Origin of the sequence: Parapedobacter koreensis (genome assembly GCF_900109365.1) — a bacterium.
Classification (GTDB): Bacteria; Bacteroidota; Bacteroidia; order Sphingobacteriales; family Sphingobacteriaceae; genus Parapedobacter; species Parapedobacter koreensis.
Genome location: NZ_FNZR01000007.1, coordinates 230,687 through 288,357, shown reverse-complemented (window position 1 = coordinate 288,357; position 57,671 = coordinate 230,687). Strand labels below are relative to the sequence as shown.

The 57,671-nt window shown below is 48.3% G+C and carries 46 protein-coding genes and 1 tRNA gene (2 of these 47 running past the window's edge); 31 read left to right on the top strand and 16 right to left on the bottom strand.

All coding sequences use genetic code 11. The features are described 5' to 3' along the window. The 4 genes from BMW65_RS17355 to BMW65_RS17335 all read left to right on the top strand — a co-directional run. Positions 1-72, top strand: the 3' end of a protein-coding gene (locus tag BMW65_RS17355) for an amidohydrolase family protein (protein WP_218145446.1). Its footprint begins 1,545 nt before the window's first position; only the last 72 of its 1,617 coding nucleotides appear in the window; its start codon lies beyond the left edge, outside the window; the stop codon is at positions 70-72. Between the two features lie 810 nt (positions 73-882). After that, positions 883-4,188, top strand: coding sequence for a SusC/RagA family TonB-linked outer membrane protein (locus tag BMW65_RS17345; protein WP_090607266.1), 3,306 nt, complete (start codon positions 883-885; stop codon positions 4,186-4,188). 35 nt (positions 4,189-4,223) lie between these two features. Beyond that, entirely contained in the window at positions 4,224-5,690 is a 1,467-nt protein-coding gene (locus tag BMW65_RS17340) for a RagB/SusD family nutrient uptake outer membrane protein (protein WP_090607264.1), read from the top strand. A 46-nt stretch (positions 5,691-5,736) separates the two neighbouring features. Continuing rightward, complete coding sequence (locus tag BMW65_RS17335; protein ID WP_090607263.1) at positions 5,737-8,247, top strand: zinc-dependent metalloprotease; 2,511 nt, start codon at positions 5,737-5,739, stop codon at positions 8,245-8,247. Positions 8,248-8,339: 92 nt separating this feature from the next. On the opposite strand, the gene acs is transcribed toward BMW65_RS17335, so the two are convergent. Beyond that, the gene (gene acs, locus BMW65_RS17330; protein WP_090607261.1) at positions 8,340-10,259 is read right to left on the bottom strand and encodes an acetate--CoA ligase; all 1,920 of its coding nucleotides are present in this window, start codon (positions 10,257-10,259) and stop codon (positions 8,340-8,342) included. A 113-nt stretch (positions 10,260-10,372) separates the two neighbouring features. Here acs and BMW65_RS17325 point away from each other — a divergent pair, with 113 nt between their 5' ends. Beyond that, the gene (locus tag BMW65_RS17325) at positions 10,373-11,242 is read left to right on the top strand and encodes a UbiA family prenyltransferase (RefSeq protein WP_090607259.1); all 870 of its coding nucleotides are present in this window, start codon (positions 10,373-10,375) and stop codon (positions 11,240-11,242) included. A gap of 12 nt (positions 11,243-11,254) precedes the next feature. Here the strand turns inward: BMW65_RS17325 and BMW65_RS17320 are convergent, their stop codons facing one another. Then, positions 11,255-12,196, bottom strand: coding sequence for an NAD(P)-dependent oxidoreductase (locus tag BMW65_RS17320; RefSeq protein ID WP_090607258.1), 942 nt, complete (start codon positions 12,194-12,196; stop codon positions 11,255-11,257). Continuing rightward, complete coding sequence (gene rsmA, locus BMW65_RS17315; protein ID WP_090607257.1) at positions 12,193-12,972, bottom strand: 16S rRNA (adenine(1518)-N(6)/adenine(1519)-N(6))-dimethyltransferase RsmA; 780 nt, start codon at positions 12,970-12,972, stop codon at positions 12,193-12,195. The genes BMW65_RS17320 and rsmA overlap by 4 nt, the downstream gene beginning before the upstream one ends. A 93-nt stretch (positions 12,973-13,065) precedes the next feature. On the opposite strand from rsmA, the gene BMW65_RS17310 reads away from it, so the two are divergent. The 5 genes from BMW65_RS17310 to miaA all read left to right on the top strand — a co-directional run bounded on the left by BMW65_RS17310 (position 13,066) and on the right by miaA (position 17,493). Further along, complete coding sequence (locus BMW65_RS17310; protein ID WP_090607255.1) at positions 13,066-13,287, top strand: DUF2905 domain-containing protein; 222 nt, start codon at positions 13,066-13,068, stop codon at positions 13,285-13,287. Between the two features lie 53 nt (positions 13,288-13,340). After that, complete coding sequence (gene pdxA / locus BMW65_RS17305) at positions 13,341-14,396, top strand: 4-hydroxythreonine-4-phosphate dehydrogenase PdxA (RefSeq protein ID WP_090607355.1); 1,056 nt, start codon at positions 13,341-13,343, stop codon at positions 14,394-14,396. An 81-nt stretch (positions 14,397-14,477) separates the two neighbouring features. Then, the gene (locus tag BMW65_RS17300) at positions 14,478-15,875 is read left to right on the top strand and encodes a CCA tRNA nucleotidyltransferase (protein ID WP_090607253.1); all 1,398 of its coding nucleotides are present in this window, start codon (positions 14,478-14,480) and stop codon (positions 15,873-15,875) included. Between the two features lie 104 nt (positions 15,876-15,979). Then, positions 15,980-16,573, top strand: a complete 594-nt coding sequence (locus BMW65_RS17295; RefSeq protein ID WP_090607252.1) for an IS1096 element passenger TnpR family protein — start codon at positions 15,980-15,982, stop codon at positions 16,571-16,573. Between the two features lie 8 nt (positions 16,574-16,581). Next, complete coding sequence (miaA, locus tag BMW65_RS17290) at positions 16,582-17,493, top strand: tRNA (adenosine(37)-N6)-dimethylallyltransferase MiaA (RefSeq protein ID WP_245747674.1); 912 nt, start codon at positions 16,582-16,584, stop codon at positions 17,491-17,493. 25 nt (positions 17,494-17,518) lie between these two features. Here miaA and BMW65_RS17285 read toward each other — a convergent pair whose 3' ends face one another. Further along, positions 17,519-18,589, bottom strand: coding sequence for a branched-chain amino acid aminotransferase (locus BMW65_RS17285; protein ID WP_090607250.1), 1,071 nt, complete (start codon positions 18,587-18,589; stop codon positions 17,519-17,521). A 73-nt stretch (positions 18,590-18,662) separates the two neighbouring features. Next, positions 18,663-21,797 carry a S41 family peptidase gene (locus tag BMW65_RS17280; protein ID WP_090607248.1) on the bottom strand — a complete coding sequence of 1,045 codons (3,135 nt, stop codon included), beginning with the start codon at positions 21,795-21,797 and terminating at the stop codon, positions 18,663-18,665. 428 nt (positions 21,798-22,225) lie between these two features. On the opposite strand from BMW65_RS17280, the gene BMW65_RS17275 reads away from it, so the two are divergent. The 8 genes from BMW65_RS17275 to BMW65_RS17240 all read left to right on the top strand — a co-directional run bounded on the left by BMW65_RS17275 (position 22,226) and on the right by BMW65_RS17240 (position 36,628). Continuing rightward, a complete protein-coding gene (locus BMW65_RS17275) occupies positions 22,226-22,864 on the top strand; it encodes an RNA polymerase sigma factor (protein WP_177181187.1) in 639 nt (212 codons plus the stop codon). Between the two features lie 59 nt (positions 22,865-22,923). After that, a complete protein-coding gene (locus tag BMW65_RS17270) occupies positions 22,924-23,892 on the top strand; it encodes a FecR family protein (RefSeq protein ID WP_090607244.1) in 969 nt (322 codons plus the stop codon). A gap of 31 nt (positions 23,893-23,923) precedes the next feature. Continuing rightward, the gene (locus BMW65_RS17265) at positions 23,924-27,298 is read left to right on the top strand and encodes a SusC/RagA family TonB-linked outer membrane protein (protein ID WP_090607243.1); all 3,375 of its coding nucleotides are present in this window, start codon (positions 23,924-23,926) and stop codon (positions 27,296-27,298) included. Between the two features lie 12 nt (positions 27,299-27,310). Further along, complete coding sequence (locus BMW65_RS17260; RefSeq protein ID WP_090607354.1) at positions 27,311-28,831, top strand: RagB/SusD family nutrient uptake outer membrane protein; 1,521 nt, start codon at positions 27,311-27,313, stop codon at positions 28,829-28,831. Positions 28,832-28,996: 165 nt separating this feature from the next. Then, positions 28,997-32,149: a SusC/RagA family TonB-linked outer membrane protein gene (locus BMW65_RS17255; RefSeq protein ID WP_090607241.1), complete on the top strand. Its 3,153-nt coding sequence runs from the start codon at positions 28,997-28,999 to the stop codon at positions 32,147-32,149. A gap of 84 nt (positions 32,150-32,233) precedes the next feature. After that, positions 32,234-34,138, top strand: a complete 1,905-nt coding sequence (locus BMW65_RS17250; RefSeq protein ID WP_177181186.1) for a RagB/SusD family nutrient uptake outer membrane protein — start codon at positions 32,234-32,236, stop codon at positions 34,136-34,138. A 37-nt stretch (positions 34,139-34,175) separates the two neighbouring features. Then, a complete protein-coding gene (locus BMW65_RS17245) occupies positions 34,176-34,916 on the top strand; it encodes a DUF3823 domain-containing protein (RefSeq protein ID WP_177181185.1) in 741 nt (246 codons plus the stop codon). Positions 34,917-35,014: 98 nt separating this feature from the next. Continuing rightward, complete coding sequence (locus tag BMW65_RS17240; RefSeq protein WP_218145444.1) at positions 35,015-36,628, top strand: calcineurin-like phosphoesterase C-terminal domain-containing protein; 1,614 nt, start codon at positions 35,015-35,017, stop codon at positions 36,626-36,628. 112 nt (positions 36,629-36,740) lie between these two features. On the opposite strand, the gene BMW65_RS17235 is transcribed toward BMW65_RS17240, so the two are convergent. Beyond that, positions 36,741-36,813 (bottom strand) — tRNA-Met (locus tag BMW65_RS17235). Positions 36,814-36,927: 114 nt separating this feature from the next. Between BMW65_RS17235 and era the strand changes: the two genes are divergently transcribed. From era to metF, 4 genes are all read left to right on the top strand, one after another. Continuing rightward, positions 36,928-37,806 (top strand): GTPase Era, encoded by an 879-nt coding sequence (gene era / locus BMW65_RS17230; protein ID WP_090607352.1) that lies wholly within the window; start codon positions 36,928-36,930, stop codon positions 37,804-37,806. Between the two features lie 117 nt (positions 37,807-37,923). Further along, the gene (locus BMW65_RS17225) at positions 37,924-38,445 is read left to right on the top strand and encodes a 30S ribosomal protein S16 (protein ID WP_090607235.1); all 522 of its coding nucleotides are present in this window, start codon (positions 37,924-37,926) and stop codon (positions 38,443-38,445) included. 103 nt (positions 38,446-38,548) lie between these two features. Beyond that, complete coding sequence (rimM, locus tag BMW65_RS17220; protein WP_090607234.1) at positions 38,549-39,070, top strand: ribosome maturation factor RimM; 522 nt, start codon at positions 38,549-38,551, stop codon at positions 39,068-39,070. 97 nt (positions 39,071-39,167) lie between these two features. After that, positions 39,168-40,124 (top strand): methylenetetrahydrofolate reductase [NAD(P)H], encoded by a 957-nt coding sequence (gene metF / locus BMW65_RS17215; RefSeq protein ID WP_090607232.1) that lies wholly within the window; start codon positions 39,168-39,170, stop codon positions 40,122-40,124. Between the two features lie 60 nt (positions 40,125-40,184). Here metF and BMW65_RS17210 read toward each other — a convergent pair whose 3' ends face one another. Then, entirely contained in the window at positions 40,185-41,855 is a 1,671-nt protein-coding gene (locus BMW65_RS17210; protein ID WP_090607231.1) for a glutamine--tRNA ligase/YqeY domain fusion protein, read from the bottom strand. A 169-nt stretch (positions 41,856-42,024) separates the two neighbouring features. Here BMW65_RS17210 and BMW65_RS17205 point away from each other — a divergent pair, with 169 nt between their 5' ends. Next, positions 42,025-43,323, top strand: coding sequence for an FAD-dependent oxidoreductase (locus BMW65_RS17205; RefSeq protein ID WP_090607229.1), 1,299 nt, complete (start codon positions 42,025-42,027; stop codon positions 43,321-43,323). 58 nt (positions 43,324-43,381) lie between these two features. Here BMW65_RS17205 and BMW65_RS17200 read toward each other — a convergent pair whose 3' ends face one another. Further along, a complete protein-coding gene (locus BMW65_RS17200; protein ID WP_090607227.1) occupies positions 43,382-43,855 on the bottom strand; it encodes an Lrp/AsnC ligand binding domain-containing protein in 474 nt (157 codons plus the stop codon). A 409-nt stretch (positions 43,856-44,264) separates the two neighbouring features. On the opposite strand from BMW65_RS17200, the gene BMW65_RS17195 reads away from it, so the two are divergent. After that, a complete protein-coding gene (locus tag BMW65_RS17195) occupies positions 44,265-45,308 on the top strand; it encodes a hypothetical protein (RefSeq protein ID WP_090607226.1) in 1,044 nt (347 codons plus the stop codon). 4 nt (positions 45,309-45,312) lie between these two features. Here BMW65_RS17195 and ruvC read toward each other — a convergent pair whose 3' ends face one another. Both ruvC and BMW65_RS17185 read right to left on the bottom strand, forming a co-directional pair. Next, a complete protein-coding gene (ruvC, locus tag BMW65_RS17190; protein WP_090607224.1) occupies positions 45,313-45,879 on the bottom strand; it encodes a crossover junction endodeoxyribonuclease RuvC in 567 nt (188 codons plus the stop codon). Positions 45,880-45,968: 89 nt separating this feature from the next. Then, a complete protein-coding gene (locus BMW65_RS17185; protein ID WP_090607223.1) occupies positions 45,969-46,805 on the bottom strand; it encodes an energy transducer TonB in 837 nt (278 codons plus the stop codon). A 174-nt stretch (positions 46,806-46,979) separates the two neighbouring features. Between BMW65_RS17185 and BMW65_RS17180 the strand changes: the two genes are divergently transcribed. Both BMW65_RS17180 and BMW65_RS17175 read left to right on the top strand, forming a co-directional pair. Further along, complete coding sequence (locus tag BMW65_RS17180; RefSeq protein ID WP_090607221.1) at positions 46,980-47,954, top strand: lysylphosphatidylglycerol synthase transmembrane domain-containing protein; 975 nt, start codon at positions 46,980-46,982, stop codon at positions 47,952-47,954. A 115-nt stretch (positions 47,955-48,069) separates the two neighbouring features. Beyond that, complete coding sequence (locus BMW65_RS17175; protein WP_394332224.1) at positions 48,070-49,068, top strand: glycosyltransferase family 2 protein; 999 nt, start codon at positions 48,070-48,072, stop codon at positions 49,066-49,068. On the opposite strand, the gene BMW65_RS17170 is transcribed toward BMW65_RS17175, so the two are convergent. From BMW65_RS17170 to BMW65_RS17150, 5 genes are all read right to left on the bottom strand, one after another. Then, the gene (locus BMW65_RS17170) at positions 49,061-49,798 is read right to left on the bottom strand and encodes a lysophospholipid acyltransferase family protein (RefSeq protein WP_090607220.1); all 738 of its coding nucleotides are present in this window, start codon (positions 49,796-49,798) and stop codon (positions 49,061-49,063) included. The two genes, BMW65_RS17175 and BMW65_RS17170, sit on opposite strands and share 8 nt — an antisense overlap. Positions 49,799-49,885: 87 nt before the next feature. After that, a complete protein-coding gene (locus tag BMW65_RS17165) occupies positions 49,886-50,410 on the bottom strand; it encodes a hypothetical protein (protein WP_143053913.1) in 525 nt (174 codons plus the stop codon). Positions 50,411-50,436: 26 nt separating this feature from the next. Next, complete coding sequence (locus BMW65_RS17160) at positions 50,437-51,138, bottom strand: SDR family NAD(P)-dependent oxidoreductase (protein WP_090607217.1); 702 nt, start codon at positions 51,136-51,138, stop codon at positions 50,437-50,439. Between the two features lie 11 nt (positions 51,139-51,149). Continuing rightward, a complete protein-coding gene (locus tag BMW65_RS17155; protein ID WP_090607349.1) occupies positions 51,150-52,067 on the bottom strand; it encodes a lysylphosphatidylglycerol synthase transmembrane domain-containing protein in 918 nt (305 codons plus the stop codon). 58 nt (positions 52,068-52,125) lie between these two features. Beyond that, entirely contained in the window at positions 52,126-52,458 is a 333-nt protein-coding gene (locus tag BMW65_RS17150) for a hypothetical protein (RefSeq protein ID WP_090607215.1), read from the bottom strand. Between the two features lie 121 nt (positions 52,459-52,579). Here BMW65_RS17150 and BMW65_RS17145 point away from each other — a divergent pair, with 121 nt between their 5' ends. The 5 genes from BMW65_RS17145 to BMW65_RS17125 all read left to right on the top strand — a co-directional run bounded on the left by BMW65_RS17145 (position 52,580) and on the right by BMW65_RS17125 (position 56,827). Then, the gene (locus BMW65_RS17145; protein WP_090607214.1) at positions 52,580-53,101 is read left to right on the top strand and encodes a hypothetical protein; all 522 of its coding nucleotides are present in this window, start codon (positions 52,580-52,582) and stop codon (positions 53,099-53,101) included. 67 nt (positions 53,102-53,168) lie between these two features. After that, positions 53,169-53,693, top strand: coding sequence for a DUF2911 domain-containing protein (locus tag BMW65_RS17140; protein ID WP_090607212.1), 525 nt, complete (start codon positions 53,169-53,171; stop codon positions 53,691-53,693). A 77-nt stretch (positions 53,694-53,770) separates the two neighbouring features. Then, the gene (gene rfbA / locus BMW65_RS17135) at positions 53,771-54,643 is read left to right on the top strand and encodes a glucose-1-phosphate thymidylyltransferase RfbA (protein WP_090607211.1); all 873 of its coding nucleotides are present in this window, start codon (positions 53,771-53,773) and stop codon (positions 54,641-54,643) included. A 5-nt stretch (positions 54,644-54,648) separates the two neighbouring features. Continuing rightward, complete coding sequence (gene gmd, locus BMW65_RS17130) at positions 54,649-55,788, top strand: GDP-mannose 4,6-dehydratase (protein WP_090607209.1); 1,140 nt, start codon at positions 54,649-54,651, stop codon at positions 55,786-55,788. Positions 55,789-55,888: 100 nt separating this feature from the next. Further along, positions 55,889-56,827, top strand: a complete 939-nt coding sequence (locus BMW65_RS17125) for a hypothetical protein (RefSeq protein WP_090607207.1) — start codon at positions 55,889-55,891, stop codon at positions 56,825-56,827. Positions 56,828-56,838: 11 nt separating this feature from the next. Here BMW65_RS17125 and BMW65_RS17120 read toward each other — a convergent pair whose 3' ends face one another. Beyond that, positions 56,839-57,671, bottom strand: the end of a protein-coding gene (locus tag BMW65_RS17120; protein WP_177181184.1) for a sensor histidine kinase. The gene runs 2,935 nt beyond the window's last position; the window shows 833 of its 3,768 coding nt (coding positions 2,936-3,768); its start codon lies off the right edge, out of view — the gene reads right to left on this strand; its stop codon occupies positions 56,839-56,841.

The window sequence follows — 57,671 nt, the reverse complement described above, 5'->3', positions numbered from 1 at the left end:
CAGGAAGAAAAGGCCAAGGAAAAGTACGAAATCCTGCAGCCCGGTATTTACCATCACTCCATGTTTAAATAGGCAGCTTTCGTAAGCTGTATTACGCCGATAAGATGGGTATGCTGTATTGAGGGGCAGCATACCCGCTTATGGGATGAAAAATAGTGTCCCTTTTCGAGATGAAGGCGGCCATTCTGGCTGATTAACCGTGTATAAGCCTAATAATTACCAATAAAATAGAATGATGTGCAGGTGTTTTGCTGCTTGTTGCGATGTGTTATTTGGTTTTTTGCTTTAAAATAACGGTTAATATTCAATTTACGTATAAAAATCTTTCTATTATTTGTGTTTTTTTCATTCATTAATGATGTTTTTGATTAAAAACAAAATATTATTATACTTTTTTTGTGAATTATATAAGATTTTAGTTATGTTTGTTTTTATAATTAAACAAACTAAATATTTTTTATTTTTCTCGTTTCCATATTGTGTTCTAAGTGATTTGATTTTTGATATTATCACTTACTGCCTTGAAAATAATTGGTTAGGTGATTCGTTGTTGATAAAAATTGGCTTTACCAGAGGTGGATTATTATAATTTGCCCTCTTCAACATAACAAAGATGACCGTAGTAGCTTGGCATAATGGCTACTAAACACATACGGTTTTTGTTTTCGCAGGATAAAGGTCTTTAAGCCGCATTATCGGCGTGTGCTAAAGTAGGTATTAACAAGCTTAACCCTTTTTTATGAAGCATTATTACCCTCCATAAACCATTGACGGAATACAAAAGAAAAGCAGGAGTGTTCGCAGCACTCCCGCTTGGATAAGGTATACTACTAAAAATTACGTCATTAATCATCTAATAGCTAACCTTAATTTGGTAAAAGTATGAAATACTTTTTATTTGGCAAAAATACGCCAAGTGGCGTGCGCAAGCATAGCCATTCAACGCCTAAAGCAACCTCCGTCTTCTACATTATGTGTGTAATTGTGCTGTCGAGCAACACGGATGTCCATGGTGTCGGCATTGCATATCATACGGCATCAACCTCGAATAAAAACATCACATTGCTGGCATTGAACGCGTCTTTTCAAGAACAGGTAACAATCACGGGGACAGTGCGTGATGAGAGCGGGGCTCCATTGCCTGAGGCAACTGTACAAGTGAAGGGCAACCCCGGTTTGGTCACCAAGACAAATGGCGATGGACAGTTTTCATTCCGCGTACCGGTGGGATCGACCATACAGGTCACATTTTTGGGCTACAGCACGGCGGAGATCGCCGTGCGGAATCAGGGGCCGTATACCATTAATTTGCAGCCGGATGCTTCTGAATTGGAGGAAGTGCTTGTCGTCGGATATAGCACACAGTCAAAAAAAGAATTCACGGGCGCTGCAAGTCGCATTGTGGCTGATCAGGTCAAGGAAATACCGGTGCAGAGTTTTGATCAGGCCCTTATCGGCAGGGCCTCGGGGGTCAAAATTAACTTGCCCAACGGGGTGTTGAATAATGCTCCGGTGATACGCATCAGAGGAACCAACTCCATATCGTTAAGCTCTTATCCATTGATTGTCATTGACGGTATCCCGGTCACAAGTGGCGATGTGTCTTCAAATACCACGGTGGCCAACAATCCGCTGGCCGACATTAATCCGTCTGATATTGAGTCAATTGATGTGTTGAAGGATGCCGCGTCAACGGCTATTTATGGATCTAGGGCGGCCAACGGCGTAGTGTTGGTGACCACCAAAAGGGGTAAGGAAGGAAGTGCTCGGGTAACGTATGACGGATGGGTGGGCTTTACTGATCCGGTGCGACTGCCGGAATTGCTGGAAGCTGAGGACTTCATGATGATTAAAAATGAGGCACAGCTAAACCGGAAGATACTGAGTGGACAGGCCGATAACGACGACGTGGCTTCAGCCCTATTTTTCCCAAGCTATAATGCGGATGGCTCTATGGTAAATACCAACTGGTATGACTATATGTTTCAAACAGGTGTTCAACACAGCCATGCCGTCTCGGTGAGCGGGGGCAGCCCGAAGACCCGATACTTTTTTTCGGCAAACCTCACCGAGCAGGATGGATTCCTGCAAACAAACGAATTTGACCGCACCGGCCTCCGTTTTAACTTAGATCATGACGCAAACTCCTGGCTCAAGCTGAGAGGCAGCATCAGCTATACCAAGTCTGAAAACCGGGCACCCAACTCGGGATCCATGGAAGGCAACGCGCAGTTGATTGTAGGTGCAGCGCGGATGGCTTATACGCTCAATCCCAATGTGCCTGCGTACAATCCGGACGGTACCCCACATCTTGCCGAGACGCCGGGAGGACCAATTGGCAATGGAGCCAATCAAATCGTGAGCGTCTATTACAATCCGGTAGCCCTATTTGAATTGGTGAAGAACAGCTCTACAAATGACCGTATATTAGCTAATGTGGGAGCAACAATAAACCTGCTGAAAGGCCTGAATTTCACAACCAGCTATTCCCTTGACCGGTTGACCACTCTCAACGTCGGGTCGACCAGCCCTGTGCATGGTTCGGGTTCTACGACTAATGGCAGTGTCACCAACGTTACGTCATTGTTCAACAACTGGAACTTTACCAATACGTTGAATTATGATGCCCGGTTTGCCGATCACCATATTTCGGTAGTGGGCGGTATGGATGTACAGGATTTCTCGAGAAATCGATGGGGTGTCAACGTACAACAGGCTTCCGATCCGTTTTTTACGGATATCCAGGGCAACTGGGGGCAGGTGTCGCAGTCAGGCAATCTATTAGTCAACTGGGCCTTCTTATCTTATTTTGCAAGCCTGAATTATGATTATAAGAGCCGTTATTTCATTAAATTCAATTTCAGAAGAGACGGCAACTCTGCGCTTGGCGCGTCTACTAAATGGGGTAACTTTGGTGGGGCCTCTGCCGGATGGACGCTGTCTGAGGAAGATTTTTATCAAGGCTCTGGCTTAAGTGCCGTAATGAGCAGTGTGAAACTGCGTGGGGGTTGGGGCAGGGTAGGCAACGGTGAGCTGAACTCCCGTTATGGTTCACTTGTCCTGTTTTCATCTTCATTATATGGCGGAGCTTCTACCTGGCAGCTCAACCAAGCGGGCAATCCGAACTTGGGCTGGGAAACCAGCGAACAAACCAATATCGGGGCAGATTTGGGTTTTTGGAACGATAGGATATTGGTGGATTTCAGTTGGTTCAATAATGATGTAAATGGGTTGATTTTAGACGTACCACAGTCCCCCTCAAAGGGCATTCCCGGGAATTCGATTCTAGGGAACGTCGGCTCGCTGTACAACCGAGGTATCGAACTGGGAATCAGCGGTGACGTGATCCGGAAAGGGAAATTTTCTTGGAATGCTTCGTTCAACTTCACGAGCATAAAGAACGAGGTTACCGCCCTTGAAGGCGAAAATTCCCGTATGGTAAGCAGTTCTTCGGGCAATCCATTCAACATGACAGAGGCTGGATATTCCGTAGGCACGTTGTATGGTGCCATCACGAATGGCATCAATCCGGAAACCGGGCAGCGTATCTACATCAACGCAGCTGGCGAACAGGTGCAGTACTCGGCCGCTTTTCCTTCCGGGGGCTCTGCATGGACGTACCTGGACGGTAGCCCGGCGCCGGCCATCACGGCCGCCGATTACCAACCGATGGGAAATGCCCTGCCCAAGTGGTACGGTGGATTTAATAACACGTTTAGGTATGGAAATTTCGATGCAGGGATTAACTTTTCCTTTTCTGGCGGCAATTATGTGTTCAACGGAAATACCGGCACCTGGTTGGACCAACGTTATTTCAATAACTCGGTCAAGGTATTGAACCGCTGGCAACAGCCCGGTGATGTAACGGACGTACCTCGCTTGGTATTCAATGATAATTTCGCAAGTGCCAATATCCCCAACATCTCCGATTATGTCGAAAAAGGCGATTTACTGCGCTTGCAAAACGTACTGATAGGCTACCGGCTGCCTAGTCAATTGTTGGCAAAAGTGGGAGTCAGTTCGCTTCGAATCTATGCACAGGCGACCAACGTGTACTTGTTTACGAATTATACAGGCGTTGAACCGGAGTCATCCATCAACGGAAATAACCCGCGGTCTCCCGGTATCGAGTACAATTCCCTGGGTAACGGCAGGACCTTTACATTTGGTGTGAACATCGGCATTTGAGAAACGAAGTAAGCATGATTAAAATTAGAACAGTTATGAATATCACATATAAATCGACAAGGAAGTTTGGAGCCGCACTTGGTGTTGCCTTCTTGGTAAGCATCTCTTCGTGCAGTGAGGAGGAATATTTGCAACAGGTGCCTCCTACTCAGCTTAGTGACTCCGATATTTTCAGCACCCCAGCACGTATTGAGGGTTTGGTAAATGGCATCTATTCGTCACTTAAAGGTGCTAATTTCTACGGCGGAAGGCTTTTGTTGTTTCTCGATGTACGGGGTGAAGATTTTATCAATACGACTGCAAATTCATTCACGGGATATGATGCTTGGGCACATTCGTATAACTCTGCTTCAGCCGACATCCTCAACGTGTGGTCCACGGGCTATACGACGATTAATCGGGCGAACGTACTCATTGAAGGGTTGACGGCAAATCCGGGTGTGGTGGATGAAACGACGGCAACAGGGTATATAGCGGAAGCCAAATTTCTGCGTGCGCTGTCATATTATACGCTGGTAACTATCTTTGCCCGCCCTTATACGGAAGACAACGGTGCCTCGCCTGGTCTGCCTTTGCGCTTGATAGCGGAACTTACGCCTGAAAACAACGGGTTGGCTCGTAGCACGGTAGCCCAGGTTTACACTCAGGTATTGCAGGATTTGGATGAGGCGGAGGCAGATCTTCCTGAGGCGTATTCAACAGCATTGTTGAATACAACGCGTGCTCACAGAAACACGGCCATTGCTTTGAAAACAAGGGTTTATCTCAATCAGGGCAACTGGAACGCAGTCATTGCGGAGGCTAGCAAGATTGTCCCGCAAACGTCAGCCCCGTTCTCGGCAACCGCTGGGGTAGAAAACACGCTTCACGGTGATATTGTCGAAGCACTGGCCAGTAATTTTACTACTGCCGAATCCATTTTTTCCATGCCGTTTACGAACTTGGACAATTTAGGTGGTCAGTCAGCTTTAGGTTATCTTTACAATGGCAACTCGGAGTATTTCATGAATCCGGCGGGCATATTAGGCAGCAGCCAGTGGGCAGAAGGCGATGCACGACGGGAATTGCTGCGTTTTAATGGAACCAATGGGCGTTATTACCTGGGTAAATATGGACAAGCAGCACCTTTCTTGCGATATATACCGGTGATTCGGTACGCAGAAGTATTATTGAATTATGCCGAAGCAGCGGCGGAGACAGGCAATCTCGCATTGGCCACGGAATTGCTGGAGGCTGTTCATCATCGGTCTGACCCAGACTACGTGTTTCCTGCATCGGCTACTGCTACTAGTGCGGCATTGATTACGAGTATAGAAACCGAGCGGAGAATCGAGTTATTGGGCGAGGGCTTTCGATCGAACGACCTGTTGCGCCGTTTATATACCATTCCGGAAAAGGTAGGTCCTGCCTTCTCGGCTTCGGCAGTGGCTCCATCGGCAGCTAATTACATTTGGCCCATGTCGAATGATGAAATTTTGACAAATAATTTAATTTTTGACTGATTTAGCATGTATATTCAAGCCGTTTTTAACCAAATACCATAATTGTATGAAACATGCTATTTATGTAGGCTTGTGGTTGTTCGTTTGTACTGGATCGGCTTTAGGACAAGGCCGACAGGAGGCGGGCAATGCCAAACCTGCGGCAAGCATCACAGCTGCCACGGCAAACCATCAAAAGTTTGAAGGCTTTTTCGATTTTTATTATGACAGCAGTGGTAAAATCTTGCTGGAAATCGACAAGTTTGATGAGGAGTTCCTGTATTTCAGTGCGATTGCCGCAGGTGCTGGCAGTGCAGCGGAAAAGGGCCGAGCCACTTCTTATATTGCCAAATTTGTCAAAGTAGGCTCTAAAGTTTTCCTATTGCGGCCGGAATACAACTATCGCGCTGTAACCGACAATCAGGATGAGGTGAAATCGGTGGAAACGGCCTTTGCCAAATCAATCATCTGGGCGTTTACCCCAGTCGCTACCGAAGGTGAACGTGTATTGGTAGATTTGACGCCTTTCCTCATCCGTGATAGCCAAGGTATCGCAGGAAGCTTGGCTGGCGGTGGCCGTGGCAGTGCCGGCAGCGCTTACCGGGTAGATGACGGCCGATCGGCCATTTTCATGGAAAATACTAAGAATTTCCCGAAAAATTCGGAATTTGAAGCGATGGTAACGTTTGTCGGCGGCGCTTCAGGGGGCGGCGGCGGTTTTGGCCGCGGCAGCAGCCTTGCGCCGGATCCAACCGCGGTAACACTCCATCTGCACCAGTCTTTTGTGGAGCTCCCGGAGCCGGGGTTCAAGATGCGTAGGTTTGATTCTCGTTCAGCATTCAATGCGTTTACGTATATGGATTTTGCAGCGCCGATGGACGAGCCGCTGACCAAGCGCTTTATCAGGCGGCACCGCCTTCAAAAGAAGGATGCGCAGGCAGCGGTGAGTGAGGCCATTGAACCTATCGTCTATTATGTCGATCGGGGAGCCCCTGAGCTGATTAAACAGGCGCTTATCGAAGGCGGTGCCTGGTGGAATGAAGCATTTGAGGCAGCGGGTTTCAAAAATGCGTTCATCGTCAAAGAACTGCCGGCTGATGCCGATCCGATGGATATCCGTTACAATGTGGTCAACTGGATCAATCGGAGCGGTAGCCCGAGGGCTTTTTCTTACGGTTCTTCGTATACCGACCCGCGTACCGGCGAGATCATCAAAGGAGTGGTCACCTTGGGGGCCGACAGGCACCGGCAAGATTACCTGATTGCCGAAGGCTTATTGCAACCCTATGAAACCGGTAAACCTGTGCCAAAAAAAATGCAGGAAATGGCATTGGCACGGATTAGGCAGCTTTCTGCCCATGAAATCGGACATACCCTGGGTTTTATGCACAATTTTGCGGCCAGTCCAAAAGGCCGGGCGTCGGTCATGGATTATCCGTTCCCGCGTATTGAACTCGATAATGACGGGAATATCAACCTGGACAGCGCTTACGGGGTGGGTATCGGCAGCTGGGATATCCGGGCCGTTATCTGGGGATACGCGGAGTTTCCACCGGGCACGAATGAGGATGCCGAGCTTGAAAAAATCATGCAGGAAACATTGGCTCAAGGGCACCAGTATATTCCCGATATTGGAGGGTATACGCATCCAGTGTCGCACCAATGGGATGATGGCGTGGATCCCATTGCCCAGTTACAGCATCTCTTGAAGGTGCGCCGACTGGTGCTTGATCGATTTTCAGAGAAAGCTATCCGAGATGGCGAACCGATGACGACGATCCAAGAAGTGCTGGTACCAGCCTATCTATTGCATCGCTATCAGATTGAAGCCGTGGCAAAAAGCGTGGGGGGCTTGTATTTTACACATGCGGTTAAAGGCGACGGGCAAGAACCGACCCGTTTGGTGGATCCCGATAAGCAATGGCAGGCGTTTGATGCATTGATGGCGACGATCACGCCGGAAGCCTTGGCTTTGCCGGAAGCCTTGATTCAAAAGATACCGCCCCGCCCGACAGGTTATCCCGGTACCATCGAACTCTTTTCTGGACAAACGGGGCCTACGTTTGATCCGCTAGCCGCGGCGGCTGCTGCTGCTACGGAGACGATAGCTTCACTGCTGAACGCCGAACGGGCTGCACGCCTTGTGGAGTATAAGGCGCGTGACAGTAAGCAACCCGGCTTTATGGCCGTGGTGGATCGATTGCTTGCTGGGACGTGGGGCACGCCGCTTGTCGGGGGCTATGCAGGGGCTATGCAGTCTACAGTAAACAACATCGTACTGACACATTTGCTGATGCTAGCTGCTGACAACGATGCTTCTGATATTGTTCGAGGACAGGCATTGCTGAAAATCAATGGGTTGAAAACGCAGCTGCAGGCGGCGCTCAGCTCCGGTAGCGATGAACAAAAGGCTCAGGCGTTTTTCGCCGTTTCGCAGATAGCGAAATTTGAAAAAGACCCGGATGAGTTCCAACCGGGCAATGTATTCACCATGCCCCCGGGGGCGCCCATCATGCCGGGTATGGATTTTCTACGACATACACACACGGAGAATTGCGGCCATTTCCAAGACTGGTAAAAAGTCGATTTAAGCGGAGTGTCTTTTAATTCCCACAGGTCGGTGTCCGTATTAAATTACGGACGCCAGCCTGTGGGTTTTTAGGAAAAGTGCTAAGCCCTCAATTTTTCGGCTCCGGCTTTAATCTCATCGACAATGCCGGGATCAAGCAATGTGGTGGTATCGCCCAGGTTGGACGTGTCTCCTTCGGCAATTTTGCGGAGGATGCGCCGCATAATTTTGCCCGATCGGGTTTTGGGCAGACCGGTCACAAACTGAATCTTATCCGGCTTGGCAATGGCACCAATGATGCGACTTACGGTTTTATGGATGTCTTGCCGGGTAAGATCTTCATCCAAATGATGCTGGCTGGCGATGACAAACGCATAAATCCCCTGACCTTTCACCGCGTGTGGATAACCCACCACGGCCGATTCAACGACGTCACTGTGCATATTGATAGCATTTTCCACCTCGGCTGTACCGATACGGTGACCCGAAACATTCAATACATCATCCACCCGTCCGGTAATGCGGTAATAGCCGTTTTCATCCCTTAGGCAACCGTCGCCGGTGAAATAGCGGTTTTCATAGGCGGAGAAGTAAGTTTGGCGGCAGCGCTCATGGTCGCCATACGTAGTACGTATCATTCCTGGCCAAGGGAATTTAATGCAAAGGTTTCCGCTCACGTTGTTTCCTTCGATTTCATTGCCGTTTTCATCTACCAGAACGGGCTGTATGCCGGGAAGTGGCAACATGGCGTAACCCGGCACCGTCGGTGTGACACCGGCGATGGGCGAAATTAGAAAGCCACCGGTTTCGGTCTGCCACCAGGTATCTACAATAGGTGCATTGCCGTGGCCTATTTTCTGATCGTACCAGTGCCAGGCCTCTTCATTGATAGGCTCGCCCACGGTGCCCAGTTTGGTAATGCTGCTTAGATCTTTGCCTTCGACAAATTCGTCTCCTGCCGCCATCAATGAACGGATGGCCGTTGGGGCGGTGTATACGATATTGACCTTGTGTTTTTCTACGATATCCCAGAGCCGGCCTGCATCGGGCCATGTGGGTACGCCTTCGAACATCAATGACGTGGCCCCTTGGGACAAGGGGCCGTATATGATATAAGAGTGCCCCGTGATCCAACCGATATCTGCTGTACAGAAATACACTTCGCCGGGTTGGTATTGAAAAGCGTTGGCGAATGTATATCCCGTATACACCATATACCCCCCGCAGGTATGCACGACGCCTTTCGGCTTGCCAGTAGAACCCGAAGTGTAGAGGATGAATAACATGTCTTCAGCGTTCATTTCTTCTGCAGGGCATGGGATATTGCCCTGAGTTTCTACCTTCTTGATTTCGTCTTCCCACCAGACATCCCTTCCTTTGATCATTGATACCGCAGTACGGGTGCGGGTGAGCACGATGACCCGCTCAACGGATTTACATTGTACCAGTGCGTCATCTACGATACTTTTCAGTTCGATGATCTTGGTGCCCCGGTACCCACCATCAGCAGTGATGACCAGCCGGCAATCAGCATCGTTGATCCGATCGGCGATGGACTGCGCGGAGAATCCGCCGAAGACCACGGAGTGTATCGCCCCAATGCGTGCGCACGCCAGTACGGCTATAACCAGCTCGGGAACCATGGGAAGGTATATGCATACCCGATCGCCTTTTTGGACGCCGTTGTTTTTCAAAACGTGGGCAAATTGTTCAACTTTATCAAGCAATTGCTTATAAGTGAGTATGCGGTATGCCTCGCTGGGATCATTGGGTTCCCAGATAATGGCGGGCTTATCACCCAGCTTATAAATGTGGCGATCCAGGCAATTCTCCGTGATATTGAGCCGCGCGCCTTCAAACCATTTAATTTTGGGTTCCTTGAAGTTCCAGTCCAACACATTAAACCACTTACGCCGCCAATAAAAATTTTCAGCGATACCCGCCCAAAATTCCTCAGGCTTTTCTACGCTGTACTGGTATACTTCGTTGTATTCCTCAAATGATTTGATCTGTAAATCCATGGTTAGTTTATGTTTTTATGTGTTATTTTGCTCGGACAACACGTTGGCCTACATTTGGTTTTTAAAGGTGGCTAATTTACATACTTTTTGGAAAAAAGAGAATTTTCTGCCAAATGATGCGCAATTACGCGATAAAAGTATTGGAGCTCTTGCTATTCAGCAATGTGTTTATCGCTTGCTGTGCTGTGGCCCAAGGGGGCCTGTCGTACCTGCTGCTGTCGCTGCCGATGAATTATCCGGTTTTGGCCATCCTCGGTTGTGCCACGCTGGCCATGTACAATTTCAGCATGATATTGGCGAAACCCCAGTATCCTGAAGCTTCGCCCTATCGGAGGGTACGCTGGATATTCCGGCATGAGCATTCGCTTTGGATGTGGACCGGCGTGGCGTTGATGGTATCTTTTGTATTAGGGTTGCAACTTCATCTACCGTCATTCGCATTACTGGGCGCGGTAGGGGCGATGGGCCTGGCTTACAACGTGCCGCTTATCCGCATAAAAGGTGCAAGGCGATGGGTAGGTCTTCGGCAGCTTACGGGCCTTAAATTATTTTACATCGGTGCCGTATGGGCGATGAGTTGTGTCCTACTGCCGGTGGCAGAAGCCTATCACGATGGATTGCCCATCCCGTGGCCGCAGGCAGGACAATTGACAGCATGGGTATTCCTGTTTGTGGTGGCTATTACGATTCCATTCGATATCCGTGATCTTTATCAGGATAGGTATTATGGACTAAAAACCATTCCCGTGCTGGTGGGTGAACGCAAGGCGCTTGCCTTGTCTGTAACCTTGCTGGTGTCGCATGCCGGTTGGGTATGGGTGAGCGACCATGCATGGAACGTGCGCATTGCGCTGTCAGCAGTTTCATTGCTGTGCCTGCTTGTTATTTCGTTTCCACCGCTGAAGAAAAATGAATATTACTATTTCCTGCTGCTGGATGGTATGATGATAGTCCAGTTTTTGGCAGTGTGGACAGTTAGTTGAAAAAGCCAGTGCTTAGCCATGCAGAAATCCGATGACCTTGTTGGCCAGTACATCCGCTATCTTGAAATAGCTCTCCACGCTCCATCCGGCCACATGCGGGCTTAGTGCTACCCGTTCGTGTTTAATCAAGGAAATAAACCAGGGTTGCTTGGCCAAGTTTGGGAACTTTTCCACGGGCAATACGTCAAACGCCGCGCCCAGTATCCGTCCTTCATCCAGCGCTTTCAGAATGGAGGGAATACTCACAATTTCGCCACGGGCGCCGTTGAGGAAAAAAATCGGCTTGCGGAAATGGAACAAATATTCATCATCTACCATACTGTGCGTCTCGCTCGTGAGGGGAATGTGGAGACTCAATACATCGGCCTGTTTGACCACTTCTTCCATACTGACCTCCGTTGCATACGCATCGCTGAAGCCTGTTTTATATTTGTCATAGGCGATGACTTTGACACCAAAGCCGGATAACTTGCGTGCCATCGCCTGTCCGTTATTGCCGTAGCCGATAAGTGCCACCGTACGGCCGCCCAACTCCAGCCCGCGGTTTTCCTCGCGTCGCCACAATCCATTTTTTACTTCATGGTTGGCACGATTGAGGTTGTTCATCAAGCCCAGCAGCATACCTACCATGTGTTCGCCTACTGCATCACGATTGCCTTCGGGAGCGTTGAGCAGGGTTATTCCTTTTTCCTGGGCATAGCCATCGTCAATATTGTCCATACCCGCTCCACCACGGGCGATAAGCTTCAACTGCGGGGCGGCATCAATAAATGTGATGTCTACTTTAAATTTGGAGCGGATGACCAATCCGGTATATTGGGCTATGATTTGCAGGGTTTCTTCCCTGCCAAATGTTGGTTGATAATCAAATGCGATGTTGGAGGCTTGTAGTTTTGCCAAAAAAATGGGATGGATGTCATCCACGATAAGGAGTCTGGTGAGGGGATTTGTCATAGCTTTTGGGCAATATCATTTGTCAATAGAATAAAGTCGGCTACCGCTAATCGTTCCGCTCGGAGGTCATAAAGGACGTTTTCGCCCATTTTATCTTTGGGAATAACGGCAGACAACGCATTGCGTAAGGTTTTGCGCCGCTGGTTGAAGGCGGCTTTCACCAGGCGCCAAAATAGCGTCTCGTCACAATCGAGTACCTGTACGGCATTGCGGGTAAGCCGGATGACGCCGGAAAGTACTTTGGGGGGCGGGTTGAATGCACCAGCTTTTACGGTAAATAGGTATTCGACATTGTAATAAGCTTGGATGAATACACTCAATATCCCATATGTTTTGCCGCCCGGCTGGGCGACACAGCGCTCTGCTACTTCTTTCTGGAACATACCAACCACTTCCACCACGCACTGGCGTTCCTCCAATATTTTAAAAAGAATTTGGGAGGAGATGTTATACGGGAAATTGCCGATAACGGCCAGCTTACCGGTGAAGTGCGCGGAAAAATCCAACCGCAGGAAATCGCCATGGATAAGTTTATTACCCAGCCGTGGGTATTTGGTTTGCAAGAACTGGATGGATTCGTCATCCACGTCAATGAGCCATGTTTGGTAGTGGTCTGCCTGTAAAAGGATATCTGATAATATGCCCATGCCCGGCCCTACCTCTAACACGGCTTCATAACCCAGCTGTGGTCGTAGTGCACCGACAATCCTTGCGGCGGTATGTTTATCGGTAAGAAAATGCTGGCCAAGGTGCTTCTTGGCACGGACACTGCTCATTGATGAAATGGATTTTGGGGCAAAGATAGTTTTTTTGTTGTTTTGTTTTTACAAGAATAGGTAGTAGGTTTATGGCTTATAGCAATTAGCGTCATGAAAGAAATAGCCAAAATACTCATTTTCGGTGGTGGATTGCTCCTTATTACGGGACTCATAGTCTATTTTCTTGGCGATAAATTAAAGTGGTTTGGCAACCTTCCGGGAGATATCCGGGTGGAAAGGCCGGGTTTTAGTTTTTACATGCCCATCACCAGTATGGTGCTTTTAAGTGTAGTGTTCAGTGCGGTGGTTTGGCTGGTACGCAAATTGTTTTGAGTGCATCCGTTAAAATTCATACTTTTGGTAGCCAAAGCAAAATGAATGCGAATATGAGTGACAAACTGAAAATAGGGATTTCCATCGGCGATGTAAATGGTATAGGTTTAGAAGTGATTATTAAAACGTTGCTGGACAGTCGGATACTGGAATATTTTACGCCAATTGTTTATGGGAACACCAAGGTTGCCTCATTCCACCGCAAAGCCCTGGGCATTCATGATTTTAGTTTCAACGTCATCAATACGGCTGAGCAAGCGCATAGCAGGCGTCCAAACATGATCAATTGCTGGCAGGAGGATGTCAAAGTCAGTCTAGGCGAGGAAAACGAGATCGGGGGCAAATATGCGTTCCTTTCGCTGAAACACGCGGTGGACGATCTGGTGGCAGGCCATATTGATGCGTTGGTGACCGCTCCCATTAATAAACATAATATCCAACGGGAAGAATTTGAATTTCCGGGACATACTGAGTACTTGCAGTCAAGAACGGTCAGCGGAGATGTGCTGATGTTTATGATTAGTGATAATCTACGTGTGGGTGTGGCGACGGGACACATTCCGGTGAAAGCTATTGCGTCTGCCCTTTCTGTAGATGCCATCGTTTCCAAGTTGGCATTGATGGACGCCAGCCTTAAAAAAGACTTTTGGATTCAGAAACCTAAAATTGCTGTATTGGGCTTGAATCCGCATGCTGGGGATAATGGGCTCATCGGTGTGGAAGACGAACAAATTGTCACTCCAGCTATCGAACAAGCTAAGGCAGCAGGTGTTTTTTGCTTTGGCCCATATGCAGCCGATGGCTTCTTTGCCTCGGATGCCTATACGAAATTTGACGCGGTACTTGCCATGTATCATGATCAAGGACTTATTCCTTTCAAACATATCGCTTCACGGAGCGGTGTGAACTATACGGCGGGTCTGCCAGTGGTACGGACCTCTCCCGACCATGGTACAGGCTATGACATCGCAGGGAAAAACATCGCATCCGAGGTGTCTTTCCGCGAAGCGATCTTTGCGGCTATCCATATTGTAGAGCATAGGCGCGAACAAGAATTACTGTCGTCAAATCCACTGGTGACCAGGCGTTTGTCCCGTGATAGGGATTAATCCGGATTGACCTTTGGGCGATTACCCAATCGAATGTGTATTTTTGCCGCTGTATACGATTTGGTGATGCCGAGTACAGCCATGAAAGAATTTTTACAATACCCCATATTTTCCGTATTGAGTGACATCGCTGAGGCAACTCACATGGAATGCTATGTCGTCGGCGGTTATGTACGGGATAAGATCATGGGCCGCGATTTCAAAAATGATATCGACATTGTAGTAATAGGGAGCGGTATTGATTTTGCTAAACAGGTAGGGAATCGATTGGGCACGAAAGTGAATGTGTATAAAAATTTCGGCACGGCGATGTTGAACCACGGGTCGCTTCAAATCGAGTTTGTAGGCGCACGGAAAGAATCATACCGGGCGGATTCACGCAAACCCATTGTTGAAAATGGTAACTTGCAGGAGGATCAAAATCGACGTGATTTCACCATCAATGCCATGGCATTGTCGCTTAATAAGCATGATTTTGGCCAATTGCTCGACCCATTTAATGGACTTATCGATATTGAGCAACGTATCATCCGGACACCGCTAAATCCCGAGGAAACGTTTTCGGATGATCCATTGCGCATGATGCGAGCGATACGGTTTGCCAGCCAGCTGAATTTCAAAATAGATACTCCGGCTATCCATGCGATAAGCAACAATACAGGGCGGATAGCAATTATCTCCAAGGAGCGTATCATCGACGAGCTGAATAAAATCATTTTGGCGAACAAACCATCCATTGGCTTCAAGTACTTGTTTGATACAGGATTGCTGCATTGCATCTTTCCAGCGATGGCCAACCTCCATGGTGTGGAGATCATCGAAGGCAAGGGGCATAAAGATAATTTTTACCATACGCTGGAAGTGCTGGACAACGTGGCCGAACAGAGTGATGACCTATGGCTGCGCTGGGCGGCTATCCTGCATGATATTGCCAAGCCTGCTACTAAGCGGTTTGATAAGCGGCATGGCTGGACATTCCATGGCCATGAAGACAAAGGAGCAAGGATGGTGCCCAAGTTGTTTGCCGATCTTCGGTTGCCACTCAATGATAGGATGAAGTTTGTGCAAAAGCTGGTTCTGCTACACTTAAGGCCGATAGTATTGGCGCAGGACATTGTCACCGATTCGGCAGTAAGGCGGCTGTTGTTTGAGGCGGGCGACGACATTGATAGCCTGATGATGCTTTGCCATGCTGATGTAACGACAAAAAATGAATATAAAAAGAAAAAATACCGACAAAATTTCGAGCTGGTCAAGCAAAAGCTTAAGGACGTGGAGGAGCGCGACCAAATCCGGAATTGGCAACCGCCAGTGTCTGGCGAAGATATCATGTCGGCATTTGGATTGAAACCGGGCAGGGAAGTGGGGGTCATCAAAAATGCGATTCGCGAAGCGATATTGGAAGGCGATATCCCCAACAGCCGGGAGAAAGCCTACCGGTTTATGCTCGAAAAAGGAAAAGAGCTGGGGTTGAAATAGCAGCACATTTTCGGACTTTCCAATTTTCGAGCTTTCGACTTTTGACTTATTTTCAGATATTCGCATAAAATTCACGTTAAACTAACTATACAAAAAGGTGCGTCATGGCTATCTACCGTTTTAGGATTTCATTCGAAGATTATGATGATGTGATTCGTGAGATTGATGTGTTGCCCAAGCAGACGTTCTTGGATCTGCACAAAGCTATTCATGCGGCTACGGGCTATAATCCGGAATTATCCTCATCGTTTTATGTAAGTAATGACCATTGGAAGAAAGGAGATGAAATTGCTTACTTGCCCGATAAACGAAAAAAAGAGCGGGGTGTGATATTGATGGAGGAATCAAAGCTGAACAAATTTATCGATGATCCGCATCAAAAATTCTATTATGTATATAATTTTGAACATCCGCTTGATTTCCATGTACAGTTAATCAAAATTTTGAAGGAAGAAGTAGACAAAGTATATCCTGCATTGTTCAAAAGCGTCGGGCAAGTACCTAAATTGCCCGGTGCGGCGATTATTCCGGTGTCTGCCGATTCATCTTCCAATAAAAAGGCCGGAGAGGAGTATGATTTCCTCCAGGAAACGGAATATGGCATCAACGAGGAAGAGGATTTCGATATGCTGGATGAAGAAGAACAAGAAGAGGAAAACAAAGAAGAGAACGGCGGCGGGTATGAGGACGATTATTAATTAGTCACGTGGCAAAAACACTGGTGTGCATTGTGGGGCCTACTGCGATTGGCAAGACAGCGGTAGGTATCCAATTGGCCCAGCATTTCCATACCGTTATCCTATCGGCCGATTCCCGGCAGTTTTACCGCGAACTATCCATCGGGACAGCCAAGCCTACCGATAATGAATTGGCTTCCGTACCGCATTACTTTATCGATTCCCACAGTGTCATGGACGACTATTCGGCCGGCGATTTTGAGCGCGATGCCTTGCAATGCTTGGAGGAGTTGTTTTCACGGCTTGACGTAGTGCTATTGGTAGGTGGCTCGGGATTATTTGTGGATGCGGTATGCCGCGGACTTGACGACCTACCCAAGGCGTTGCCGGGCGTGCGTGACCGGTTGAATAACCTGTACAAGGAACAGGGACTAGAACCCCTCCAAGAGCGGCTGAAGGGGGTCGATCCTACATATTATGAGCAGGTGGATATTCAGAATCCACAACGGGTGATCCGTGCACTTGAGGTGTATGAAAGCACAGGTCTGCCCTTTTCCCATTTCCGGCAACAGGCGGCTGGCACACGCCCCTTCAAGATACTTAGAATCGGCCTGGATACCGATAGGACTTATCTGTATGAACGTATCAACAACCGAGTAGATGCGATGATAGCGGCCGGTTTGTTGGATGAGGTGAAGTCATTGCTGCCCTTCCGGCATAAGTCGTCTTTGCAGACTGTAGGCTATGCCGAATTGTTTGACTACTTGGATGGTCGGTATACTTGGCAGGAAGCGGTAGATAAAATCAAGCAAAATACACGTAAATACGCTAAACGGCAATTGACATGGTTCAGGAAAGACCCAGCAACAGTTTGGTTCCGGCCGGAGGCGGTTGATGAAATGATATCCCTCATCGCACCGCATGTTGGCCATGCCGAATAAGCGATGAGGGATAATCAGCAATTATTTAATCCACAATGAAATTCCAACCGAATTCATCTTCAATGCGGCCATAACGTAAATCATTTAAGTATTGCAAGACTTTATTCGAAAACTCCCGATTGGCGAGGTCAGGCAAGGTATAGACTTGTCCCTCATAACCGATTTCTGTGATGGGTGTGAGGGTAGCTGCTGTGCCTGCGGCAAATGCCTCGGTAACGCTACCATCTTCAATACCGTCAATCAATTCTTTCACGGACACATGGCGTTCCTCCGCTTGGTAGCCCCAATGGCGAGCTATTTCAATGATGGTCCGGCGGGTAATACCATGCAAAATCGTATCTGATGATGGGGTGATAATGGTGTCGCCTACGCGGAACAACAGGTTAGCCGTACCTGCTTCCTCCACGTACTTATGCTCTTTGGCATCGGTCCACATCAGTTGGTCAAAACCTTCCTGTTGGGCGATCCGTGTCGGGTGAAGCGACAACGCATAGTTGCCGGCATTTTTAGAGAAGCCCACGCCACCTTCCGCAGCACGGGTAAAGTGGGTCTCCACTTTAAGCCGCAACGGTTTATTATAATAGGCACCCACAGGACCCGTAATGACAATAAATTTATAGGAGTCAGCGGGATGCACACCTAACGCGGCTTCGGTGCCAAACATGAAGGGACGGATATATAGCGATGCGCCTTCTGTATTGGGAACCCAATCGCGATCAAGGTCGACCAACGCCTTGAGTCCGCCGATAAAAATTTCTTCTGGCACTTCCGGCATTTCCAGCCGCCGTGCCGACTTATTGAACCGCTCAAGGTTTTTATCCGGTCGGAATAGGCTCACCTTGCCATCGGCAAATTTATAGGCTTTCATACCTTCAAAGATTGCCTGGCCATAGTGTAGGGCAGAAGTAGCGGGGCTCAATGATAGATTGCCATAAGGCACAATGCTCACGTCTGCCCAATGTCCATTCACGTATTCGGCCACCAGCATGTGGTCGGAAAACGTTTGACCAAATTTCAGGTTGTTGAAATCGACTTGCGAGAGCCTTGACTGTTGGGCTTGCTCTACGCGGATTGCTGTTGTTTCTGCCTCGTTCATAGCTGTAAATCTTAGGCGTGCAAGTTAGTAAAAAAAGCGAATCGAACGAAAGGATTCTTGTCACATCGTCATGTCAGGGTTTCTTTATAGCTTCCTTCACTTCCTGTACAGCCCGCTCCAATTGGGGGTCATGGCCTTCCTGCCTGTCCATAAATGTGTTTTCTACGTGGATATCGGGTGATACACCTGTCAATTCCAAATCATCGCCGTCCAATGTATAGCAGCCCCACGCGGGTACACGGTACATCGACCCGTCCACAAGGCCTTTGGCAGAAGTGAAAATGATCCATCTATAGGTTTCTGTGCCGATGATGGTGCCGAGTTTCAGCGCTTTGAACCCTGCGGCGGTCATTTCGGCATCACTTAGCGATTGCTCATTGATGAGCAAGACGATAGGTTTGCCCGATGGTGCGAAGTTGCTTTGCGGCGAACGTTGACCTCCACGATATTGCCATTGGAGGTAAGGACGCTGGGACAGGAAGCGCAGCACCTCATCGTGCACATTGCCACCCGTATTGTAGCGGAGATCAAGGATGATCGCTTCCCTGTTGTTTTCCTGTTCAACCATGTCCAACAGGAACCGTTCCAGTTCTTCGCCACTCATGTTTTTCATATAGGAGTAGGCAATGCGGTTGCCGCTCAAAGAGTCCACCTTGCGGCGATTGTCCTTAATCCATTCGTTATACAACTGGTCACGTAGCGCGGCACTGCTTTGCGGACGCACCTTGGTGGTGATCTCCTGACCGCCACGGCTGAGCGTTAGTACCATCTCATTGGCCAGCGACGGGCGGGTGAAGTAATAATCCCGATCGGTCTCGTTATCTACACGCTGTCCATCTACCGCTACCAACACATCGCCGGGCTGGATATCCACATCCGTCCGTGAAGCGTGACTATTGGCTACGATGTGATGTACCCGGTAGGGATCGTCCTTATCGAAGATGATACCCGTTTCGTTGGTCGAATAGGTCAAGTTTTTACGCTCTTCGGGACCACCCGAACTAAAGCCAAGGTGCGACGAATTGAGCTCGCCAAGCATATCGTTGAGCAGAATACGAAGGTCGGCCCGGCTATTCAAGTATGGTAGATAGGTGGCATAGCGTTTTTTGATGCCCGTCCAATCCACACCATGGAAATTGCCGTCATAGAAATTTTCCTCAATGCCAGCCCAGGTCTCATAGAACATTTGCATGAATTCCTTTTCGAGGTTGCGTTGGAATTTGAATGCGATGTCTACCTTTTCCAGTTTATTTCCATCGATGTTGTATTTTTGTATGGTTCCCCGTGAAAGCGCGAAAAATTTGCCGTCTGCTTCAACCAAGTTACCTGCGCCGCCATCGATTACCTTTTCGGTTTTGTTTTCCTCAAACGGTTGGATGATGGTACGGAAGAGTGCGCCACGACCGCCTTCATGGTTGGAATAATAGAAGATATAGGTCTTTTCGCCTTTCTTGAAAATGGATGTGCCGGTTTGCGTGCCAAAAGCAGGACTGATAAGCGTAATTCGATCAAGCAAGCCCTGTGTATTGATGACAATCGGACCAAGAGGCTTTTTATCGGCGGTCTTGGTGGAGTCTTTTTTGTCCTCCTTTTTTTCCTCAAAAAGCGCATCGAATTTGTCCATGCGGTACGGTTCGTCAAAATTGTCCAGCGCCATGCGGTAAATGCTGGCATCGCGCATGCCCATTGGATAGGATGGTTTGGTACGATTGCTGGCAAAATAGATAGACTTGCCGTCCGGCGACCATACTGGCGACGCTTCAGAGACACCCGTGTTGGTAAGGTTGATGGTCTGCTTCCTTGCGAGGTGGTATACGAAGATATCCTGTTCGAAATTGCGGTAAGCGGTAAACAGTACATATTCGCCATCGGGCGAGAAAGAAGGCTTGGAATTTTGGAAGGCCCAGATTTCATCTTTTACCACGGTGGTGCTTTGCAGGCTCTTGAGATCCAAGATACGCACTTCGTCCCGCCCACTGAGGTAGACTCCCTTTGTCCGGTCATTATTGAAGGTGACGTCACGGTTGTTGAACAGGTCGGTAGTAAGCTGCTTGGCTGCGCCCTTGCCGTCAGCGGCGATGGTAAACCAATTGAGGTAACCCTCAGCGGTTTGGTTGAATAGCAGTGTTTTATTGTCGGCAAGCCATTTGACCTCCATGGCGCGCTCACCGGATGATGGCATCTGACGAATGAATTTGCCATCAATATCGCTCACAAACAGCTCGCCCCGAGAGATGAATGCCAGTTTTTTGCCGTCGGGCGACACATCGAAGTAGCTGATGTTGTCTTTAGCATCAAATTCTTGTTGCTTGCCCAGTACCAGATTGCGATTTAGGGAGATAGCAGGCTGCACGGTCTTTTTGCCTGCCACGTCGTATATATACAACTGATAATCGCGCTCAAAAGCTACCTTTTCGCCGTTGGCGGCAACCGATGGTCGCTTGATGGAGGTGTTGAAACGCGTGAGTGCTGTTTTCTGGCCGTTGATAAACGTATACAGGTTGTACTCGCCATTGGCTTCGTCAGAAGCGAAGTAGATATTGCCCTGTTTATCCACGGTCGCCCAAAAGTCCTTGCCTTCGTAGTCCGTATATTGCTTAAACGCACGGGTACTCGGATGGTATGATAGGATATCAGGGTTATAAGCTCCCTTATACCGCTTGCGGTTGGCAGCGGAATAGCTTTCCCACGTGTTGTTGAAGAGCAGCTCTCCCGATGGCGCTTCGACCACGCCGTGTATGGTGTTGAAGTAATGTGGAAACAGACGTTTGGCCGTGCCGCCATGTACATTGACAGTATAGCTAGTGAATCGGTTGTAGCGGCCAGACGTGAAGTAGATGGTCTGGCTGTCCCAGCTCCAGCTATCCACCTCATCGGCGGCATCGTGGAAGGTGAGCTGCCGGATATCCCCGCCTTCGAGCGGCATCACGTAAACATCAAAATTGCCGAATTGATTAGAAGAAAAGGCAAGCCATTTGCCATCGGGTGAAATGCGCGGAGCTATTTCGTCACCAGGCATTGCGGTAAGCCGAAGTGCCTGGCCACCCTCGGTGGCCGCTTTCCAAAGGTCGCCCTCATAACTGAAAACCAATGTTTTGCCGTCTGGACTCAAGGAAGGATGCGAAAGGAATGTGGCGATAGGCTGTGCTGAAATCGGAGCACTAAATCCTATCGCCGCTGCAAGGAGGCAGGAACCGAATGTATTCATTGTGCGTATTTAGTTGTATCGTCGGGACAAGATAGAAAAAAATGCGGCATTTTTCTCTTGATATCCATACATTAAAAACAAAAGGTTTCCAAACGGGGAGAATGGAAACCTTTACTAACCAATTATAAACCTAAATTATGATGTGACAAATATACTGAGGTTAATTGAATAGGCTTTACTGTACTGTCCTGCTTGACGGTAGATTGTGTTCAATAATATTTCGGAATTTGGGCGATACTGGGGTACTTACGCCCATGAATGAGGGTTGAAAACTGTTTTACATCAATAATGAGTTGATTCGTATGTTGAAGGGATAGATTATGACTTATAAAATACAAGAGGGATTGATAATCCATGCTCATAAATCGGTGAGCTCTGGATAATTTAATATTTTCATAATAAAGGCTGCTTGCATGTTGCAGCAGATTATGTCAATTTTGACAGCGACTAAGATAAAGGTTAATTCCGTGCTCATCGAAACAACTGACAATACGTTGAAAGAGGGGCTGCGTAATGGCGACGTAACAGCTTTCAATGCTCTCGTGCGTGCGCATGCCAGCCGATTGAGGCAACTCGCGTTTCGCAGGCTGCAGGTGCGCGAAGACGCCGAGGATATCGTGCAAGAGCTGTTTACTGAAATTTGGACAAAACGAGAAACACTGCATATTACTGGGGAAATCCGGACGTACTTGGATGTTGCTTTACGAAACCGAATTTTCAATGCGTTCCTCCGGTCTAAGTTGAAGCGGCAATCGGAAGATTACCTGACTACCCGCTTCGAGCAGCTGCAGGAGTCTGTCTTCGAGGTTTTGGCGGCAAAGGAACTTGCGGGTACCATCGCCTCGGCGGTGGATCGGTTACCGGAAAATATGCGACGAGTATTTGTACTCGAACAGGAGGACTACTCGTTGAAAGAGGTTGCCGAGGCGCTGGGGCTCGCTTACCAAACCGTGAAGAGCTACCGCACGGAAGCCAGCCGGCGGATCCGGGAGGCTATTTCAATGAGCCACCCTGAAATCCATCCACTCGTTTTACTCGCCATCCTGCGGATGATTACAGAAAATTAACAATTATTTTTTGCTTTCGAAATATACCAATTGCCTTGCTGACTGTCCTGTTGGCGTAAATGGCGAAGCACGTTAACTCTGCATTTCTAAAAGCGTTAATTCAACGCTACCAGCGTAGGCAGGCTACGCGGGGCGAACGGTTCATCGTAGAGCGGTGGTATGCGTGGTTTGACCAACAGCAAGCAGACACACCGGCATGGCTCAACGATGACGAGGACGTCAAACGGTTTGAAGAACGGTTGATCGCAATAACCAGTACCAGAAATCGGCCCGCACGGACCGGGCGTTGGCGTATATGGCTGGGCGCAGCCGCGACCCTGCTGGTTGGGTTATGCGGCTGGTGGGTGCTGGAAGGCCGGCTGGATAACCAACTACGGCAACCCGGCCGCGCTGGAACGGTTGCGGAACACGTAACCGCGCCGGGGCAACGGAAGCTGATCAGGCTGGCCGATGGATCTGAAGTTTGGCTGGGTTCGGCCAGCAGGTTGCGTTACCGGCAGGACTTCCGTGGACCGCAGCGGGAAGTGGATGTGGAAGGACAGGCTTTTTTTGCGGTCAGTCCTGACCCGCAACGCCCTTTTGTAGTTCATATGGACGATTGCACCGTGCAGGTGTTGGGTACGTCCTTTGATGTGCGCAACTACCGGGATGATGAACACCGGATGATTACGGTGGCCGAAGGGCGCGTATCCGTGCGCACGCCCGTCGACCGTATTGAAATCAGCAAAAGGCAGCAGGTAAGCGTAGCTGCAAAAACCGGAAGTATTCAAGTGATGGATCAGCTGGATGAATCGGTACTGACCTGGAAGGAAGGCATATTGGTGATCCGCGAACAGCCGTTGCCCGAAATTGTGAAGCAACTGGAACGTTGGTACGCGGTTTCGTTTCGGATTGATACACCCGGGTTGAAAAACAAACGGCTCTCGCTGCGGGTGCGCAATGAAAGCCTACACGAGGTGCTGACAGTACTGGCTGTGGCTGGAGGTTTCGAGTTCAGCATATCCGGCGAGCAAGTAACGTTGTATTGATCTGGAATAACGATAATCAAATTAAAGGAAAATGTCAAAGCTGATGTTGCGGATAATGACTACGGCGATGGCGGGGCTGGGCACCTTTCTGGCCTTGGAGGCAAAGTGCCAAAACCTGCGTGACATCCAAGTAATCTGGAGATCGGGGACGTCTTCGTTGGGAGCGCTGCTTGCCGACTTTGAGAAGCAATCCACTATCAGCTTTTACTATGACGATGAGATTGGCCGTCGGGTGATTACCGCATCCATTACGGAACAGATTAGCTTGTTTGACGCACTTACCCGCATCATGAAGGCACAGCAACTGAACATGCGGCAGATAAAAAGCTTGGTGGCCCTGACGACCCGTGAACAAAAACGAACCGAGGGACAGGTGGCAGGCTGCGTAACCGACGAACAGGGGGTGCCGCTGGCGGGTGCTTCCGTGGCTGCCCTGGGTATGGGCAGGGAAGTGAAGGCAGACGCCGAGGGGAAGTATTCAATCGCTTTACCGGAAGGCAGCCATGTGCTTGAGGTTTCGCATGTCGCATTCAAAACACAGCGTATTGGCGTTGTCGTAAAGCAGGCGAGGGAGGTGTCCGCGAATATTTCGCTGACCGCCGATCCGGGTAACCTCAATGAGGTGGTGGTGGTAGGCTACGGTACGCAGCGGAAAGCGGATCTCACCGGTGCGGTAGGTCGTGTCACGGCCGAAACGCTGGGCCAACGGCAGGCAATCAGTGTAGAGCAAGGGCTCGCGGGTAGGCTGGCCGGTGTGGATGTATATACCAACAGCGGCAGACCCGGCGGGCGCACGCGTGTGCGGATACGTGGCTATGGTTCCATCAATGCCTCCAGCGACCCGCTCTATGTGGTAGATGGAGTCATCCTTACGGCGGGCATCGAAACCGTCAATTTCAACGATGTGGCTTCCGTCGAGGTGCTGAAAGATGCCTCCGCCACGGCCATTTACGGCACCCGAGGAACCAACGGGGTCATCCTCATCACCACCAAACGTGGCGGAGCAGGAGGAGGGCTCAACTACGATAGTTACGTAAGCGTGGGGCGGATGGTGCGCAAGCAGCGGGTGCTGAACGCAGCGGAATGGCTAATGGTAGAAGACGAGTCGTACCGCAACGCGGCTAAGTTTGATTCCTTGGGATTTGCTGAGGGAAAATACCGCAATCCGCTTGAAAAACGAAAACAATACCTGGTAGGAAACACCGCCGGTCGGCCGGAACTGTTTTTTTTGGATGATGCAGGGATACCTCGGCCGCTTTACGATGTCGACTGGCAAGATGCCGTTACCCGGAATGCGATTAGCCAACAGCATAACTTGGCATGGAGCGGGGGAGATGATCAGGCAAACTACGGCATGTTTGGCGGCTATACGCGGGAGAACGGGATTATCCGCGAAACAAGCAAGGAGCAGTTCAGCTTCCGTGGGGTGCTGGATAAACAACTGAAAAAAGGACTGAAGATTGGTGCGACGATGGCTTACTCGCGCAACACCGAGCAGCGCGCCGACGAATTGCAGGGTGCCAATAACGTGACCAGGCAAATGATTGAAATGGTGCCATTTATCCCGTACCGCTATACGGATGGCACCTATGGGTACCGCACGGACTATGAGGGGCTGGAACGTGGAGATAACCCGCTTGCGCAGCTTCATGAAAACGTGAGGCGTTATAAGTTTAATGCGTTGAACGGCAATGTATATGCAACTATGGAGGTATTGCCAGCGCTGGCCATCAATACGACATTCGGCACGAACATCCGTAATCAGCATGTGCCACACTTCAACAGCACCCAATCAGACCTGTATGCGAGTGGGTTGGGCAGAAACTATGCACAGATTGCTGCATCGGAAGATCTTTTTTGGCAATGGACAAATCGCCTGATGTACCAACCTAAACTTGATGAAACCCATCAATTGAATGCAATGCTTGGTGTGGAATACCAGCGCTTTAACAGTTTACGATGGGCGGCAACCACGCAGGACATGCCGGATGATTTCTACTGGTGGAACAACCTTGGCGCTGGGGCTACACCGCAGTCGCCAAGCTCGGGAACGACGGCTTGGCAGATGGCCTCTTATTTTTCGCGGATAAACTACGGGTATGATAATCGCTACCTGCTCACGCTAACCGGGCGCTACGACGGTTCATCACGCTTTGGGTCGGCAAATAAGTATGCGTTTTTCCCGTCTGCCGCGCTGGCGTGGCGAGTCAGCGAAGAACCGTTTCTGACCGATGTGGCATCCATCCATAACCTGAAATTGCGGGCGAGCTATGGATTCACCGGCAATTCGGAAATAGGCGAGTACCGCTCATTGGCCAATTTAGGTACAGCGTCTTACATATTTAATGGGACACGGAGCACGGGCACCTTGATGGCTACATTTGCCAACCCGGACTTGAAGTGGGAGAAGACATCCCAACTAAATATAGGTGCCGACTTGGGACTATTCAATGGTCGGCTGGCTGTTGAGGCTGATTTTTACGTGAAGCATACCAGCGACCTGCTGTTGGAGGCCCCTATCCCGGCTTCAAGCGGGTTTGTATCCATGACCAGAAACATTGGAAGCCTGAAGAACTCGGGTATCGAACTCACAGTCAGTTCTGTAAACACGGCTCGGGGCAGCTTCTCCTGGCATACGCGCTTCATTGGTGCATACCTCAAGAACGAGATCAACGCGTTGGGGGTGAACAACGAAGATATCGTGATGGATCCGCTGGGTGCCGTCATCCTACGTGTAGGCGAATCGATCAGTTCTTTTTATGGTTTTGTGGCCAAGGGTACCTGGGGCACGGCCGATGCGGCGGAGGCCGCACGGTACGGTAAGAAGCCCGGTGACCTGCGTTATGTGGATTTGAATGGCGACGGGCAGATCAATAACGACGACCGGAAGGTGCTTGGTAAGGGCATACCCGACTACTATGGTTCATTAGTCAATACCTTCCGCTACCGAAACCTTGAACTGATGGTTGAACTTCAGTATTCATATGGCAACGATGTGTTTAAACTTTCGGCACAGACCGCACAAGATCGGGTCGGCACGGCAAATAGCTTTGCAACGATATTGCAGGCATGGACACCGGAAAACCAGCATACACCCTATGCACAATGGCGCCCGAATGCTGCGGGTTATGATTCACGCGTGGCCACCAACCACCTGTACGAAGGCTCGTTCATACGGGGTAAGAATGTGATGCTGAGCTACGCGTTGCCGGCATCCATCGTAGCGCGGGGCGGGTTGCGGAACCTGCGCTTGTTTTTGTCGGCACAGAATGTTTTTCTGATCACGAAATACGACGGCTATGATCCGGAAGTGAGCACGTTTGACGATGCTTTTTCACAGGGAATTTTGTTTCATGATTATCCGAAAGCCCGCACACTTATGCTCGGCATGCGGCTGGAACTTTAAATGATGGTAGCGATGGTAAGTAACAAAGTAGGAAATGGAATGTTGGTGGGCATATTCGCCACCTGCCTGACCTTGGGTGTTGCGGCATGCAGTGATTTCCTCCAGGAAGATAGTGCGACGACGATGACAGTCGATCGTTATTTTAAGAATGAACAGCAGGCTGTCTCGGCAGTGGATGCCCTGTACACATTCCTTCGTAGTGTATTCCAAAGCAGGGACGGCTATGGGGAGGCACCGTGGATATCGCTGGAACTTATTGTGGGCCACTCATCCACACTTGGGTCGAGTATAAACAACAACAACATGATCCGGCATAATGCGGCAACCAGCGACCCTGTCTTCCGGTCGATGTATGTGAACCTTTATGCCGGCATCGCCAACGCAAACTTGTGTATCCAGCGGATTCCGGATGTCGGGATGGATCCGGCACGGAAGGCGTCTTTGCTTGCCCAAGCTTATTTTTTCCGCGCGTACTTTTATTATTACCTGGTGCGCTTGTACGGGGAGGTGCCATTGATTACAACCCCAGTGTTGGCCAGCAGCCCGTTGCTGTATCCCAAACAATCACCCATCGACGCGATCTACGAGGTGATTGTGCATGATCTGAAGGAGGCAGAAGCAGGTGGGTTGCCCGACCGTGACGGCACAGGCAGGATATCACGTGGAGCCGTGAAAGCCGTGTTGGCCGATGTATACCTCACCATGGCCGGCTATCCGTTGAACCGGGGCACGGCGTATTACCAGCTGGCCATGGTAACGGCCGGTGAGGTGATTGCCACTGGGGCGTACAGTTTGTTTGATGATTATGCTTATTTGCACGATCGCATGCACAAAAACCAAGGGGAGTTTATCTTGCAGGTCCAGTATGCCGCTGGTATTATCACCAACCGCATGGTTTCGCTGGTGGTGCCTCAGGGGGCGGGGATAACACGCATCGAGGAGCAGGGAGGAATTGTCGCCCGCCGCGAATTTGTGGAATCGTATGAACCTGGTGATAAACGAGCCTTGGAAAAGCAGTTTTTCTTTACGAGCCATCAAGCCCGGGACGGGTCCGGTGAAGTAAACTTCGGTGAATTTGCCTTGTACAAATACTGGCTGGAGGAAGCCGGCGGTATTCGGGGCGACGGCAATTCAGACCTGAACTGGACATTGATGCGGCTTCCCGAGGTCTTGCTGATTTATGCGGAGGCTGCCAACGAGGTAGCAGGGCCAACTGAAGCGGCTGTGGGCCTGGTAAAACGTGTCCGGGACCGAGCAACGCTGGTCACGCCCGAAGCGGGCCAACTGACGCAAGCCAGTTTCCGCGACCTGGTATGGAAGGAGCGGTACCATGAGCTGTGCTTCGAAAACAAAGCATACTTTGACATAAAACGCACGCGCAAGGCGTACAGCCTGCATGCCAACCGCTTTGTGGATGCCGTGGGTTTTACCAATGAAAGCGGGGCAACGATGACCGAAAAGTACCTGTTGTGGCCGTTTCCACAAACAGAAATGGACGCAAATAATCAATTGGAACAGAATCAAGGGTGGTAATGGATATCACCAATCAATAACTTAAAATTAAACTGACTATGCTGAAAGACAAAATACCCTAATTGAACATCCGTAACAATGGAAATACGGATTGCCGCCTGCCAGCAGCAATCCGAGAGCGTTAAACACTACTTGCCTTAAGTAATATTAAACATTTACAAAAGTATGAGATTTAATTTATATCGGATACTCCGATGCAACACCCTTTATCTTTTTTCGCTGATCGTCACCACGCTTGCTTTATCGCTGGGCAGCATCACATCCGGACGATCATACGCCAGCGCTTCTGATTCAAATCAACAACCCTCGTCGGTGACCGGCCGCGTGACCGATGAGGTGGGCGACCCGCTCACCGGCGTTACCGTTTCCATTAAAGGTACGTCGTATGCCGTCAGCACGGACATCGACGGATACTATCGGTTGCAGGATGTCCCGGCGGATGCTACCGTGACGTTTTCGTTTTCCGGCATGAAGTATCAGGAAATTGCCGTATCGGGCCAAATGAGTATTAATGTGGTCATGCTCCCCGACGTTATTAACATGGACGAGGTGGTTGTCGTTGGTTACGGCACCCAAAAGCGGGCCACGGTTACGGGCTCCGTGGCGTCCATACAACATGCTGAGATCGTTCAGACTAAAAACGAAAATCCACTGAATACCCTTACCGGGAGAGTCCCGGGATTGCGTGTCAGGCAGCAGAACAGTGAGCCCGGCGTGTTCGGTACCTCCATCGATATCCGTGGCATGGGAAACCCGCTGGTCATTATCGACGGGGTGCCGCGCGATAACATCCAACGGTTGGACCCCAATGATATCGAAAGCATATCGGTGCTGAAAGACGCGTCGGCGGCGATCTACGGTGTGCAGGCCGCGAACGGCGTAGTATTGGTGACCACCAAGAAGGGGGCCGCAGACAACACCTTCAATATGGACTACAGTGGAAGTATGATCTGGCAGACGATGGCGGGAATGCCCCATACCATCAGTGCCGCCGATTATATCCGGCTGACCAACGAGTTGGACATGAATCGTGTGAATGGCGACGGTACGTGGCGGTATTCCCAGGAGCTGCTCGACGAGTTCCTGTCTGGCGAACGGCAGTCGACCAACTGGAACGATGCGGTGTTTCGGAACAGCGCACCGCAGGGGCAGCACAACCTGAGCATCTCCAGCGGCAACAGTAGGACCCAGTATTTCACAAGCCTCGGCTACCAGTTTCAGGAGAGCTTCTTCAACAGCGACCGCGGTTTTGACTACGATAAGTTCAACCTGCGGGCAAACCTGACCTCCAAGCTGACCGACGACCTGACGTTCGACCTAAAGACCAATGCGACCACCGACCAGCGGAACAGGACGCAGTTCAGCAGCAACGACATCATCCGGGCCACGTGGCGTCAGATTTCGATAGACCCCATCTACGCAAACAATACCGCCCCTTATTACTACCACACCACCATCTCTGAAGCAAACAATCCGGTGGCGTGGATCGATCAGGACTATGTGGGGTACATCCGGTACCAAAACCGATCATTCCAATCTTCGGCATCCCTGAACTACCAAGCGCCGTTTCTGGAAGGACTGAGCGCCGAAGTGTTTTACAGCTACGATTATAACAACAACCAAGAGAAAAACTATTCGCAGGCATACGAGCAGTTCCGCTACGACGAATCAACCGGTACATACGGTACGTACTTGATGAGCAGTCCGAGCTCCATCCGGAGGGATTTCGGCGAACAGATGCTGTCGATATACCGGTTTTCGCTTCGCTATGAACGGACGTTCAACAACAGTCACCACATCAATGCTGTTGCTGTGCATGAAGGGCGCAGGCAGGAAGGCGACGGATTCTACGCATCTCGGCAACTGCGGCTGGACTTGGACGAGCTGTTCGCCGGAGACGCCGATAACCAGTTGGCGTATATGGATCCGAATCAACGGTACGAGTACGCCTACCAATCGTACATCGGGCGCCTAAACTACGACTACAAAGGGAAATACCTGTTGGAAGCGGCGTTGCGAGCAGATGGCTCTTCTCGGTTTCCGTCTAACGCCCGTTGGGGATTTTTCCCGTCGGCGTCGTTTGGGTACCGGATTTCGGAGGAAGGCTTTTGGAAGAATTCCTTCCTCGATATCATCAACAACCTGAAGCTACGTGCTTCTTATGGCCGGATGGGGGATGACTCCGGTCTGAATTACCAATTCGTCAGTGGCTATTCGTATCCAGCGACGGCCACATTTTTCGGCGGTAACTTTATCAACGGAGCGGCCAGCACGGGCATACCAAATCTGGGCATCACATGGATGGAATCAGATATGTTCAATGCCGGCTTTGATATGGAAATGTGGGATGGCATGCTGGGCGTTACTTTTGATGTATTCAGAAGAAACCGTAGCGGGATGTATGCGTATCGCGGAGACGTATCGAGTATCATCGGGGCGTTGCTTCCACAGGAAAATCTCAACTCCGACCGGTCGGAGGGGTATGAACTGGCATTGAACCACCGTGGCACGGTCGGCAACGTCAGCTATACGATCGGCGGCAACCTGGCACTGACCCGGATAAGTAACCGGACGGTCGTACGGGCAGCTGACCGCAGCCACTACCACAATTGGCGGAATAATTCACAGAACAGGTACACCAACATCTGGTGGGGGATGGAAGCAGGCGGACAATATCGCAGTTTTGCCGAAATAGCCGAATTCCCCGTATACAGCAGCAGGAATGAGCTGCCGGGCAACTATTACCATAAGGACTGGAACGGTGATGGAATTATCGATGATATGGACCGGCATCCGATGGGCTTTGGGCCACAACCGTTACTGAACTATGGAATTACCGGAAGCCTGTCGTATAAAGGACTGGACTTCTTTATGCTGTGGCAAGGTGCGGGAATGGCCAATGTGTATTACAATGAGATCCTACGGCAGCCGCTCTGGTCGGGCTACGACAATACACACGATCGTTTTCTTGATCGTTGGCGGCCGGTGGATCCGCATGCCAATCCGTATGATCAACAAACCGAATTCATTGAAGGCCGTTATCCCATGCCCGGGTCGCCGTATCCGGGTTCGGAATCGGAGTTTAGCGTCTACAACAACCGCTATATCCGGTTGAAGAATGCCGAACTGGGCTATACCTTGCCTGCGACGGCCATCCGGTGGGTTGGTATCCGCAGCGCACGGGTATCGGTAGGTGGCTACAACCTGCTAACGTTCTCGCCGGTGGATTTTGTGGACCCAGAACATCCTCAGGACCAGGGCGGATACATGTATCCGTTGAATAGAACTTATAATGTTAGTCTTTCCTGCAAATTTTAAGAAAATGAGACCTGCATAAATTGCCAAAAAGGACATGAGCAATTTATGCAAGCTTCATTGCCATTAAAAAAACAAATTATCCAAATGAAAAATTATTGTCGAAAATTACTGATGGTGATGGTAACCACCATCGTGTTTGTCTCCTGTGCACGGTTGGACATTCCGCCGGTGAACCTGGTGACAAACGAAGATATTTTTACCACAACAAATGGCATCACGGCCTACTTCGCGCGGATGTATTCATCCCTGCCACTGGAGGATTACCGTTACTCCCACAATCGGGCGTGGAACAACGAGCGTGTTACGCACAACGTAGGTGGCATCACTGGTGAGGCTGTGGGACGCGATACGCAGATGCGTCCGGCGGCGCATTGGTTTCAAGAAGGCTATGCACTAATCCGTGATGTGAACGTATTCATCAGTACGCTGATGGAATATGCGAATTATCACGACCCTGAAAATGTGGAGCACTGGATCGCCGAGGCGCGTATGATCCGCGGTTTTGCCTACATGACCATGGCCAAACGCTACGGCGGAGTGCCTATTGTCAATGAGGTCATTGATGACTACGCAGCCGCGTTGCTGCCCCGCAATTCGGAAGAAGAGGTTTGGGATCAGATTTCGGAGGATTTCCAATATGCGGTCGATCACATGCGCGGCGACTCGGAAGACGGTCGTTTCAACCGGTATGCTGCTGCCGCGTATAAAGCACACGCCATGCTGCATGCAGCTTCCATTGCCAATTTCAGCACGATCCGCCATACGGATACCCGGAATGGCGGCGCACTCGTTTGTGGTATCCCCGCTGAGCGGGCTGCCGACTATTACCGGCAGGCATATGAAGCTACCAAAATTGTTGATGAAGGGGGCTACAGCCTGTATATGAATGAGTGGCAGGAAGGCAACGCCGAAGCGCAATATAACAACTTCATGAACCTTTATCAGCGGGTTCCCAATTCCGAGTCGATTTTTGTGCGGTACTTCCGCTATCCGGAACTGCCCCATTCGTGGGACGCGATCTACGGTCCGTTGCAGTATGCCATTGGCGGCCTCTCTGGAGGTTTGACCCCTTCTTACGATTTGGTAAGTGAGTTTGACGGGATCGGCGATTTCGTGGATGAGAACAACCGGTATATTTTGTATGACAACACGATGGGCCCTTTCGAACATGCCGAACCGCGTTTGCGAGCGACCGTCATCTTACCCGGAGATAGTTACAAAGGGTCACCCATTGAGGTATATCGTGGCATTTATACCGGCACGTATCCCGTAGATGGGTTAACCAAGTTGTATGATATCAACGATAATTTTAGTTTATATAATTCAAATCCCAACTTATTAACCTCAATCAGCAACATTGAACAACAATACTATACGTTGCCCAACGGGCAACGTATGCGTGCGGCTGGTCTAAGTGGGGCATTCAGCAGTGAGAACCGGGGTTCGAGGACGGGATTCCACCTACGGAAACTGTTGGATCCAACGATCCCGCCGGCAGAGGTGGATAACTTCCGTTCGGAATCCGATTGGGTGGATATGCGGTATGCCGAAGTGCTGCTTACGCGTGCGGAGGCAGCCTATGAACTCCATGAGCTGGGCCAGGATGGTGGAAATTACATCGAAGAGGCATTTGAGGCGGTTCAGCTCATCCGTCGCAGGGCAGGGGCCAACCTCATGGCGGGTTCCGCTGAACTGAACCGGGAGACGATCCGCCGTGAGCGCCGGAAAGAACTTGCATTTGAAAGCAAGGCGTATTGGGATCAGGTGCGCTGGCGTGTGTTCAGCGATATGTTTCCCGATAACCCGGTGCGGAGACTCAAAGGCGCACTGGCATTTTATGTGCCATCGGAAGACAAATGGTTCTTCGATGTGAAGGGTGTGGAGCTTGGCAATGCCGACCGCGTATTCCAGGAGCTCTGGTATTATGTGGATATTCCCGCAGACCAGATCAGCAGAAACCCGATGCTGATCCAAAACCCAGGATATTGATAGAAAGTAAATAGATGGTACATAAAAAGAGATGATTATGAAATATAAAAAGTTGATATACGGTTTTTCAGTAGCACTGGCGTGCTGTCTCAGCTCATGCCTAAAGGTAGATAATTACGGTGCCCCCCAAGAAACCGTACACGGACAGATTGTAGATGCCAACGGCCGGCCGGTCTATGCCAATGCCGGAGCAAGTTCAGTACGGATTAAGATGCTGGACTATGGGTTTAGCGACAATCCGTCAGAATATTACCTCAATGTGGGGATGGATGGAAGTTATGCGAACAATAAAATTTTTGCCAGCACCTACACGATGGTACCACAAGGGCCGTTTGTGCCCGTAGCTGGCCAGGAAGGCGTTCAAATAAGCGGCAACACCGAAGTAAACTTCGTTGTGGAGCCTTTCTTCGTCGTGGAATGGCGGGAACCCGCATTGGTGCCCAATGGAGACGGTACGGTGACCGCCAACGTGCGCGTCACCAGGGGTACCAGCAATCCGGCCTATCAGGCTAACTTGAGCCAAGCCGTGTTGTTCATCAGCACGACCCAATACGTGGGTTCCAACAACTACGACACACGGCTGACCCCCGTCTTGACAGGTACCAATGCCGCCAATTTCCTGGCAAACAACGCATCGATCACCTCCATCGCGTCCAACAACGTGTCACTCAAAAGCGGGTACACCTATTTTGTACGCGTAGGGGTAAGAGGGGCGATGAACGGGGAAGTCCCTGAGGCGTATAACTTCAGCGAAGCGATAAAACTGGTAATGCCCTGACACCTTGAATCGCGATCACCCCCGGCAGGCATGCTCTTGTCCCGCCGGGGTGATCGTTGAAGATCAGTATACAAACACAGCATGCAAAAACAACGTATATGAACACAATACAATTAAAAAGATGCAGCCAATGGTATATGGCGTGCGTACTGGCATTCTGCCTTATTAACGGAACCGTGGCAATGGCACAAACGGCCACAGGGTACGTTTATGTTGATGAAAACGGCAACGGTAAGCGTGATCGGCGGGAGCCGGGCGTGTCAAACGTGTCGGTAAGCAACGGACGGGATGTGGCAAAGACCGATGCCAACGGGCGTTATACGCTTCCAGTAGGGAATGACAACATCGTGTTTGTCATCAAACCGCAGGGATATGGTGTGCCGGTTGACTCTCTGATGCTTCCCCGGTTTTATTACATCCACAAGCCGGAGGGTTCGCCTGAAACGATGAAATATCCCGGCGTGGCACCGACGGGATCACTACCCAAGGAGATTAATTTTGCCCTGGTGCCCCAACATGAACCTTCGCAGTTCCGGGCATTGGTGTTTGGTGATCCGCAGGTGTATTCACAGCAAGATATTGACTGGTTCCGCAAAGGAATCCTGGAAGAGGTGAGTGGGGTAGACCGCGTAGCATTTGGAATTAGCCTGGGCGATTTGGTGGGCGACAACCTGCTGCTCTTTGCTGATTATAAACGCGAGATGGCCGCACTCGGCATCCCGTGGTACAACATGGTCGGCAATCATGACCTGAACTGGGAGACGGGCGTGGATTCACTGACCGACGAAAGTTTCGAGCGCCATTTCGGGCCTGCGAACTATGCATTTGAATATGGCAATGCGCATTTTATCGTATTGGATAATATCCTATCGCCCGATCCACGGAAAAACAGTGGGTATTGGGGTGGGTTACGTGACGACCAACTGGAGTTCGTGGAAAATGACGTGGCGCAAACCGACACATCGAAACTCATTGTGCTGGCGTACCATATCCCGATGGCCGGACGTTCTTTCCGGGAAGCAGATCGCGAAAAATTGTTTGAATACCTCAAAAACCACCCGCATGTGATGATGATGTGCGGGCATACCCACCTGCAGCGGCAAAATTTTTATACCGAAGCAATGGGTTGGCGGCGGGCGAAGCCGCTGCACGAATACAACGCAGGCACCACCTCTGGCGATTGGTATTCGGGAGAGCTGGATGAAAACAATGTACCTTACGCGACGATGCGTGACGGAACGGAAAAGGGCTATGCCTTCCTAAATGTAGACGGCAATGCATACACAATCGATTATAAGGTTGCCGGGAAGGATGCCGCTTACCAAATGAACATCTTTGCCCCGTCTGTTGTGGCTCACCGCCGCGATACACGAGCGGATTTTTTTGTCAATTTTTTCATGGGGGCAGAAGATAGCCAAGTGGAGTATCGGGTTGGCGATGGCGAATGGATAGCCATGCAGCATATCGTTGAGGTAGACCCATCGTACCTGACCGGGTTTCGCAATTGGGACTTAACCGATGAGTTGATGCCGGGCAGACGCCCCTCCAACCCCGTGCCCTGTGCGCACCTTTGGCGAGGTGCCATCAGCGCGGAATTACCTGTTGGCACTTACACAGTTTCCGTAAGGGCTACTGATATGTTTGGCCGTACCTTCCAAGGCGAACAAGCCGTACAGATTGAACAGCCAAAACCCTTGCCAAAGGTAAAATAACTGCCGGCAGTGAAAAGCGGCCCGGCGATGTCGTCGGGCCGCGATGTTTTACTATCGTTAAGCTGTAAAGAAAAGAGGCGACTAACTTTCGTTAATCGCCTCATTTTCAGCGTAGCGGGGATTGGACTCGAACCAATGACCTTCGGGTTATGAGCCCGACGAGCTACCAACTGCTCCACCCCGCAATATGTCTTCTATATGGTATCCTGCAATCGCTGCCGGATTTTTTTAATTCCTTTTCCGAATTGGACTGCAAAGATATAATTTGTTTCTTTGCAAAACAAATCAAATTACAAAAAATGTCGCATAAAGCCGGATTCGTGAGCATTATTGGAAAACCAAACGCAGGTAAGTCTACGCTAATGAACGCATTAGTGGGTGAGAAAATGTCTATCGTGACCCCCAAAGCCCAAACCACCCGACACCGGATTATCGGAATTGTGAACGAACCGGAATACCAGATTGTAATTTCGGATACCCCGGGTGTCATCAAGCCGGCCTATACACTTCAAGCATCGATGATGAACTTTGTGGAGGGCTCACTCATTGATGCCGATGTCATCTTGCTGGTGACGGATATCCAGGAGAAATACGACGAAAGCGATGTCATCGAGAAATTGCGGAAAACAGATTCTCCAGTGGCTGTGCTCATCAATAAGATAGATAAGTCGACGGAAGCGGAAGTCAAAAGTAAGATCGCCTATTGGGAAGAAACCCTGCATCCGCAAGCCATCTTTGCCATATCGGCGCTGCATGAGCATAATATCGCGGCAGTGATGCCCTTTATTTTGGGGCACCTTCCCGAGCATCCGCCTTACTATGAAAAGGATGCGCTCACGGACAAAAACGAACGTTTCTTCGTGTCGGAAATCATCCGTGAAAAAGTGTTCAAGCTTTATGAAAAAGAAATCCCTTATAGCACTGAAGTAATCATCACTGCCTTTAAAGAAGAAGCACACATCAACCGCATCAGCGCGGAAATTATTGTAGAGCGTGATTCACAAAAGAACATTATTATCGGGAAGGGCGGCAGCATGATAAAGAAAGTGGGCACTTATGCCCGCGAAGACATTGAGGAGTTCCTACAAAAAAAGGTGTTTTTGGAACTTTTTGTTAAGGTAATCCCTGATTGGAGAAAGAAAGACAATTACCTCAAAAGGTTTGGTTATGAGCACTGATGGCCTTGAAAAAAATAACTAAAGAGACATTTTATTTATTAAATAATTGATTATCTTTGCAGCCCCGCAGGCTAAAGCTCCGGGGACTATGTTGAATACATAATTAACAGAAAGAAAATGGCAGTTAAAATCAGATTGCAAAGACATGGTAAAAAAGGAAAACCTTTTTACCACGTGGTAGTGGCCGATTCACGTGCTCCCCGTGACGGTAAATTCATCGAGCGAATCGGCTCTTACAATCCAAATACCAATCCAGCAACTATCGATTTGAATTTCGATAAGGCATTGGACTGGTTGAGCAAGGGCGCACAACCAACCGATACTACCCGGGCGATTTTGTCGTACAAGGGCGTGCTCTATAAAAAACACCTATTGGGCGGTGTGAAAAAAGGAGCTTTTGATGAAGCTGCTGCCGACGCTAAGTTTGAAGACTGGCTAAAAGGGAAAGAAGCCAAAATTCAGGGCAAAAAGGATGGTTTAGTGCAAAACCAAACAGAAGCTAAAAAAACCGCATTGGCTGCTGAAGCAAAAAAGAAAGCGGAAATAGCCGAGGCTATCAAGGCTAAAAATACACCTCCTGCTGAAGAATCCCCAGCAGAAGAGGCTGCAGCATCCGACGAGACGGAGACTGCCGAATAAGCATATTATTCAATCAGAAAAAATAAGAAGCCGCTTCGTGATGTATTCACTTGAAGCGGTTTTTTTGTGTTTGAAGAGTTTATCATAAGATTAGTTTACAGCGATGGAGTTGGCAGATAGCTTCTATATTGGGTACATCAGCAAAACAAGAGGCCTCAAAGGCGAAGTACAGTTGTTTTTTGAGTTTGAAGATTATGGGATGTTGGAACTGGATGTGTTGTTTCTGGAAATGGAGCGGAAGCTGGTACCCTTCTTTGTCGAAAGCCTTAAATTGCAACCCAATCGCACGGCGTATTTATTTTTCGAAGACGTCGACCATATCGATAAGGCACAATCCCTGGTCCGCAAAAAAGTATACCTGCCTAATAGTAAATGGCCTGAGCGGCGCCCTGATGATTTCCGCATCACCGATTTAAAAGGATTTGTCGTGCATGATTTGACATATGGGGAGTTGGGTGAGATTGCTGACATACATGAGTATCCCCAGCAGTACATAGCGACGATAAGCTATAAGGGCAATGAGTTGATGTTCCCGCTGAATGATGAATTAATAGTGTCTATAGACACCGAAAGCGGTCGGCTGGAAGTGGATTTGCCAGAAGGTTTAGTGGATGTTTACCTGTAAATGATCCTCCGGAAATGTTTGGAGGCGAGGGGTTGTAATTCCATGAACTATTTCAGATATTTGGCTGCCTTCTGCGTTGGGAGGATCCATAGGCGATATGAAAGTAACGGAACACATCAAGAAAGCAAAGGGGAAAACCCTGTATTCATTTGAAATATTACCTCCTGTCAAAGGGCAGAGCATCCAGTCTATCTTTGATGCGATAGATCCGCTGATGGAGTTCAGTCCGCCTTTCATCGATGTGACCTACCTACGTGAAGATTATATTTATAAGCAGCACCCTACAGGCCTGCTGGAAAAGGTGGCCTATCGGAAGCGACCGAGTACGGTAGCGACCTGCGCAGCCATCATCAACAAGTACAAGATAGATGCAGTACCCCACCTTATTTGCGGTGGCTTTACCAAAGAGGAGACGGAAAATGCGCTTATCGACCTGCAATTTCTCGGGATAGATAATGTGCTGGTGCTGCGTGGTGATGCCCGCAAGAGCGACAGCTCCTTTATACCAACGCCGGGGGGACATGCCTACGCTTCTGATTTGCTGCAGCACGTGGTCAATATGAATAGTGGCCGCTACCTGCATGAAGATATGGAAAATTCGGAGAAAACCGATTTCTGTATCGGTGTGGCAGGATATCCTGAAAAACATTTTGAAGCGCCAAACCTGGATACGGATTTCAAGTATCTGAAAATGAAAGTAGACTTAGGGGCCGATTTCATCGTGACGCAAATGTTTTTTGACAATACCAAATACAAGGCATTTGTGGATAAATGCCGGGAAAACGGGATACATATCCCCATCATTCCCGGATTGAAGCCTTTGACCAGCAGCAAGCAATTAGTTAGCCTGCCGAAGATCTTCCACCTGGATATTCCGGTGGAACTTAGCGAAGCGGTACAAGCCTGTAAATCCGAGCAAGAAGTACGGGAAGTGGGGGTTGAATGGATGATCCAACAATGCAAGGAATTGAAGGAGATGGGGGTGCCTGTGTTGCATTTTTATACCATGGGCAATCCTAAACCCACCAAGCGGATTATCAAAGCTGTTTTCTAAGGGCTTTCCAAGGAAATGTTTTGAGGCTGTCCATACAACCTCAAAAACATTTGCTCTTTTCTAATCTTTCTGTGATTCCTTCGCCCACGTATCGCGGAGTGTCACTGTACGGTTGAATACCGGATTCTCGGGTGTAGACTTGGTATCAAGCGTAAAATAACCCTTGCGTATAAATTGGTAGCCCTTGCCCGGAACGGCATTCAGCAAGTCAGGTTCGATGTACGCATTTTCAATGATTTGTAAGCTATCCGGATTGATGGTCGTTTTGAAATTTTCGTCAGCAGCGGGATTTTCCACATTGAACAGCCGGTCGTACAGCCTTACTTCCACTGTTTTGGCATGTGGTACGCTTACCCAATGGATGGTGCCTTTTACCTTGATGCCGCTTGTGTCTTCGCCGCTTTTGGACTCGGGAATGTAGACGCAGTGTACTTCAGTGACGTTGCCTGCGGTGTCTTTCACAAAATCCTCGCATTTGACGATATAGGCATGTTTAAGCCTGACCATCAGCCCCGGAGCAAGCCTGAAAAATTTCTTCGGCGGAATTTCCATAAAATCTTCGCGCTCTATCCATAGCTCACGGCTGAATGGGATGTCGCGTTCGCCTTCGCCGCCTTCCACTTCCGGGTTATTTTCACCGACCAATATTTCCTGGTTGTCTTCTGGATAGTTGGTAATGATCAGCTTAATGGGATCAAGTACGGCCATACGACGCCATGCGGTTTTGTTGAGGTCTTCACGGATACAAAATTCCAGTAATCCTACATCGATGATATTCTCCCGTTTGGCTACGCCGATGCGTTCGCAGAAGTTGCGGATGCTTGCCGGTGTATATCCGCGGCGGCGTAATCCACTGATTGTCGGCATACGAGGATCATCCCAGCTTTCCACATAGCGTTCATTGACCAACTGCAAGAGCTTCCGCTTGCTCATCACGGTATAATTGAGGTTGAGCCGGGCAAATTCATATTGTCTTGACGGGAAAATTTCCAATTGCTCGATGAGCCAGTCGTAGAGCGGCCGGTGGGGTACAAACTCAAGTGTGCACACCGAATGCGTGATTTGCTCGATGGAATCGCTTTGCCCATGTGCAAAGTCATACATCGGATAAATGCACCAGTTATTGCCAGTGCGGTGGTGATGTGCGTGCTTGATGCGGTACAGTAGCGGATCGCGCAGGTGCATATTGGGATTGGCCAGGTCGATTTTGGCCCGCAGGACTTTTGCACCGTCAGGATATTTGCCATCACGCATAGCTTCAAATAGGCGGAGGTTTTCTTCCGTGCTGCGATCGCGGTAAGGAGTAGGTTTGCCCGATTCGGTAGGTGTACCCTTGGAAGCGGCAATTTCTTCCGATGTGCTGTCATCCACATAGGCAAGCCCCTTTTCGATGAGTTTTACGGCATAGCCATACAACGTATCGAAATAGTCAGATGTATAGAGTTCTTCAGCCCATTGGAAGCCCAGCCATTTAATGTCGTTTTTGATGCTCTCTACGTATTCGGTTTCTTCGGTCACCGGATTGGTATCATCAAACCGTAAGTTGGTTTTGCCGCCATATTTTTGGGCCAGTCCAAAATTGAGGACAATGGATTTGGCATGCCCGATATGAAGGTAGCCGTTGGGCTCGGGCGGGAAACGGGTGAGTACCCTACCACCGTGTTTGCCAGTATGTATATCTTCTTCGACGATTTCTTCTAAGAAATTGAGTGATTTTTCTTCGTTTACCATGACGCAAAGGTAATTATTAGTTGGCTGATTTTTTTATTGCAATATGCTTTAAGCGATAAGCAATCCGCTATAGGCTATCAGCCGACAGCCTGCCATCATAAAAATTAAAAAATAAACCATCTTGAAGCATTTATGTCTAATTTTACGTTTTCCTGCTAAATCGGCAAATATGAATAAACTGCATATCACCCTGTTGTTGTTAATCGCCCCGCTGTGGGGAATGTCCCAGAGCAAACGCCCTCAGGTATTGGTGTATGGCTATGGTGCGGATGCTTATGCTGCGGCAATTCAATCGGCTATGTCAAACCTGAACACGGTCTGGGTGGTAAATGGGGACAAAATGATGCCCGAATTGACGTCGGATATGATAGCAGTGACCTCCAATGCCAACTTGGATGCCGGGGTATGGGCCAGTCTTTTGGCAAGGACCCTGCGACATGATAAGCCCGGTGATTCCCTGTCATCCGTGGCCAAGCGGCGGATAAATCCCAGGATTGTGCAGAATATCCTGGATAGTGTGATAAAAGCAAACCAAAATTTGACCATCGTTGAGCAGGGGCAATTGCGGTCTGTCAAAAAATCGGGCAAAGATTGGCAAGTTGAGCTGGCGGATCGAAGCCGGTTCAAGGTGAGGGCAGTGGTGGATGCTTCAGTTGATGCTTATCTTTACCAATTGGCGAAGGGAAATACGGATAGCATAACCACGCGAACGACGATTGCGGATAACTATTTCCAAGTGGGGGCTTATGAGGGCCTATCCCGTACCGGTGTAGTGGTTGGCGATTTGGGTGGCCGTTCGTTTACATTGCCGCTGGCTTCCCTGATCCCTCCAGATAACAGCAACCTGTACCTGACCCATAGACTACCAGCTGTCCAACGCTTACTTAGTGGTACAGCTGATGATATTCCGTTGCTGATGCACGTGGGACAGGCCGTTGGAGCCGCAGCGGCATACACCGCCTTTTTTAAGACAACTTCGGATAAGCTAGATAGCCGGAATGTGCAGGGCGAATTGCTACAATATGGAGCGCGGTTGATTCCTTTTGGCGACGTGCCCATTGAAGATCCACATTTTGCAGCTGTCCAACGCGTTGGCGCCACAGGTATGCTGCTGGGTAGGATGGAGGGTGATGGGCGGCTGTATTTTGATGCAGATAAGCCCGTAACGGCAAGCGAAATCAAACCCGTTTCAAATCAGCTTTTTTCAAGGAGTCAGATCTGGTTTGTCGATCATGCCGATATTGATACCCTGACATTGGCAGACTTATTTAGCTACATCAAATTCGTTGGGCAACGCGGAAATGAATTAGAAGGGCAAGTACAAAAAAATTGGAAACGCCGGTTTCAATTAGAAGGGGAATATGACGAAAATATGCTGGCGACCCGTAGGCTTGTGACCGTGCTGTTGGATGCCTATTGTAAGCCATTTGACGTAAAGATAGGGTTGGACGGTGCTATCCAACGATAATTGGTGAATGAGTGCCGGCCAAAAGTTAGCCCCAGCTGATGTACCGGGGCGATTTGGCCTAAACTAAGCTAATCTGCCTTTTGATGCTTTCTTCAAGGGAGATGATGGTTTCCGTCCGCTGTATGCCCTTTACGGATTGGATGTCTTCATTTAATACTTTTCGGAGGTGCGTAGTATCCCTACATACGATTTTTGCAAACATACTGTATGTCCCCGTGCAATAATGCAATTCCACTACTTCTCGTACTTGTTTTAGTTGCTCGACGGCATTATTGTACTGCGAACCTTTCTCTAAGTAGATACCGAGGAAAGCTGTAATGTCAAACCCGACCTTTTGCGGGTTAATTATTAGGCTGGATCCTCTGATGATACCTAATTCTTCCATTTTTTTCATCCGTACATGGATGGTTCCGCCAGAAACAATTAGTTTTTTTGCGATTTCTGTATAAGGAATGGAGGCATCATTCATCAAAATAGATAAAATCTGTATATCTAAGTTGTCAAGGTCTAAATTTTCATGCTTTTTTTCCATAAATAATAATGTTTTTTCAAATTATATCAAATTTAATTACAAAAAACGTAAAAATTGAATTTTTTTCATAAAAAAACTTTAAAGAATCAATATTATTATTACTTTTGTATCAATCAGTCAGCAAAAAATGATTAAAAATGCTGATTATAGCGTCGCCCTCCCTCAATTTAATATAGGTTTATAATTGGTTAGCGTAGAAGCTCCTCTCCCAAAGGAGCTTCTTCCTTTTTTGCATCACCGATTGATTTACTGGGCTTGTTTCTTTTGTCCAATTTGGTAGTTGAAATTGGTATTTATTATTAATTCTTTAAATTTTGGCCCTAAATTACGGTTATTTATGAAAATATTTCAGCTTTTTAATGTTATATATTAAAAGCGTACATTTACATAAATGTTTGGTTGTGCCTCTATGGAAGCGGAAGACGTAAGAATTTCCCGGAAAAAGCCTGTATATCCCGTTACCGTTGCGTTGCAGAAGTATCTGCGCAGCTATCAACGTGATGCCCGTATGCCCATTAGTTATAAAAATCTAATGGACTTTTACGAAACCGTACCTGTTATTGATAAAAATGGGAAAGATACATTATGGGAAACGCCTATTTATCCGCCTCACGTACAGGAAAATCTGTACAATGGATTGAAAATTATCTATGCTGAGCTCAAAGCTTCCGGTAATACACGCATCGTAGAACACAAATATATTGATCGGGTGGAATACTGTGCTTTTGGCAATACACATCCTTTTAGGATACGTATCGTGAACCGGCTGAACGATGTGTATGACTATTTCTATGTGAAACAGGCCGATGCGTCCCGGATATATGGGTTGGAATTGGAACAAATTATATCGCCCAATCCGGTGAATTACCTGGTGGATGGGCAAACGCTCGTGGAAGAGCATATCGTAGGCATTCCCGGTGATGTGTTTGCAAGGTCATTGATGTATAATCCGGATTATAATCCTAAACGGATTGCCAAGGAATTTGTGAAATTCAATGAACGGTGTATCATTACCTTGCTGGGTGATATGCGGGCTTATAACTTCGTGGTGCAGATTACGCCCGACTTCGATGATTTCCAGTTCCGGATTCGTGCAATTGATTTTGACCAGCAATTTTATGAGGGCAATCCAAAAGTATATATGCCCCAGTTTTTTAAGGATAACTTGCCTTATGTACGGCTTTGCATGGAACACCTTACCGATCGTACGGTACTACAGTACCAGCAGGAAGAGCGTTCGTCTATTGTGCACCGCGTGCGTAGCGAGCGCCATCGCATTGCTGCTTTGCGTGATGTATCGAATACCGAAGAATTGTCTACACCAGCCAATGTAAAGCAACTCCGCGAAGGCTATGCTCACTACTACCAAAATAACCATTACCTCAAATGCCGCACAATGACAGATATCATCGAGCTAAACGTGAAAAATGTCATCAGACAGGTAAAGTTATAAGCGGTCACTTCAGCCGGTCGGCATTATCGCGGACGAACGATTCCCATCCTGAATAGCTTCTTTTTTTTGACCCTGAAGGGTTGTTTTGAAAGGCATGGCAGACGGCTACAGCCAATCCATCCGTAGCGTCAAGGAACTGTGGAGTTTCCTCAAATCTTAATAAGGTTTTGAGCATGGCTGCTACTTGTTCTTTGGTTGCGTTGCCATTGCCGGTGACCGATTGTTTGATTTTACGCGGGGCGTATTCAAAAATGGGGATATTCCGGTTCAATGCAGCTGCCATGGCTACGCCCTGTGCACGGCCGAGTTTAAGCATCACTTGAATGTTTTTGCCATAAAATGGCGCTTCCAAAGCCAGGCAATCCGGCTGGTATTGCTCAATAAGGGCATTGGTTTTTTGAAAGATGCGTTGTAATTTGAGACCATGATCATCCAAATGGTCTAATTTGACCACGCCGAGGTTGACAAGCGAAAGTAGCTTGCCGGTTTCTTTGATGATACCATAACCCAATACCGCTGTACCGGGATCAATGCCCAATATGATTCGCTCCTTGTTGGCGGGTTGTCGCATGGTGCAATATTACGGCTTTTCAATCGAATAAACTTCATAGGTGTGTGGGACTTCCGCACAGGCCTATGAAGTCTTAAGGTGCTATCAGGTCATTGGGCAATAGCCAGCCCGATGGGAAGTGTATAGACCACGCGTACCGGACGGCCATTCTGGATGCCAGGATTCCATTTTGGCGAAGCGCTTAGCAGCCTGATGGCTTCCTCACCGGTGCCGAATTTAAGGTCGCGTACGACCGTGATACCGGTTAGCGAGCCGTCGCGTTCTACAACGAATTGGAGGACGACCCGTCCCTTCACGCCGTTTTCCACGGCTTGCGGTGGATAACGGTAGTTTTGCCGTACATAATTCAAAAACGCTTCCATCCCACCGGGAAACTCTGGTTCGATTTCCACGGATATGAATGGCGTATCATCTTTAGCACCGCTTTCGGTCACTTCTGCATCTGCTTTCCCATTGCCCGTAGGTAGATCAATGTGGATAGCAGCATCGGGGTTGCCTACGACGTTTTGAGAACTCGGGTTGGCCAACTGAAGTACAGCTATTGACGGTGGTTCCTCTGTGACCCTATCGGCATTGACCACCACGGGCACGGGCATGCGCACCTGACTGGTACGGGGCGCTGGTAGAGCAGCGGAGGGTGGCTCCGGCATTTCTGGGGCAATTGGTGGGGGAGGAGTCAGCTCAACGACAAATCCTTCATCAAGTGGATGGGCCAACGTAAGGCTGGCTGCATTGGGAAAGAACCTGCTTTTGATAAGCGGCGCAAGTAAGGAGACAACAAATATGCTGGATGCGATGAGCAATGCAAGATTGACATTTTTAGAAGCATCCCGACGCAATACATAGGCACCATATTGCTTATTGCGCCCGTCGAAAATGATATCCAGCCAATTTTGGCTGAAAATATCTTGTTTTGGATAGTACATAACGAAATGAGATTAATGAACAAATAAAATCTGAACAAAACGGCCGTTATGTTTTTATCCGGCAGGAGAGCAAGCCCCTGTTTCCGTATGGATGAAGTTTTATATACAATTCCATAAATCGGTATATAGGTTTGGCCGCTAAAAATTAGTAACATTGCACGCAAATCATCGGGTTTGAGCAACAGGACGAAGAAGATATTAGGTGTGGTACTCAAGGCTGCTATTTTGCTTTTGGTGGCGTGGGTACTGTATCGGAAACTCAATAATCACCAAAATTTGCGCGAGTTTGGGCGGTTGATGCGTGACCTTGGAACCCACACCGTCGCAACTACACTATCTGTAGTGGTCGTATTGATGTTTGCCAACTGGTTCTTGGAAGCGGTTAAATGGCGATACCTTTGCCGGTATATCGAGCGGATAAGCCTATGGACATCCGTTCAGTCGGTCTTTTGCGGGTTGACGTGGGCGGTTTTCACGCCCAACCGAATCGGTGAATATGGAGGAAGGGTTATGTTTCTCCAGCCGCGTAAGCGTATTTTCGGTGTGGTAGCCATGGGGATAGGCGCATTGGCTCAGCTGGTACTGACGAGTGTAGCGGGATCGCTTAGTATTGCTTGGTTTGTCAATCGTTTTTTCGATGTCAGCGTTGCTTCAGGTATCGCCATATGGTTATTGGCGATGTTATATGCCGGTTTTTTCCTTGTGCTTTATTTCAATGTAAAATTGATTAATAGCTGGATCAAACGGGTTGGATTCCTCCGCAAGTTTCACCGTTTTTTTGAAATCCTGACCCGTTACAGCCGTCGTGAATTGACGGTGGTCTTTCTCAATTCATTGGCAAGGTTCGTGATTTTCACCTCACAGTATTGCATACTGATGCTCGTCATTATTCCGAGCATCGAATTTCTGCCCATGTTGCTGATGATATTTATCCTGTTTTTTGTGCAGTCGGCGTTGCCTACGCTCGATCTCTTCGATTTCGGTGTCCGGAGTATTACAGCGAGCTATTTGTATGCACACATTACCGATCAGGATATTGCAGTAATGGCAATAGCTTCTTGCATTTGGTTTATAAACCTTATATTGCCCGCTATTTTGGGTTCGGTCTTTGTTTTAAAAATTAATTTCTTTGGCGACACAGCTAATTAATGTTCTCTTGGCGGCATTTACGGGAATATACGCAATATTGGTATGTTATATGCGGGTCGGGTGGTCGGCTTTGCCATTTTTTTCAAAACGGAGTATTCCAAATATAAAGGTCAGTGTGTTGATAGCTGCAAGGAATGAAGAAGCCAATATCGGACGTACGCTTTCGGATATACTGGCGCAGGATTTCCCCGCAGAACTGCGGGAAATCATCGTTGTGGATGACCATTCTACCGACAACACATCAGCTATCGTGCGATCGTTTGCCGATCAGGGTGTCAAGTTGCTGAAATTAAATGAGTCCGAACCTGTAAATTCTTATAAGAAGAAGGCGATATCCACAGCTATAGCCGTCGCTTCAGGGGAGCTTATCGTCACGACGGATGCCGACTGCCGCATGGGCAAGAGTTGGCTATCGACGGTTGTGAACTATGCAGCACAAAACAGCAGCTTTCTGGTCTCTGCTCCTGTGGTGTATTCAGAACAACGGAATTTCTTCGAAGAGCTACAGACGTTGGAGTTTCTCTACCTCATCGGGCTTGGGGCAGCTGGTATCGGACATCGACGGCCGTCTACCTGCAACGGAGCAAACCTGGCTTATCGTCGTGACGTGTTTCATGAAATGGGTGGCTTCAATGGAATCGACCATCTGGCTTCGGGCGATGATGAACTGTTTTTGCACAAGGTGGCAGCAAAATATCCCGATAAGATTGGGTTTTGCAAGTCAAGGGACGCTATTGTCTATACAGATGCCAAGAAGACATTGCGTGGATTTATTCATCAACGTAGGCGGTGGGCCTCTAAAAGCACGCATTATAAAAACAAAGGGCTTGTCGTGTTGGGTGTAGCGATTTGGCTGTTCAACAGCTTGTTGTTGTCAACGGGCATATTCGCACTGTTTTTTAATGCCGCATTGTGGCCGGCATTCACGGTTGCCATTTCCTTGAAATTGCTTGTGGAGTTTTTCTTCTTATATCCACTGGGCAAGTTTGCCAAACGTACAGACCTACTGATCTATTTACCATTGCTCACGTTTTTACATATCGTATACATGACCTATATCGGTATTGCTGGCAATATCGGTAAATACCAATGGAAAGGGAGGCGCGTCAATTAAGCACTATCTTTTCCTTGATGCGCGCTTCGGTCTGCGCAACGACCTCTTCCGCGCTGAGTCCTTGGGGCTCAATGGGAGTGAGCACTTCCCATGACATCCGTGTAAAGGTGTTAAGCGGAAAAAAACCATAACGCACCATTTCCCATGAATGATTGATCGCCACCGGCACGACCAGCACGTTGGTGGCTTTTTTCAATATCACCGCAATGCCACCAACGTTAAAAGGTTTAACTTTTCCTGTTTTGGCACGGGTGCCTTCAGGAAAAATAAAAGCCGACCAGTTTTTGGCCTTCATGTTATTGGCCAGCTTAAGGATTTCAGCGATGGATTGCTTGGGATCCTTGCGGTCAATATTGGCTGCACCGCCATGGCGGAGGTTAAAGGAAATACTGGGGATACCCTTGGCCAATTCTATCTTGGATATAAATTTGCCATGATACTTGCGCAGGAAAAAAATCAAGGGGGGGATGTCGTACATGCTCTGGTGGTTGGCCACGAAGAGGATGGGCCTGTCTGTAGGGAGCTGTTGCTTGTTTATAAAGCTAACCGTATTGCCCAATACATAATAGCACGCAACCAAGCAGCAGTTGAGCGTATCTACGCACTTTTTGTGGGCCTGATACCCTCCAAGCTTCAGACAGAGCCATTGGATCGGATGGAATACGGTAATGATGACGCCAAAAAGCAAATAAAAAATGGGGGAAAGGATATAACCAAAAAACTTTCTCATTAGCAATACGGGATAACCAACTGGTCTCAGCTGCAAAGATATTATTTAAACAACGATTACCAAATATAGTCGTGCGATCGGAAGCTGTTATTCATGGAGTGTATGAAGCTGCTCAAAGTACGTTCTTGTATACGTTCCTGGCATGGCATGGTCGCCTTCTTCGAAGCTGAAGTTTACGGCGTTAATGTTGGGGAGTTCCGTATATGCATACGTAGCTTCCAATAAATACATTTGCGCTCCGGAAGATCCCATTTGTTGGGTGAGGTATTGTGCGTCTGCTACCTGTAGGTAAAGGGTATCGTTGGAGACGTTGTTTGCCGTTATCGTAATCTCTGGATAGTTAGTGATTAATGCTTGGGTCAAAGCTTCAATGGTCAATAACGAAGCGTCAAAATCCGGGTTCTTCTCGGCTCCAAGCTTTTCGGACGCCTCATCGAAAACGGCGATGTATGGTAGGGATAGCAGTGGTGCCGCGTTGTCTTCCGCGATTTCGGTCGTTACATCGCTAACTGTATTTTCCGAAGCGTCATCCCGTGATTCGTTTTGGCAAGAAAAAACAACAAGCATGCTAAATACCGACAGGAATAATTGAAGTAGATTTGGCGTTTTCATCTCGTTTTAGTTATCTTTTTATTAATTCAGGGTGTGGTGACCGCGACGGGTAGCACTTTCCCGTTGAAAAGCCGGTGGCCAGTCAGGGCAAAGTGGGCGATATATTCGCCCATCTCCGATGCCGTCACTGGCGATTCGTATTGTGGAAACGCTTTACGAAGCATTTCTGTTTGCGCCGAACCCAAAGCTAAGCAATTTATTTTAATAGCTTTGTCTGTGAGTTCCAAAGCGAGGCACTCGGTAAGGGCGTGCAACGCGGCCTTGCTGGCCGAATAAGCAGCTAAGCCCGGGAATTTTACACTGCCTTGGAAACCTCCCATGCTACCGATATTGACAATATGGCTACCCGGATGCATGAACGGCAACACATGCTGGATCATGCGGACATGGCCCAAGAAATTGCTTTGGAACATATCGGAAAACGCATCGATTGGAGTTTCTTCAAATGGCCTGTTGATGAGCGCGCCCGCATTGTTGATCAGGATGTCTACCTGACCGAGCTGCGCCCTTACAAAAGGCAGCAAGACATGCTCATAATCACCCTGTCCAATGTCAAAAAGAAGGGTGTGTATGGTGGATTGAGCATGATGGCGGGTAGCTTCGGCCAATTTGTGCAAGCCACTTTGCGAGCGCGCTATCGCAATGATGCGGTGCCCTGCTGTGGCCAGGCTCAAGGCGGTTTCAAATCCAATGCCGCCACTTGCTCCGGTAATAACGATAGTTGCCATGGCTGTAATTTTTAATTATTTTCGTCGTCATTGCCCATTTCCGCTTCTTCCGTGGTGGGTAGCCTTTCTTCGCCCAATTTTTGCGGGCGGAAGATGAAGTAAGCGCCTAAAGCCGCTAAAGCCGCAGATGTCAAATAAAAAAGCAAGCTAATCAACAATGCCAAATGCTCGTTTAGTTCAAAATACTGGGCCCCATAGACATTCACCATTTCGCGTGCACCAAGTCCACCTACGGTGAATGGAACCACGGCTACCAATGATGAAAGCAGGAACATAAATAAGTATGGGGAAAACTTGCCTTCAAAACCCAGCGCATATAACAGGAAAATGGCACATACTACCTGCATAGACTGTGTGCCCAGCGCCTTGATATGGGTCTTGATAAAATGACGGCTATAGACGGTGAAATACCGGCGGAGTACGGCATAATAAGCTATTGTGCCGAGTGCAACGGCTACGATGGGGATTTCATTAGGAATTTCCAGGCGAGGTATAAAGATGACCAATGCCGAAGTTATCAAGCATAAAGCCCAGAGACCACTCAGGCGGTCGAAAAAAACCGCTGATAAAAGATGACGGCCCTTGACCTTGAATTTGCGCCGCAGAAAAAAGATTTTGTAACCATCGCCGCCCACGCCGCCGGGCAGGAATAAGTTATAGAATAAACCCAAAAGGTAGAGCTTGAAATTATAGCGTTCGGACAGCTCCAGCCCCATATTGCTGAAAAAGCCATTGAGCCGGGAGGAAGCGATTACAATCGAACAGGTGTATGCAATAAAGGCCAGTGCCAAAAATAGGGGATTGGATGCGAGTAATGCCTCTTTCAGATCCTTTGGCTCCACTTTGTTGAACACCCAATACAACGCCCCGGTTGTGACCACAATTTTGAGCACTGTCTTGGCCGCACGCCAAATTTTTTTCTGAGCCATATATACGTAGTTGATAAACCCCAAAGGTAAAAAAAGGTAATGACTTCATAATCCTGCCTCAGCCGAAGATGAGGGGGTAAAGCCGGGCATATAGCATAATCACATAGATGATCAGTAAAAACGCATTGAGGGACAGCATCCAATTAAGGTCGGTCTTCTGATAACGGCTGCGGAGCGTGATGATGAGTAAAACGAGAAAGCTCAGGAAAAGTAATCCGGGAAATATAAAAGCCCATTTATTCTCAATATATACAAATGTTTGGCCCAGTGGCCTAATGGTTTCTTGTTCAAGGATTACAGGCGCAAATGCAAATAGCAGCAATAAAATGAACAACCGTACCAGCAGCTTAGCAATAAATTTGCTGATGGTATGGTTTTTGGAAGACGTCATACAAATTATTATTTCTTAATGCCTTAAAAAGACAAACATACAGGAATATTCCACACTACACGTAAAAAAACAAACATTTTATAGCAGGAATCTATTATCTTTACAATTTCTTTTAAATACTATGAAGCGATTATCATTTCTGTTTACCGCAGTATTATATGGCTCCTTTTTCTTGATATCATGCTCTTCACAGCAGGGCACGACGGGAGGGTCACCCTCTGCTTCTGCTTGGCGCGGCGGCGTGAAAGGACAATGGGTGTTACATTCGGTAGATAAAGAGAATTTCTCGGCAGCCTTTTCTGTTAAGACTATTTTTGAGGAGGCTCCGGCAGAATGTTTTATTGGCAGTATCTGGAATTTGCCGAACAATGGTAAGGGAAGCATTACGTTTGATGCGGAAGGAAAACTTTGTGCCCCTGGTGCTGTACGTAATATCGTTTGGTCGATTTATAATCCCGGAAAGGAGGGTGGTGAGCCTCAATTTCAGTTTAAAAAGATTTATCCCGGAGACAAACCGAGTAACGTGACCGCCGGCTACCGGCTGGATTTGACTTATGCGGATGAGCAGCAGCTTACCTTGCGGATGCCGGTGGATTTGGAGGGCAAAACAGGGTATTTGATATTTAATTTCGAACGGTTTTAATAATTACACGTTTAGCGCATCGTATTGTTAAGAATATAATGATTGTAAACCTATTAATTTGTAATGTATGAAAGCATGTGTATTAGCGCTGCTATTTGTAGCGACCCTGTCAGTGTCTTCTTTCGCCCAGCAAGACAAAAGCCAGCGGGCAAGTCCGCCAGACAGTGTTAAAGTAACCACGAATGATGGTGTAACTATCGAAATCCACTATAGTAAGCCGTCACTTAATGGGCGTCAACTGGGTAGCGAAAAGTTTGTGCCATTGGGTAAAAGATGGCGTACAGGAGCCAACGAAACCACTACGTTTGAAGTAGACAAAGATGTCCTGATTCAAGGGCAGTCATTGCCCGCAGGGAAATACGGCCTTAATTCCATTCCCGGTCAAGAAAACATGACCCTTATTTTCAATAAAAAGTGGGATCAGTGGGGTACGCAATATGATGAGTCGGAGGATATCCTACAGGTGACAGCCACCCCGACGAGCAGCAATGATTCGAAAGAGCAGTTTACCATTACCACTGATAAAGCAGGTGTTGTCACCTTGTTATGGGGAAATTGGAGCGTGCCTTTTACCGTGAAGGCCGCAAACTGATTTCGTATTATTGATAAATTTAACCTCATAGCGCGCCAGTCTATGAGGTCTTTTTTTATGTTAATCGTAATAAAATAGTGAAAGGTATTATTTTGGCTGGGGGCTCCGGTACGCGGTTGCACCCGTTGACATTGGCGGTAAGCAAGCAGTTGATGCCTGTATATGACAAGCCAATGATCTATTACCCCTTATCCACGTTGATGCTGTCGGGTATCCGTGAAGTGCTGATTATTTCCACACCCCACGATTTGCCCGCTTTTCGCAAGTTATTGGGAGATGGATCGCAGCTGGGCTGTTCGTTTTCCTATGCGGTGCAGGAGGTTCCCAATGGGCTGGCTCAGGCCTTTGTGATAGGCGAGCAATTTGTGGGAAATGATAAGGTGGCATTGATACTGGGCGATAATATTTTTCATGGGGAGGGTTTGTCACGTTTATTGCAGCAAAGCGCAGATCCCGAAGGAGGCGTGGTATTTGCCTATCCCGTATCCGATCCCGAGCGCTACGGTGTGGTCGAGTTTGACGAACAACGGAATGTGGTTTCCATTGAAGAAAAGCCCACCCATCCCAAATCTAATTATGCGGTTCCCGGCTTGTATTTTTACGACAATTCGGTGGTTGAAATCGCCCAAAGTATCCAGCCATCAGCACGTGGTGAATATGAAATTACCGATGTCAACAAGGTTTATCTTGAACAAGGACGGTTGAAAGTAGGTGTATTCAGCCGGGGCACAGCGTGGTTGGACACCGGGACATTTACCTCCCTCATGCAGGCAGGCCAATTTGTGCAGGTGATTGAAGAGCGGCAAGGGCTAAAGATTGGGTGTATTGAAGAAGTGGCTTACCGCATGGATTTCATTGATGGACAGCAGCTTGAGGCCATTGCACAGCCATTACTGAAAAGTGGGTACGGACAATACCTTTTGAAATCGGTATTGAAAAAAAACAGTTGACCATAATGCCAAAAACAGCGCTCATAACCGGTATAACTGGGCAAGACGGTGCATACCTGGCCGAATTCCTGCTAAAAAAAGGGTACCATGTGCATGGGCTAAAACGGCGGAGCTCGTTGTTTAATACGGATCGGATTGACCACTTATACCAAGATCCCCATGAGTCCGATAAGCGTTTTACCCTACACTATGGCGACCTTACAGATGCGACCAATTTGATTAGGATTGTCCAGGAGACCCAGCCGGATGAGATTTACAATTTGGCCGCGCAAAGTCATGTAAAAGTAAGTTTTGATACACCAGAATATACCGCCAATGCAGATGGGCTGGGGGCGCTCCGTATATTGGAGGCCGTTCGTTTACTTGGACTTGGGCGCAAATGCCGATTTTACCAAGCTGCCACTTCAGAATTGTACGGATTGGTACAAGAAGTACCCCAAAGCGAACGGACGCCGTTTTATCCGCGGAGTCCCTATGCCGTAGCCAAACTGTATGCTTACTGGATTACGGTCAATTACCGGGAAGCTTACGGTCTATATGCCTGTAATGGCATCCTGTTCAACCATGAAAGCCCTGTACGGGGAGAGACCTTCGTGACGCGCAAGATTACGCGCGCTGTGGCGCGTATTGCGCTTGGGTTGCAGCAAAGGCTTTTTTTGGGCAATCTTGACGCACAACGTGATTGGGGGCACGCAAAAGACTATGTAGAAGCCATGTGGCTGATGCTTCAGCAAGAAGAACCGACTGATTATGTGGTGGCTACAGGTATCACCACTACTGTGCGCGATTTTGTGCGGATGAGCTTTGCCGAGGTGGGGATAGAAGTGGAGTTCAGTGGCAAAGGGGAGCGTGAGAAGGGTGTAGTCATTGACGTTGATGAAAATCGACTCCGCCAGTTGGATATCGATCCAGCAGCTATAAAATTTGGGCATACCGTAATAAAAGTAGATCCTAAATATTACAGGCCCACCGAGGTAGACCTCTTGGTGGGGGACGCTACCAAAGCCCGGCTCAAACTGCGCTGGCAACCTAAGTATGACCTCAACGCCCTCATACAGGATATGGTACATGCTGATCTAAGGCTTATGCGTAAAGAAGAGTACCTAAGACGAGGCGGGTTCAAAACACTGAATTATTTCGAGTAGCGTAGGCATCAAATTGCCTTCCACTTACCTGAGCAAAAGATGTTGGAACAATTTTTGCGTAAGGGTACCGTGTGTTAGGATAGCGCTTTGATGTATAGCCATGCAAGAAATACATACCATACAAGAAACAGGTTTTGAATCCAAGCCTGCAGAAGTAAGAAAGGATTCCACAAAGATTTATTTTTTTGTGGTGGCTATCGTGGCGTTGCTCGCTACCAATGTATATTTTTATATCAAGTATAAAAATACGGGTGATAAGGTTCATGAATTGACGGATGAACGGGTGAATATGCAGGCTGAAATCGATCGAATCGAAGCTGAGCTCGATCGGTTGACTGACGAAAACGTTGTCCTTAGCACTTCATTGAAAGCGGCCCAAGACAGTGTTCGTACGACAATTGTGGAATTGCGTACCCAGCTGGCCCAGCATAATCTTACGCAGGAACAATTGGCCAATGCTCAACAAGAAATAAGCCAATTAAAACAACAAGTGTTGAAGTATTTGAACGAAGTGGGGAACCTTCGTAATCAAAATGCGCAGCTTACTTCCGAGCGGGACGAGTTGAAGCAAGAGGTTTCTTCGTCTTCTAATCGGGTAGCCGCACTTGAAGAGGAAAATACGGATTTAACTGGCAAGGTTAGATTGGCAGCGGCTCTTAAAGTGTCAGGTATTTCAATAAATGGTGTCCGCGATCGCAGCAATAATAAACAAAGTGTAGAAACAAAAGCGCGCAGGATTGATAAATTTCAGATTAATTTTACAATAGCGGACAATCCATTAGCTCAAATAGGCATGCATGATGTCTATGTCCGTGTAATTGATCCGAATGGCAATTTACGAACCATTGACAATGGTCTTTTTGAAGTTGATGGTGACCAAATTCAATACACTTACAAAACAGCTATCGACTTTGCAAATGACGGCGCTGATTATATTATTGAATGGAAGGATACAAAAGGATTCCAGAAAGGTACCTATACCATATTGTTATACGCAGATAGTACCGTCATGGGACAAAGCAGCGTAGTACTTAAATAAACCAACTTTTCTTAGATGACATTTTGTTGCTTTCGCCGCGCTTTTACGGATGGGATACGTAGAAAGAATGTGGTGCCTTTCCCTACGTATGTTTCATATTGGATACTTCCACCCATTCCTTCCACGGCCTGTTTCACAAATGCGAGTCCAAGCCCGGTTCCTGAGCTTTTGGTCGTAAAGTTCGGCTGAAATAATTTTTCTCTTGCTTCGGGGCTTATTCCATGGCCATTATCCTGCAAAGCTATCAAGACGTAGCCATCCATATCGTAGGCAATAATGACATCGATATGGCACCTGCGTTTTGTAATGGTAGCCTCTATCGAATTTTTCATCAAATTGTTGAATGAACGCAGCAACTGGTCGCGATCTCCTTGGATTTTAATAGTGTCATCGCCACAGTGGTTGAGAATCTGTATTTTTACACCTACGTTATTGCTGAATACTTCGGCTGCCTTATTGATGATATCCAGCACATCCACTTCTTTAAGCTGCGTATCCGGCATCTTGGCAAACTCTGAAAATTCAGAAGCAATGAGTGAAAGGCTGTCAATCTGTTCGATGAATGATTCACTGAACCGTGCAAACCGTTCATCAAATCGGGGATCCTTTTCTTTCCACGAACGTTCCAATTGTTGGATGCCCAATTTAAGGGGGGTCAATGGGTTTTTGATTTCATGGGCCACCTGCTTGGCCATTTCCCGCCATGCAGATTCACGTTCCGAGCGCATGATGGTATTGGCGCTTTGCTCCAGCGCAGCAATCATCAGGTTGTATTCCTTGATAAGGCTGCCAATCTCGTCATGCCTTTTCCAAAAGATAGGTTCGTTTTGCTTGCCGATACTGG

Excerpts from the sequence above, each read along its gene's own strand:
- BMW65_RS17285 (WP_090607250.1), bottom strand. The coding sequence starts at position 18,589 with ATGAACGAGGCAGAAACAACAGCAATCCGCGTAGAGCAAGCCCAACAG.
- gmd (WP_090607209.1), top strand. The coding sequence starts at position 54,649 with ATGCCAAAAACAGCGCTCATAACCGGTATAACTGGGCAAGACGGTGCA.
- BMW65_RS17270 (WP_090607244.1), top strand. The coding sequence starts at position 22,924 with ATGGCGAAGCACGTTAACTCTGCATTTCTAAAAGCGTTAATTCAACGC.
- BMW65_RS17185 (WP_090607223.1), bottom strand. The coding sequence starts at position 46,805 with ATGTACTATCCAAAACAAGATATTTTCAGCCAAAATTGGCTGGATATC.
- BMW65_RS17310 (WP_090607255.1), top strand. The coding sequence starts at position 13,066 with ATGAAAGAAATAGCCAAAATACTCATTTTCGGTGGTGGATTGCTCCTT.
- pdxA (WP_090607355.1), top strand. The coding sequence starts at position 13,341 with ATGAGTGACAAACTGAAAATAGGGATTTCCATCGGCGATGTAAATGGT.
- BMW65_RS17125 (WP_090607207.1), top strand. The coding sequence starts at position 55,889 with ATGCAAGAAATACATACCATACAAGAAACAGGTTTTGAATCCAAGCCT.
- era (WP_090607352.1), top strand. The coding sequence starts at position 36,928 with ATGTCGCATAAAGCCGGATTCGTGAGCATTATTGGAAAACCAAACGCA.
- BMW65_RS17140 (WP_090607212.1), top strand. The coding sequence starts at position 53,169 with ATGAAAGCATGTGTATTAGCGCTGCTATTTGTAGCGACCCTGTCAGTG.
- BMW65_RS17150 (WP_090607215.1), bottom strand. The coding sequence starts at position 52,458 with ATGACGTCTTCCAAAAACCATACCATCAGCAAATTTATTGCTAAGCTG.
- BMW65_RS17145 (WP_090607214.1), top strand. The coding sequence starts at position 52,580 with ATGAAGCGATTATCATTTCTGTTTACCGCAGTATTATATGGCTCCTTT.
- BMW65_RS17320 (WP_090607258.1), bottom strand. The coding sequence starts at position 12,196 with ATGACAAATCCCCTCACCAGACTCCTTATCGTGGATGACATCCATCCC.
- BMW65_RS17295 (WP_090607252.1), top strand. The coding sequence starts at position 15,980 with ATGGCTATCTACCGTTTTAGGATTTCATTCGAAGATTATGATGATGTG.
- BMW65_RS17255 (WP_090607241.1), top strand. The coding sequence starts at position 28,997 with ATGAGATTTAATTTATATCGGATACTCCGATGCAACACCCTTTATCTT.
- metF (WP_090607232.1), top strand. The coding sequence starts at position 39,168 with ATGAAAGTAACGGAACACATCAAGAAAGCAAAGGGGAAAACCCTGTAT.
- BMW65_RS17195 (WP_090607226.1), top strand. The coding sequence starts at position 44,265 with ATGGAAGCGGAAGACGTAAGAATTTCCCGGAAAAAGCCTGTATATCCC.
- BMW65_RS17160 (WP_090607217.1), bottom strand. The coding sequence starts at position 51,138 with ATGGCAACTATCGTTATTACCGGAGCAAGTGGCGGCATTGGATTTGAA.
- BMW65_RS17250 (WP_177181186.1), top strand. The coding sequence starts at position 32,234 with ATGAAAAATTATTGTCGAAAATTACTGATGGTGATGGTAACCACCATC.
- ruvC (WP_090607224.1), bottom strand. The coding sequence starts at position 45,879 with ATGCGACAACCCGCCAACAAGGAGCGAATCATATTGGGCATTGATCCC.
- BMW65_RS17280 (WP_090607248.1), bottom strand. The coding sequence starts at position 21,797 with ATGAATACATTCGGTTCCTGCCTCCTTGCAGCGGCGATAGGATTTAGT.
- BMW65_RS17225 (WP_090607235.1), top strand. The coding sequence starts at position 37,924 with ATGGCAGTTAAAATCAGATTGCAAAGACATGGTAAAAAAGGAAAACCT.
- BMW65_RS17245 (WP_177181185.1), top strand. The coding sequence starts at position 34,176 with ATGAAATATAAAAAGTTGATATACGGTTTTTCAGTAGCACTGGCGTGC.
- BMW65_RS17200 (WP_090607227.1), bottom strand. The coding sequence starts at position 43,855 with ATGGAAAAAAAGCATGAAAATTTAGACCTTGACAACTTAGATATACAG.
- BMW65_RS17265 (WP_090607243.1), top strand. The coding sequence starts at position 23,924 with ATGTCAAAGCTGATGTTGCGGATAATGACTACGGCGATGGCGGGGCTG.
- acs (WP_090607261.1), bottom strand. The coding sequence starts at position 10,259 with ATGGATTTACAGATCAAATCATTTGAGGAATACAACGAAGTATACCAG.
- BMW65_RS17300 (WP_090607253.1), top strand. The coding sequence starts at position 14,478 with ATGAAAGAATTTTTACAATACCCCATATTTTCCGTATTGAGTGACATC.
- BMW65_RS17205 (WP_090607229.1), top strand. The coding sequence starts at position 42,025 with ATGAATAAACTGCATATCACCCTGTTGTTGTTAATCGCCCCGCTGTGG.
- rimM (WP_090607234.1), top strand. The coding sequence starts at position 38,549 with ATGGAGTTGGCAGATAGCTTCTATATTGGGTACATCAGCAAAACAAGA.
- BMW65_RS17340 (WP_090607264.1), top strand. The coding sequence starts at position 4,224 with ATGAATATCACATATAAATCGACAAGGAAGTTTGGAGCCGCACTTGGT.
- BMW65_RS17260 (WP_090607354.1), top strand. The coding sequence starts at position 27,311 with ATGGTAAGTAACAAAGTAGGAAATGGAATGTTGGTGGGCATATTCGCC.
- BMW65_RS17170 (WP_090607220.1), bottom strand. The coding sequence starts at position 49,798 with ATGAGAAAGTTTTTTGGTTATATCCTTTCCCCCATTTTTTATTTGCTT.
- BMW65_RS17345 (WP_090607266.1), top strand. The coding sequence starts at position 883 with ATGAAATACTTTTTATTTGGCAAAAATACGCCAAGTGGCGTGCGCAAG.
- BMW65_RS17210 (WP_090607231.1), bottom strand. The coding sequence starts at position 41,855 with ATGGTAAACGAAGAAAAATCACTCAATTTCTTAGAAGAAATCGTCGAA.
- BMW65_RS17325 (WP_090607259.1), top strand. The coding sequence starts at position 10,373 with ATGATGCGCAATTACGCGATAAAAGTATTGGAGCTCTTGCTATTCAGC.
- BMW65_RS17165 (WP_143053913.1), bottom strand. The coding sequence starts at position 50,410 with ATGAAAACGCCAAATCTACTTCAATTATTCCTGTCGGTATTTAGCATG.
- rsmA (WP_090607257.1), bottom strand. The coding sequence starts at position 12,972 with ATGAGCAGTGTCCGTGCCAAGAAGCACCTTGGCCAGCATTTTCTTACC.
- BMW65_RS17275 (WP_177181187.1), top strand. The coding sequence starts at position 22,226 with ATGTCAATTTTGACAGCGACTAAGATAAAGGTTAATTCCGTGCTCATC.
- BMW65_RS17335 (WP_090607263.1), top strand. The coding sequence starts at position 5,737 with ATGAAACATGCTATTTATGTAGGCTTGTGGTTGTTCGTTTGTACTGGA.
- BMW65_RS17155 (WP_090607349.1), bottom strand. The coding sequence starts at position 52,067 with ATGGCTCAGAAAAAAATTTGGCGTGCGGCCAAGACAGTGCTCAAAATT.
- BMW65_RS17240 (WP_218145444.1), top strand. The coding sequence starts at position 35,015 with ATGAACACAATACAATTAAAAAGATGCAGCCAATGGTATATGGCGTGC.